Consider the following 57671-nt stretch of genomic DNA (forward strand, 5'->3'; position numbering starts at 1 on the left):
TTTCTTGGTAACTTTCAATCTGGAAATGTGAACGGCTGCTCGCTCGCAAAGCGGGTGCAAATATACAACCCTTTTTCTTTATCCACCAAAACTTTTTTTGAAAAATTTTTGATTTCTTTTTGCCCTGCTTAAAACCCAACCTTCAAATGAACATCAACCTCTTTTAGAAGCCTCACTCCCCTCAATCGGAAAGCGGATGCAAATGTAAGGTGACTTTTGCTTTCAAACCAAATAAAAAATCAACTTTTTTTTCGGCCTTTATTTTAGCTGAGCCCTTGTCCTTAGCACTCTCCAGTAATTTCAGTGAACATAACTTCGTTTCCAAAGCGGGTGCAAATATACGTCCACTTAAAACTAGTGACCAAATAAAATTTAAACTTTTTTATGGAAATTTTAATACTCGAACGTAAATAGCTGGAAAACAGAATGAACTATTTGCTTCTTTTTTTGGGCCCCTCCGGTTTATTCCATTTATCACTTAGATCAAGGTATTCAAAATCCAGGGCACTCCCCTGCCGCTCCAGGATGTTGTCCCTGAACGAGCGCTGTAGAATATCCTCGATAAGGAAATCTTCCTGGTTAGATTCTGGGTGATATTCTTCTTTTAATGAAATATCGAACATGCTGGCAGTGGTATTATACCAAAAGGCCCTCCAGCCACTTTTTAGATTCTTTACAAGATTGAATGCCGTAGTTCCGGTTTGCCTGTGAATTAGTTTTACAAGAATCTGCCCTTCTGTGCGGGTTAGCTTTTTCAATTCCTCAGCGAATTCCCTTTCGATATAGTTCTCGACTATCTTGGTATATTTCTTCCTGTCTCTTTTAGACTTGATCTGGTCCAGCCTGCTATTGAGTTCCACCAGCCTTTCGGAAGCCAGTTTGGCATACGGATACACTTTCCTGGTTTTTTTCCTTAATATAAGGTAGCGCCTTCTTTCATTAATATCATCAAACTTCAGCTTTCTTAACAGAACCACTTCTTCAAGATCGATTGTCTCCCTGGGCATTGTATCGCCAGCAATAAGCATATAGGTCACCTCTGAGGTGTCGGTTTTTACGCTATCCACTTCGGTTTTGGTCGGGGTTACCTGGGAAATTCCGGGAAGACCAATCATTAGCAATATGATGAATACTATTCTCTTCACTCCTTTTATATCTTACTTCAAACTCACTTTTTGCGAAAACCATTCCAAAATTAATCAATCGCCAATTGTCACCAATCTAAAACTTTTTAAATTCGTGAAAATTATACTGAACAATGAAGAAAAGCGAAATACTGGACAAAAAGTCAATGAAGTTCCTCGAGAACTATTTAAATAACGCTGCGCCTACCGGATACGAAGCCGAAGGCCAGAAATTATGGATGGAATACCTGAAACCCTATGTAGATGAATTTATTACCGATACCTACGGGACCGCCGTTGGAGTTATAAATCCTGAAGCCGAATATAAGGTAGTAATAGAAGGTCATGCAGATGAAATTTCCTGGTATGTGAATTATATTTCAGATGAAGGATTCATTTACGTGGTTCGAAATGGCGGAAGCGACCACCAGATCGCAGCTTCGAAACGAGTGAATATCCACACAAAAAACGGTATCGTTAAAGGAGTATTCGGCTGGCCTGCCATCCACACACGCGATAAGGAAAAGGAACAATCCCCTAAAATGGACAATATCTGCATTGATGTTGGTTGTTCTAATAAGGAAGAGGTTGAAAAATTAGGGGTGCATGTTGGATGTGTGATCACTTACCCGGACGATTTCTTCATTTTGAACAAAGATAAATTCGTTTGCCGTGCTCTTGACAACCGTATTGGAGGTTTCATGATCGCTCAGGTAGCGAGATTGCTAAAAGAAAACGGAGTGAAACTTCCGTTTGGACTATATGTTACCAATTCGGTTCAGGAGGAGATCGGGTTGAGAGGTGCCGAAATGATCACGCATCGCATTCAGCCAAATGTTGCTATAGTGACCGATGTAACCCATGACACCACTACCCCGATGATCGAGAAAAAGACGAATGGGCTGAATAAGATTGGTGCGGGGCCGGTTATTTCGTACGCACCGGCAATCCAGAATAAATTAAGGGAATTGATCATTGATACTGCTGAGGAGAAGAAAATACCATTTCAGCGTCACGCTTCCTCCAGGTTTACAGGGACAGATACCGATGCATTCGCCTACAGCAACGGCGGAGTTCCTTCTGCATTGATCTCGCTTCCCTTACGATATATGCATACCACGGTAGAAATGGTTCATAAAGATGATGTGGAGAACGTGATCATTCTTATCTATGAATCTCTTTTAAAAATAAAGACAGGAGACAGCTTCAGCTATTTCGATTAAGCTCTACGATTGTCAATAATATCATAAACTCCCTGTAATCCAGGGAGTTTTTTATTTTCCTTAATTAAGTTTCACAATTCTTTAATTCCGTTGAAGATACATTCCGCTTATATTTAAGAAAAAAATCATGACGCTGTCGCAGGAAGATGTTGAAACCGTAATGACCAACCCACATGAAGCGGTTAAACTGGCCAATCTCAGATACGTTTCTGAAAGGCATTTATCTATTCACAGGAAAAAAGTTGGAAGAGGTTTTGCCTATTATAAGAAAGATGAGAAAATTTCTGACCCTGATACTCTTGACAGAATAAAGAAACTGGTCATACCTCCTGCCTGGAAAAATGTGAGGATCACCCATCTTCCTAACGGACATTTACAGGTTGTAGGCAGGGATGACAAAGAGCGAAAACAATATATGTATCATCCCGCCTGGTCTCAGATCAGGAACCAAACCAAGTTCTTTAAAATGAGTGCATTCGCTAAAACTCTTCCGAAGATAAGGAAACAGGTGAGCAAAGACCTGGAGCTGGAAGGCATGCCTCAACGCAAGGTACTGGCACTCGTGATTCGATTAATGGAGGAAACCCACATTAGAATTGGCAACCAGTATTATGCTAAGAACAATAAAACCTATGGATTATCCACCTTTAGAACCAAGCATGTGAAAACCTTCAAAAATGGTTTGAAATTTGAATTCATCGGTAAAAAGGGAAAGGAACACTCTATTACTGTTGAAAATAGAAAGCTTGTAGATCTTATTAATCAATGCGAAGAGATACCTGGTTGGGAATTATTCAAATTCTTTGATGAAAAAGGGCAAAAACAAAGCATTGACAGCGGGATGATCAACGAATACATCCATGAGATCAGCGACGATATCTTTTCAGCTAAGGACTTCAGGACCTGGTCTGCCACTAAGATTTTCTTTGAAACCCTCCGGGAAATAGGATATACTGAAGACGAAAAAGAGAATAAAAAGAATATTCTACAGGCTTATGATTCGGCAGCAGAAGGACTGGGTAATACCCGTGCCGTTTGCCGAAGCTATTACGTGCATCCAAAAGTGTTTGAAACCTATGAAACCGGGGAAATAGTTCCGTATTTTAAAAAGATCAGGGAAGACGATGCTGTAGATTATACCAGGCTTTCAGAGCCAGAAAAAGCCATTAACAAACTTATTCAGGATTTTGAAATAAAAGTTCAGGAATAATAATTTCAAGTCAAAAGTTAGGGTCTTTATTTCAAATTCGAATAAATTTGGGATATGACCAATAGCATTGCCATCAGAATTGCCGATTTTCTTGGCAAATATCCTCCTTTTTCATTGCTGGATGATGTCCAGCTAAATTCCATCGCCCAGGAGGTAAGGGTATCTTATTTTGAACAGGGAAAAGCCATCTTCCTGAAAGACGAAAAAGTTCATGACCTGTTCTATATTGTTCATAAAGGAGCTGTAGACCTGCAAAAAGTAAAGGAAAATGGTGAACCTGAAACGATTGATAAATGCGACGAGGGAGACGTCTTTGGTTTAAGGCCCTTATTTGCAAAAGAAAATTACCAGATCAATGCCATCACCGATGAAGAAAGCATTGTTTATGCTATCCCAATAGAGCATTTTAAACCCCTGGCCACCAGCAACGCCAATGTTGGAAATTTTCTAATCGAAAGCTTCGCGTCCAATACTCGGAATCCCTATTCTTCTGAACACCGGGGAAAACTTTTTGACGATCAAGATGAAATAAGTTTTAAACAGGAAGCATTATTCGACCTGCAGCCGGTAGCCGTAGTAAAAAAAATGATCACCGTTTCAAAGGATACGAGTCTGAAAAAGGCCGCTACCTTAATGAGCAAAAAAAGAGTAGGTTCGGTTATCGTGGTGGAAGATAAAAAACCGGTTGGGATCGTAACCGATGTAGACTTCAGGGAATATGTAGGAACCGGCATCTTTGGGATCGAAACTCCCGTAGAAAAGGTGATGACCTCTCCCGTTATATGCTATTCCAAGGGGATTACCCTGGCCCAGGCACAGCTTACCATGATGAAGCATAAGATCAATCACATTTGCATCACCAAGGATGGCACACCTAATACGAAGGTAAAGGGAATTGTTTCTGAACATGACATCATGGTTTCCCAGGGAAATAATCCTTCAGTTTTGATGAAGGCGATCAACCGTGCTTCCAGCACGCCTAAACTCAACCGGATACAAAGCAAGGTACTTTATCTCCTGGAGGGCTATATGAAAAATAACATTCCGGTCACACATGTTTCCAAGATCATCTTTGAACTCAATGATGCCACTATAAAACGCACCATCGTAAGATGTATCGACAAAATGGATGCCCCGCCTCCATGTAATTTTGCCTGGATGTCATTAGGTAGCCAGGGACGTAAAGAACAGTTACTGCATACAGACCAGGACAACGCGATCGTTTTTGAAGATGTTCCTGAAGATAAGCTGGAAGAGACCCGCGCCTATTTTCTGAAACTTGCTAAAAGGGTTACCAAAAGACTGAATATTATTGGCTTTGAGTTTTGTCCTGCTGAAATGATGGCCAGAAATCCTAAATACTGTCTTTCCCTTTCTGAATGGAAACAACAATTCACTACCTGGATCACCAGTTCGGGAATGGATGATATTTTGCTTTGCCAGATCTTCTTTGATTTTGACATTACTTACGGAGACGTAAAACTCACCAATGCCATTTCAGACCATATATTCAAAACCCTTAAAGAAAATAAACTTTTTCTGAACCGCCTGGCAGTTCAGGCCCTAAGAAATCCTTCGCCCCTTGGCTTTTTCAGGCAATTCCTGGTTGAGGAAGGAGGCGAAAAGAAAGACCTGTTCGACATCAAAAAAAGAGGTATCATGCCGCTTACCGATGCCGCCCGCCTGCTAATTCTTGAGCACCGTGTAAAAAACATCAGCAATACAGCGGAAAGATTTGAAAAACTGGCGCAGTTGGAACCAAATAACAAGGAACTATATCTTGCATGCGCCTATTCTTCCAAAGTCCTTCTTAAATTCAGAACCAGGCAGGGTTTGAAATATAAAAGCAACGGCAGGTTTATCAACCTGGAAGATCTAAGCAAAGAGGATAAGGTAAAGTTGAAGCGTTGCTTTAAAACGATCAAAGAAGTCCAGGAGCTTATCAAAATAAGATTCGAAACAGCCTATCACTCATGATCAGGAAATGGTTCAAAAATAAAGAGGACGAAAACCTTCCCGGATTCTGGCAAAACTACGCAAGTTGTTTCGAGGAAAAATTACCCCGAAAAGTTTCTGACATTCGATTCGTCGTATTCGATACTGAAACTACCGGTTTTGATTTCGATGAAGACCGTATCCTTAGCATAGGAGCCTTCCGGGTTGAAAATAACAATATCGAGATTGGCGATAATTTTGAAGTGTTTCTTGAACAAAGCCACTTCAATCCTGAAACTGTCAAGATCCACGGAATTATTAAAAACGAAAGATTCGAAAAAATATCTGAATTAGAGGCGCTGAAAGGATTTCTGAATTATATTCAGAATTCAATTTTGGTAGCCCATCATGCCGGCTTTGATGTCAAAATGGTGAACAAGGCCCTGCAAAGACACGGGCTTCCGAAGCTCAAGAATAAAGTGTTAGATACTGCTGCTCTTTACAGCAAAACCCGTATTAGCAGCAATCTTATAGATCGCGAAAAAACTTACTCATTAGATGAGATTGCCGAAACTTACAACATCGATTTAATTGAACGGCATACCGCTGCAGGGGACGCCTATATTACCGCACTTATTTTTATGAAGTTGCTTAACCGACTTTCTAACGGAAAGGATGTTGCCTTAAAAAATATCTATAGGGTTTAATCTGGTCTTGAAGAACTAATATCTAACTCTTTTATAAGGCCCTGGATTCAAAAAACCTAAGCAATGCCACTACATCTTCTGTAGTTTTAATTTTATTATCGCTAAAATAATCCTTCATTTCCTTAGAAGAGAAAAAGTCTTTTAAGTCTTTCTCTTTTGTTCGCACCTCCTTATACTCACTCCCGTTCACCGACATATAATATTTCATTTCCACCCTTACTTTGGCTGGTTCGGCTTTATCGTATCCCGAAGATCCTTCTTTAGCAGGAGTGATACGAAGGTCTGGCCTTCCAATAAAAGAAGAATTTTCACCTTCAAAGAACCTGGCGAAATATCCGGCCAGCCTACCATCTTCTGAATCTATTTCATCCAGATAATAGGTATAATTATCTATTTCATAGGTAATGGTTTTTAAACGCGGAAATTTAACCTCTTCAGAATTAGGATCGGCCTTGATCATTATGGCATCTTCGAACGCATTATATCGCAAATAGGCGTCTACAGAAGTTCGCTCGCTATCGTGGATAGTACCTTTTTTAAATTCCTCTTCTAAATAGGGAGATCCTGTATAATCGTAATCAGGTTCTTTTTCCTTGGTGAGGAAAAAAGAACTTGGATCATATACTCCAATGGTTACATCCTGTGCCATGATACAGAAAGAAAAAAACAGGAAAAGGGTAAATGTGATTATTTTTTGCATTTCAAGAAATTTAATAGTTCTGGTACAAATTTTATACCGTGCCGGTTAATATACTGCGATTTTATATCTTTTTAAAACCACTAGTTGAAAAACCAATAAACTACAGGCTACCTTCAATAATATCTTCCACCACCTCAGGGTTTAGCAGAGTTGAAGTATCTCCCAGGTCTGAAGTATCTTTAGACGCGATCTTCCTTAGAATACGACGCATGATCTTTCCGCTACGGGTCTTTGGCAGTCCTTCCACGAACTGGATTTTTTCCGGCTTGGCGATCGGCCCTATCTTATCCGCGATCTGCTGATTGATCTCCTTTCTCAGATTATCCTGGTTCCTGGATTCTCCGGCTTCTTTCAGAATAACAAATCCGTATAGCGCATTTCCTTTTACTTCATGGGGATAACCAACTACAGCCGACTCGGCTACCGCCGGATGCTCATTAATAGCATCTTCTATTGGTGCAGTTCCAAGGTTGTGACCGGATACAATGATCACATCATCTACCCTACCCGTGATTCGATAATAACCGGTTTCGTCGCGCAAAGCTCCATCGCCGGTGAAATACATATTTTCAAATGCCGAAAAATAAGTGTCTCTATAACGCTCATGGTTGCCCCAGATGGTCCTGGCCATCGAAGGCCATGGGAATTTGATACATAGCCTTCCGTCTACCTGGTTACCTTTGATCTCCTCCCCTTTTTCATCCATTAAGACCGGCTGAATTCCCGGAAAAGGAAGGGTTGCAAAGGTTGGTTTGGTAGGAGTCGCGAATGGAATTGGCGAGATCATGATACCACCGGTTTCGGTTTGCCACCAGGTATCAACGATCGGGCTTTTATTTTTGCCAATATTGCTGTCATACCAGTGCCAGGCTTCCTCGTTGATGGGTTCTCCAACAGTTCCCAGAACTTTCAATGAGGAAAGATCATACTTATCTACAAATTCCAGGTTCTTTTTTGCCAGAGCCCTGATCGCGGTGGGTGCGGTATAGAATTGGTTAACCTTATGCTTTTCCACGATCTCCCAGAATCTGCCAAAATCGGGATAGGACGGGACTCCTTCAAACATCACGGTCGTTGCACCATTTAGTAATGGCCCATAAACTATGTAAGAATGACCAGTGATCCAGCCAATATCGGCGGTACACCAGTACACATCATCATTCTGATAATTAAAAATATTCTTAAATGTATAAGCCGAATATACCATATATCCCGCGGTAGTATGTAACATACCTTTAGGTTTTCCGGTAGATCCCGAAGTATACAGGATGAACAACGGGTCTTCCGCATCCATTATCTCCGGGGCGCATTGATCTGAAGCATTTTCCAATAAAGGCTCCAGCCATTTATCACGGCCATCCTTCATGTTGATATCGCTTCCAATTCGTTTGGCGACCAGAACGGTTTCAACATCCGGACATTCTTCCAATGCCTTGTCTACAATTCCTTTTAGATCGATAGTTTTAGCACCGCGGTACGAACCATCTGAAGTGATCATCATCTTACAATCGGCATCCAGGGTCCGGGTCGCCAGTGCTGAGGCCGAAAATCCTGCAAATACCACCGAGTGAATGGCGCCTATCCGGGCACAGGCCAGCACAGCGTAAGCCAGTTCAGGGATCATTGGCAAATAGATACAGACTCGATCACCCTTTTCGATACCGTTTTCTTTTAATACATTGGCGAATTTGTTCACCTTTTTATGTAGTTCTGAATAGCTGATATGCAAGGTTTCGTCTCCTGGTTCGTTTGGCTCCCAGATGATGGCCGTTTTATCGCCACTGGTCAACAGATGCCTGTCAATACAATTTTCTGTAATATTCAATTTTGCATCCTCGAACCATTTTACCTCAGGTTTGCTAAAATCCCAACTTAGAACCCTGTTCCATTTTTTCCTCCATACAAAATGCTCCTCGGCCACTTCCTGCCAGAAGTTCTCTGGTTCTCTTACCGATTTTCTGTATACCTGAAAATATTCCTCAAGATTCTTAATATGATAATTACTCATGGTCTAAGTTGGTTTTGGTCAATAATAACAAAACCGGTATTACCGGTTTCGTTTCTAAAATTATTAAATCATCTGGAATGAAAAAAGTTAAATCAAGCCTAATTCATGGAAATTTTTAATTAAGATTTGATGTTAACTCTCATTTTTATAAAAAGACTGATAATTAATGCTTGTGAAGATAGTCTTCTACATTCTTTTTAATTCGTTGCTCGATGTTGCTTACATCAGCCTTCTTAAATTTTTCACCCGTAATATTTTCGTATAGTTCAATATATCTTTCAGAAACCGATTCGATATACTCATCACTCATTTCGGGGACTTTTTGTCCTTCCTGTCCCTGGAATCCGTGAGAGATCAACCATTGGCGAACAAATTCCTTTGAAAGTTGTTTCTGGGCCTCTCCTTTCTCCTGTCTTTCCACATATCCCTTTTTATAAAAATATCTTGAAGAATCTGGTGTATGGATCTCATCGATCAGAACGATCTCTCCTTCGGGCGTTTTTCCGAATTCATATTTCGTATCCACCAGGATCAGGTCCTGTTTGGCCGCGATCTCGGTACCACGTTCAAATAGGTTCCGGGTATATTCTTCTAACTTTTTATAATCGGCTTCAGTAACAATACCTTTTTTGATGATGTCTTCCTTGGAAATATCCTCGTCATGATCACCGTGTTCAGCCTTTGTTGCCGGAGTGATAATAGGCTCCGGAAATTTATCGTTTTCCTTCATTCCTTCCGGAAGAGCTACTCCGCATAATTGTCTTTTTCCGGCCTTATATTCCCTGGCAGCATGACCCGACATATATCCCCGAATCACCATTTCCACCTTGAATGGCTCACATTTCTTTCCGATCGCAACATTCGGATCGGGAGTTGCTTCCAGCCAGTTCGAAACGATATCGCTGGTCTTTCCCATCATTTTGGTAGCGATCTGGTTCAGGATCTGGCCTTTATAAGGAATCCCTTTCGGCATCACCACATCAAAAGCAGAAAGCCTGTCTGAAGCGATCATTACCAGCCGGTCGTTCTCCAGGCTGTAAACATCTCGCACCTTGCCTTTATAAACCGATTTTTGTCCGGGAAAATTGAAATTTGTCTTAATAATAGTATTACTCATAACGAGTTTAATCTGTCTTTAATCGTTGTGTTCTATTGTTTTATATGCAGCGATGATCTTTTTCACCAGTCGGTGTCTAATCACATCCTTATCATCGAGGTACACCATTCCAACTCCTTTTACATCTTTCAGGATCAATAGGGCTTCCTTCAAACCTGAGATCACTCTGCGGGGTAGATCGATCTGTCCCGGGTCACCGGTAATGATGAATTTGGCATTCTTACCCATCCTGGTAAGGAACATCTTCATCTGGGCGTGAGTGGTATTCTGGGCCTCGTCCAGGATCACGAAAGCATTATCCAGGGTTCTTCCGCGCATAAATGCCAGAGGAGCGATCTGTATCACTCCTTTTTCGATAAAGATCTCCAGTTTTTCGTGTGGGATCATATCGCGTAAGGCGTCATATAATGGCTGCATGTAGGGATCTAATTTCTCCTTAAGATCCCCCGGAAGGAAACCAAGGTTCTCTCCTGCTTCTACAGCAGGCCTGGTTAAAATGATCCTTTTTACCTGCTTTTCCTTTAGGGCTTTTACCGCAAGGGCAACTCCAGTATAGGTCTTACCGGTTCCGGCCGGACCAATTGCGAACACCAGGTCGTTCTTTTTGGAAAGCTCCACCATCCTCCGCTGGTTCGCGGTCTGGGCTTTGATCACCTTTCCGCTGATACCGTGGACTATAGGTTCGCCGCTTTCTTTGGAAGTTTCGTATTCTTCTTCACTTTCGCTGGTAAGCACCCTTTCAATGGAATTTTCGTCCAGTTTGTTATACTTACCAAAATGATCCATAAGCATATTGAATCGCTTATCGAATTCTTCCAGCATCTCCTCGTCGCCGAACACCCTTATCTTGCTGCCCCTGGCAACGATCTTGAGTTTTGGGAAATACTTTTTTAAAAGTTCGATGTGTTCGTTTTGCTGCCCGAAAAACTCGCGTGGGCTGATCTCTGAAAGTTCAATAAGAAGTTCGTTCAAAAGCTATAGGTTTTTAGATGAAGCATGGTTGAAATTTTTCCGGTAATTTTTATTTGTCCTTCGCAATTCTAAATCCTAATTTTGGATCGAAATTCCGGGAATTTTTTACCAGTTTACAAATGCGAATAACTTAAATAAAATTTATATTCGCCTTCTATACAAACTTAAGGAAAATTACCAGTCGCAGATAAAAAAATATTAACAATCACCTATGCCCATTATCACTTTAACTACCGACTTCGGGGAGAAGGATTATTTCGCTGGCGCGGTTAAAGGAGCTATTTATAGTGAGCTTAATGATGTTAGAATTGTTGATATCTCACATTCGGTTTCTCCGTTCCACATCAGCGAGGCCGCGTACATTATAAAAAACGCCTATAACAGCTTTCCAAAGGGCACGGTTCATATCATCGGGATCGATTCTGAATTAACCCCGGAGAACAAACACCTGGCTGTTAAACTGGACGGGCATTATTTTATCTGTGCCAATAACGGTATACTTTCATTGCTGGCCTCCGAGATCAAACCCGAAAAGATCGTGGAGATCAATATTCATGATAAAGTAGAGACTAATTTTCCGGTGCTTGATGTGTTTGTTAAGGTTGCCTGCCACCTTTCCCGTGGCGGTACCCTGGAAGTTATAGGAAAAAGCATTCAGGAGATCAAATATCTTAAACAACTGGAACCGGTTGTTAATTCTGATAAAACCCAGATCATAGGCCATGTGCTCTATATAGATAACTACGGAAACGTGGTTACCGATATCACCCGTAAGTTATTCGAAAGCGTTGGAAAAGGCCGGGATTTCAAGATCAGCGCCAGGGGTGTAAGTTTTTCTGAAATTCATGAAAATTACAGCCATGCAATCAATTTTAATGTAGAAAAGGAAAAGCGCAGGGAAGAAGACGGAAAAAAGCTGGCTGTTTTTAATTCGGCTGGTTATATAGAACTGGCGATCTATAAAAGCAACCCGAGTACGGTAGGCAGTGCCTCTACCCTATTCGGACTTGAATACCTTGACACGGTATCGATAAATTTTGAATAAATGTTTGTAAGAATCGTAAAAATGGGCTTTAAGCCAGAAAAGGTCGAAGAATTCCTGGCAAATTTCGACCGCAATAAGAAAAAGATCAGAGGTTTCGAAGGCTGCCTGTTTTTAGAGCTCTACAGGGATAAACACAATACTCACCGGTTTTTCACGTATAGTTACTGGGAAAGTGAACAGGCACTTGAAAATTACCGGAATTCTGATCTATTCAAGGAAGTCTGGGCCAATACCAAGGTCCTGTTCAATGAAAAACCAGAAGCCTGGAGTGTGGATAAGTTAGTTAGTATGGAGTAGTTAGTATTGAGTATTGAGAAGTGGAGAGTGGAGAGTGGAAATTGAAAGTAGAAAGTTGAAAGTTGAAAATTGGAATTATATAATTTTAGAATCAACAGAAAAACGACAACAGACAACCGACAATTGATAATTGATAATTGATAATTGATAATTGAAATTGCAATGTTTGCAATCCTGAATAAAGAAATACAATCCTTTTTTTCATCCCTTACCGGTTACCTGGTTATAGGTCTTTTCCTGCTGATAAGCGGATTATTTCTATTTGTTTTCAGTGGCGGTTATAATATCCTGGACAGCGGATTTGCCGATCTTAAACCTTTTTTCAGCCTGGCACCCTGGATCTTTTTGTTCCTGATCCCAGCCATCAGCATGCGGAGTTTTTCAGAAGAAAAACGCATGGGCACCATGGAGATCCTGCTCACCAAACCCATTAGAATCTGGCAACTTATTCTTGGAAAATACCTGGGGATCTTATTGCTAATCGGCCTGGCGATCCTGCCTAGTCTGCTTTATATCTATACGATAAGCGAATTAGGAAGACCGGAAGGTAATTTTGATGCCGGGGCCACCCTGGGATCCTATTTGGGATTATTGTTTCTTGGAGGTTGTTATGCCGCTATTGGCGTCTTTGCTTCCAGCCTGTCTTCAAACCAGATCGTCGCATTTTTATTAGGTGTTTTCCTTTGTTTTGTATGTTATTTCGGATTTGAAGGCATCAGCCAGACCGGTATTTTTGGAAATTCTACTTATATCGTTGAATCTTTTGGAATCAATTTCCATTATCAAAGCATCAGCCGTGGAGTAATAGATTCAAGGGACCTGATCTATTTCCTTTCAGTTATCCTGCTGTTTTTAAAGTTGACAGAGATCAGGCTTAGCGCCACCAAAAGTTCACGATCATGAAACAGTGGCCAAACCTAAAATCAATACTGATCCTGCTGGCCGTAATAGTGGCCGTGAATTTTGTTGCTTCTGAAGTTTACTTTCGGTTCGATCTCACCCAGGATAAACGATACAGCCTCTCCCCTGCCGCGAAAGATATTCTTGACGATGTGGACGAACCCATCGTTTTTGATGTTTTCCTGGAAGGCAGTTTTTCTTCAGAATTTAGAAGACTGCAGAACGAGACCAGGCAAATGCTGGAGGAATTTTCAGCATATAACAGGAATATAAAATTCAATTTCATCGATCCCCTGGAAGAAGGTGGAGACGCCAATGCTATTGCTGAAGAGTTCTATAAACTGGGAATGACGCCTGCCAGACTGAATGTAATGGAAAATGGCCGAAGCAGTGAAAGCATCATATTTCCCTGGGCCATCGCCAATTACGGAAACGAGACCGTTAAGATACCCCTGCTCAAAAACCAGATAGGCGCCAGCGATGAGGAGCGCGTGAACGCTTCGGTACAGCAACTGGAATACGTGCTAGCCAATGGTCTTAGCAAACTCATTTATCCTCGTGAAAAGAAGATCGCGGTGATGCGCGGAAATGGTGAATTGCCCGATGCCCGTATTGCCGATTTCATCAGGACCATACAGGAATATTACTTTATGGCGCCTTTTACCCTGGATTCAGTTGAATTAAAGCCGCAAAAAACCCTGGAGGATCTAAAAGAATATGACCTGGTGATCGATCCAAAACCTTCACAGGCCTTTACCGAACAGGAAAAATATGTGCTGGACCAGTACCTTTTGAATGGCGGGAAAATGCTCTGGCTTGCTGAAATGACCAGTATGGAAACGGATAGCCTTTTCAACGAAAACGGATCTGCAGTAGCCCTGTACCGAGACCTGAACCTGGGCGATTATTTCTTTTCCTACGGACTCAGGATCAACCCGGCGCTGGTCAACGATCTTTATTCGGCCCCCATTATCCTGGCTAGCGGAAGCGGAAATAACACTCGCTTTAATCCATATCCCTGGTTTTACAGTCCGTTGACGAGTTCCCCGAACGATCACCCTATCATCAACAATATCGAAGCGGTAAAATTCGAGTATGCCAATCCAATCGACACCCTCGCCAACGATATCAAAAAGACTGTTTTACTGAGCAGTTCTCCTCAATCTAAGGTCGAAGGAGTTCCTTTACAGATTAGCCTGGAAATGGTTAGTAAAAAGCCTGACCTGGAAACCTATAATGCCGGTGAACAACCACTTGCTGTACTACTGGAAGGTAAATTCACTTCGGTTTACAAGAACAGGGTAAAACCTTTTGAGCTGAAATCTCATATAGATACAGGTAAACCCTCCAAAATGCTGGTAGTTTCAGACGGTGATGTGATCAAGAACGATCTTCAGCAAGGGCAGCCGCTTGAACTAGGCTTTGAGAGATATACCGGGAATACTTACGGAAACAAGGAATTTTTACTAAATGCCGTGAACTACCTGCTCGATGATACCGGACTCATAAATATCCGTTCAAAAGAGATCAATCTCGCTTTTCTAGATAAAGAAAAAGCGGCCAGTGAGAGGCAAAAATGGCAAATAACCAACCTTGCGGGGCCATTAGTTCTTCTGCTCATCTTCGGAATTAGTTTCTATTATTACCGTCGCTGGAAATACGTAAAATGAAGCGAGCAAAAAGCCGAAAACTTCTAAACCTGCTACATATTAACAATTTCAGATTCACATTGAATAACAAATAACTGTTTTTCAGTATTTTACCTCATTTTAAACATTCAATCCTGTTAATAAAAACTGCCCGAAGCGGCCGGGATTTTTGGCATATTCAGATATATTTGTAATTGATTCAAAATAAATCAATAAAAGCCGATGAAATTTATTGTATCCAGCAATTACCTGCTGAAACAGCTACAAATACTTGGAGGGGTAATTAACAGTTCAAACACACTACCCATTTTAGATAATTTCCTGTTTGACCTTAAGAATGACGAGCTAACCGTATCAGCTTCAGACCTTGAGACCACCATGTCTGCCAAACTGAATGTAGAATCAGATTCTGAAGGAAAGATCGCCGTGCCTGCAAAATTGCTTCTGGACACGCTGAAGACCTTTCCAGAGCAACCATTAACCTTTGTAGTTGAAGATAACAATACCATAGAACTTAGTTCAAATCACGGAAAATACGCGCTTGCTTATGCCGACGGGGAAGAATTCCCGAACCCGGTTGAGCTTGAAGATCCAAACAGCACCATCGTTGAAGGTGATGTACTGGCAACCGCTATTTCCAAAACCATTTTCGCTTCAGGAAATGATGATCTACGTCCTGTGATGAGTGGAGTTTTCTTCCAGTTCAAGGCAGACGGCCTTACTTTTGTGGCTACCGATGCGCATAAACTGGTAAAATATTCAAGAGAAGACATCCAGGCACAGCAGCCGGCTGAATTCATCATGCCGAAGAAACCTTTGAATCTTTTGAAAGGGATTCTTGCCGGAAGCGAATCTGAAGTGAAGATCGAATACAATGAGTCGAACGCTAAGTTCACTTTTGACGATACCGAACTGATCTGTAGACTTATAGACGGGAAATACCCGAATTACGAGGCGGTTATTCCGAAGGAAAATCCTAATAAACTGAGCATCGAACGCAACCAGTTCTTGAGCTCAGTAAGACGAGTTAGCATTTTCTCCAACAAGACCACTCACCAGGTGAGATTAAAGATTGCTGGTGCTGAGCTGAATATTTCAGCTGAAGATGTGGATTACAGCAATAAAGCTGAGGAGCGTTTGACCTGTTCCTACCAGGGAGACGATATGCAGATTGGATTCAACTCAAGATTCCTTATCGAAATGCTAGGAAATCTGACTTCAGATGAAGTGATGCTTGAAATGAGCCTTCCCAACAGAGCAGGAATTCTTACGCCGGTTGATGGACTGGATCATGGTGAAAAGATCACCATGCTGGTAATGCCGGTTATGCTAAATAACTAATAAACTGGCAGCTGCAGTAAGCAGTTGGCAGTAAAAATAAAAAAGCCCGTTTCAAGTTTTGAAACGGGCTTTCATTCTTATTACCCATTAAGGTTAATTTTAACTGTATTTGCTGGTTTTAAGAAGGGCTTATTAAAAACTTTCCGTTAATGATAAAGTCTGTTAATCAGTCAATATTCGCTGTCAATTTAGTTATATTCTAAGGTATAGATCAGTTAGTTAAACTAAAATAAGTTTAACCCAAATGAGGCTGGATCTAATTGAACTATGAGACCTTGTATAAGAACTGTCCTATTAAAACTGAATATTAATCATATAAATTGACCATTATGAAAAAGACAAGCATATTAATATTAATCTTAAGTTTCTTCCTCATCGTAGCCTGTTCAGACGATGATGATAACCAGGATTGCATTAATTATGAAGAAATAGCTAATGTAACTAGCGTTGAGGCACCACAAACGGCTACAATAAATCAACCCGTTGATGTAACTGTAAACTTTCGGGTGAACAATGGTTGCGGAGAATTCGCCCAATTTGATGAAAGCCTTATGGAAACCACCAGAACGATAGCGGTCGAGGCGATCTATGATGGCTGTGCCTGTACACAGGTGATAACCGATAGAACTATTACCTATTCATTCACCCCTCTAGTTTCCGGAGAACATGTTCTTCGATTCCGGTCTGGTGAGGAAGAATTTATTGAAGCCAGAATAATGGTGGAAGATCCTTCAGAATAAAAAGAAAATTAAACAGCCTTATTTGCACTAAATTTAAAAAGACCACCCAAAATTTAAATTTTGGGTGGTCTTTTTATTTTCATTTCAGAAAGGTGAAAACCTATTTCAGGAATTCTATTGTTAAAGGATAATACGGCATTTCACCATTACTTACCTTTATGGCATTCATAATTGGCAAAATAAGCGCGATAAGTCCGATAATTATTAAAATCAGGATCCCGATCCCGAAAAGCAGGATTAGTGGAATACTAATTAAGGAATAAATGAACAGGCTTATCTGGAAATTCAGGATCATTTTCCCATGCATATCCATTCCTGCCACCTTATCTTTTTGTGTTAACCAAAGGATTAGCGGCACGATAAATCCTCCAATTCCGGTAATTAGGTCGAGTAGCTGGCTAAGATGAGTCATCACCAGCATTTGATTGTCTTCTCTCATGATTGATTTTTTGATGGTTAGCAAAAGCTTCTATTTAATAGACGCGTAAAAACGGCATATGTTACAAAGATGGCCCAGGCGATAAATTCTTTTTAAATTTGCCGCATGAAATTGAATGATACCATCGTTGCTTTGGCAACACCCTCTGGAGCCGGAGCGATCGCCGTTGTAAGGGTTTCCGGACCTGATGCATTAAAGATCGTTGCTCCTCTTTTCAAGGCTAAAAGTAAAAAGCCACTCGAAGAGCAGCCCACCCATACCATCCACCTCGGAAATGTAATCGATGGGGAAAGGACTATCGATGAGGTACTGGCTTCGGTTTTCCGCTCTCCAAGATCTTATACCGGTGAGGAAACCGTGGAACTGTCCTGTCACGGGAGTCCGTATATCCAGCAGGAGATCATTCAGTTACTAATCAGGAAAGGATGCAGGTCTGCGGAAGCAGGGGAATTTACTTTGCGCGCTTTCCTGAACGCGAAAATGGATCTTAGCCAGGCAGAAGCCGTAGCCGATCTGATCAATTCTGAAAACGCCGCATCCCACCAGATGGCCATGCAGCAGATGCGTGGCGGCTTTTCGAATGAAATTCAGAAGCTACGCGAAGAACTGCTGAATTTCGCTTCACTTATAGAACTGGAACTGGATTTTGCCGAAGAAGATGTGGAATTCGCCAATCGCGATCAATTCAGAGACCTGGTTTCAAGAATACAAACCGTATTAAAAAGACTGATCGATTCCTTCGCTACGGGGAACGTTTTGAAAAACGGAATTCCCGTGGCTATCGTTGGAGAACCAAACGTTGGAAAATCTACTTTACTGAATGCCTTGCTGAATGAAGAGAGAGCCATCGTATCGGATATCGCAGGAACTACCCGTGATACTATCGAAGATGAGATGAGCATTGGCGGGGTTGGCTTTCGATTCATCGATACGGCTGGAATTCGGGAGACCAAAGATGTGGTAGAAAGCATAGGGATCAAGAAGACCTTTGAGAAGATAGGTCAGGCGCAGGTGGTTGTGTATCTGCTGGGTGCAGATCAGTTCCAGGCTCAAGGTTCAAGGTTCAAAATTGAGATCGAAAAGATAAAGAACAGGTTCCCGCAAAAGCCAATCCTGATCATCGCCAATAAGGTTGACCGATTATCTGAAGAAGAACTGGAAAATCTCAAATCTGGTTTGGAAGTCATTTCGAACGACAGTGAGAGATCCCAATATTTATTACTCTCGGCCAAAACCGGAACCGGTGTCGAGGAATTAAAAGATAAACTACTGGATTACGTAAATACGGGAGCCCTGCGAAACAGCGATACCATCGTGACCAATTCGCGGCATTATGCGGCTCTTTTAAAAGCCCTGGAAGAGATCAACAAAGTCGAGGATGGTCTGAATGCCGATCTATCCGGAGACCTGCTGGCGATAGATATCCGCCAGGCTCTGCATCACTTTGGAGAGATCACCGGGGAGATCACAAACGATGATCTGCTGGGGAATATTTTTGCTAATTTCTGTATTGGCAAATAAACAGAAGATTTTATTTGATATTATTTGATGTCATTTGATACTAAAACCTAATAATAATGAGGCTTTCAGGCCTCTTTTTTATTTACTATATTTTCTATTAAATTACTATTAGTACACCTCGTTTTACACCTCTAGTACACCTCAGTGTTAAAATATACACCTCGGGTGTACTTTAGTACACCTCAAATTAAATTTTTGAGTATCTTTATAGAAATCAGGCAGCTATGAAAATTAAACTAAAAAAGAAAAAACTAGCCTCAGGAAAGTATAGCCTTTATATCGAATACTATAAAGGAAAAAGTGTCGATAAGAATGGCAAGCAAATTCATAATAGAGAATTTGAATATTTAAAAGAATACCTCTATATCAATCCTACCAATGCGTTTGAAAAAAAGCAAAATGAAGAAACTCTTTTAAGAGCAGAACAAATATTATCAATTCGACGAGCAGAATACGCCCAGGGGAAATACGGAATCAAAGACAGATCTAAGGGTAAATTACTATTTCTTACCTATTACGATAAACTGAAAGAAGAGCGTTACGAGACCAAGGGTAACTACGACAACTGGGATGCTGCTCAAAATCATCTCGAGGATTATTGTAAAAAGAGGAAGATCACCTTTGAAGATATAGATGAAGAATTTGTACTGGGATTCAAAAAATACTTGAATCAAACTGCCAGAACTAAATCCAACACTCCCCTATCTCAAAATTCAAAATATACATACTACAATAAGTTTAAAGCTGCCTTACGAAAAGCGTTTGAAGACGGTTACACCAGCAGGAATTTCGCTACCACGGTTAAAGGTTTTGCCCAGGGGGAAACGTCAAGAGAATACTTAACCCATGATGAACTTCAGGCATTGGCAAAAGCCAGGTGTAAGCACCAGGTTTTAAAAAATGCATTCTTATTTAGTTGCTTAACAGGGTTAAGATGGAGTGATATCAACAAACTAACCTGGGCGGAAGTTAGAGATGAAGACGAAGGTTCCAGACTCATTTTCAAGCAAAAGAAAACTAAAGGTCAGGAGTATCAATATATCTCGGATCAAGCCAGAAACTTACTGGGTAAAAGGAGAAAATCGAATGAACGGGTTTTTCAGGGATTGAAGTATGGAGCGCACTTTAATGCTGAAATTCTACGATGGTGTATGCGCGCCGATATTACCAAGCATATTACATTTCACAGTGCCAGGCATACTCACGCTGTATTGCTTCTTGAAAATGGCGCAGATATTTATACTGTTTCGAAAGTGCTCGGGCATAAGGAAATAAGAACCACTCAGGTATATGCGAAAATCGTAGATAAGAAGAAAAAAGAGGCTGCCTATTTAATACCGGAGCTCCAAATGAATTATGAATTTTGATATTATTACATATCTCTTCTCCTTCGGATTTTTATACATCTACAGCCGTCTGGCTATCCACTATTTACCAGCTGTATATTCATACTTTTTAAATATACATTCAGGCATAATCATTTCCCTTGAAAGACCAAGATTATTGTTTCATTTTACCGGGTTATTTTTCATGCACCTAATGTTTGCTTTTCATCAATCTTACACAAGCCCTGGTTTTTTAATTCCGTTGATAGTTTTCCTGGTTTTTATCCTGGGTTTATATTTCTGCTTTATTTCATGGGGAGAACCTTTTAAATCTTCCTTTTTAAAAAAACCAATCTCAGATTCGACTAGACTTTCAAAAAATTTCAATTTATCGATCTCCGATATACATATAACTCAGTTATATAATGAAATGGTAAGATTTGAACTGATCGACCAGGAAGCTACATCTTTAATTGATTTTAAAAATGTTTTGGTTAAGGACTGGGATAGCCACCAATCAAAAATCCACTTAAAAATGGATGGTCCTAGTTGCAGGGAATTTTACGACCATTTGAAAAAGACTTTTCCGAATAACTCAATGACTTTAAAAAATCTTATCACCTCTGCAGTAATATTACGGCAAGATGGTAGAAATTATAATTATAACACTCTTAAAAATGCTCCTACTCGCTCGCCTATTTCTAAGCAACATGAAGCATTGAAAATGATTTTCAAAATTTTTTATTCACTTGGAAATTCATGAAGTTTTTTTTCTTGAAAAGATTTCGTTAAGTCTCTTTTGTAATTTCTTTGATTTCCTTCATTATCCTATCAAACCGTACTTCTTGGTTCTCATGATATAAATTCCCAATTATAGCCTCTTGCATATTTCTCTTATCCCGGATAGCTAAAAATTGTTCTTTTAGATAATGTTTAACCTCTGGATCGGATTCCTGAATTTGATCTTTAAAACTCGAAGTGTAATTAAGAAGATACACTATATCTTCAAAATCGTGGCTCATTCTGGGATCACCCCCTCCTCGACCTTGAAATGCCGCAAACTTAGTTGCCAAAAAATATGGTAAAGTAAGAATCCTAATTTCAACCTTTTCGACTTCCTTGGTTATTGAGTTCTCAAATCCAGGTGCAAACCAGGGATTGGCCGGAGCCCAACCAACCTCAGTAGTTGACATCACATCAACTTTAATATCATTTAATCGAAATCTACAAATAACATCATCTTCCGCAGATTGGACAAAACCCTTGTCTTCCAATGCCACACGTAGTTTTTCAAGCTCTCCGACATTAGCAATTTCCAAGGTAATATCAATATCCTTGGTTGGTCTTACATCCTCGGCAGCGGGATCATCTATATATAGACTAACCATTGCACCGCCTACATAAACCACATCTTTATTCAGTTCTCCTAAAGCGAGCGCAACCTGACCGGTAGCCTTACGATTTATTATAGTATTTTTTAGCATAAACGCATTTTCAATTCTTCAATAGCAAGATTCTTTTCACGTGCTTTACCTACTCTTAAAACATCACAAAGAGACATGAGCTCATAAAACTTTTCATCCTTTAAACATGCTTCCGGTACATTTGGATGCAAAGGCTCTATGGACTGCCCCCTTAAATCTCCATTACCATATGGCCATACATAAGCGTCATGACTCTCAATAACCTTATTTAATGGTGGTGCCGAATGTGCCGTTGCAACTCCTCTCACCAATGCTCCGGGTTGCTGAGGATATACATAAGGCAATCCATATTGTAGAAAGTCAAGAATAGCTGTCATCATTAAGCGTTTTTTATCTTGAAAAATTAATCCGGCAATTACCGATCTGTTAATGCTCTCACTCACCTCACTCCCACTTATACCAAGCTCATATGAGAGATCTTTCATATACCAACTCCTATCCTTCTTCGATGCAATTTTAAGAAGAACTACTATATCGTGCGGTCTCATTCCGCTATGTTTCTTCATGTTCCTGCTAATTAGTTATAATCAAAAATAGTAATAATTTCTCAATTCGCGATTCGCGAATCGCGAATTAGCCTATTTTAAATTGTTATATTACTCAGGATTATAAAGTAAAGGTAAGATTTTAATCTGGTCGACCCGGAAGCTAAATTAGTATAGCAAAAACATTATGTATTAAGATCAATAATTGATATATCTTAAGTTGAAGTTTTTTAGAGGAATGGAATAATTTAATGGTTATTGTTTGAAAAAAGGTATTAAATAAATTTCTGGTACATATAACCTTAGATCAAATCGAGGTCCTGAAGTTTACGACCAAGTTTATCATCGTTTGCAAGGTTAGCAAAATCCTTTTCCAGGTTTAAAACTTTAAAAATATTAAAGTAGATTCCTATGGCAACTGAAGGATCTCCCTTTTCTACCCTATGTAGTGTAGCACGATGAATCCCCGCCCGTTCAGCTACCTGTACAGCAGTTAGTTTTCTTCGTTTTCGTGCAAGCTTAATATTTTCTCCTATTCCATCAAATATCTTTTGATACTTCGGAAGTAAAATTGCTTTTCTAGAATTCATTCGTCGCTTATTTACATCAAAAATACATTAATTGTCGTAAATAAACGACATTAGAATAATTTTTATTAAAATTTCAAATTTAATTTCGTTAGGCAGTCTCCTAGGTAGTTTCTAAAATCCAAATTTCCATTTCCTTAAATCGCATCGTAAATGTTTTTTTTGCATACCATAAGCATAAGTTTACATACCTGGTAATCATAGCACTACCTGTTTTTTCCTTCACTTGCTAGTTTGGCTCCATGAATCGCTCAGAAAGCGAAAATCAATTTCTAATAATTAAAACTTTTATCATGGATGCACTACAAATTCTTGAAAAACTAGATCGTATAGAAAGGATGGTTCGTACTCAAAAAAATGTATTAACCATAGATGAGGCTTCAGAATATACCGGTATCTCGAGAAGCTACTTATATAAGCTTACTGCGAATGGCGATATACCATTTTCCAAACCACGTGGGAAAATGATCTACTTCTCAAAAGAAAAACTGGATGCCTGGCTACTGACCAATTCAAGCAAGTCCAGGGATGAAATTCAACAGGAAGCACTCAATTATACGCTGCGTAATAGAAGATAATTATTCCGGTTGAAAATGGATCATTCAAAAATACCTATTTACAGGGTCGAGAATCCTAAGAAGAAAACCATCTACGATTATATGGAAGAATATCTATTTGAAAAATATGATATTCGGTATAACGAGATCAGCCAGGATTTTCAAATCTCACTAAAAGGATCTAAAAGTTGGGAGGAATTGCAAATGAATTCTATCCTAATAGAACTGGCGAGATCTAATATAGAGGTATCCCCAAATAAACTGGAGATCCTTTTAAAGTCTTATGTGGTACCACATTTTAATCCTATTGAAACCTATTTCAAAGGACTAAAAAACTGGGATGGTCAGGACTATATTTCAAAATTAGCCTCTTATGTACCTGTACAGGACCATAATATATTTTCCTACCATTTCAGAAAATGGCTTGTAAGGACCATACGTTGTGCTCTTGAGGAAACCTATTTTAATAAGCAATGTTTAGTTCTGGTTCATAATCAACAAAATTCCGGAAAATCCACATGGTGTCGGTTTTTATGTCCTCCCCCCTTGAGTAAGTATATTGCTGAAGATATCAGCAATGATAAAGATGCGCGGATTCAGCTAACCCGAAACTTCATCATAAACCTGGATGAACTTTCCATGCTGAATAAAAAGGACATAAATAGCCTTAAAGCCTATTTCTCAAAAACCTTTATAAACGAACGATTGCCATACGACCGGAAAAACTCTACGCTTTCCAGAACCTGTTCATTTATTGGTTCTACGAACCAGGCTAATTTTTTAAGTGATGAAACAGGTTCCGTGCGCTGGCTATGCTTTAAACTCCTGAGAAAAATTGATTTCAACTATTCGAAAGATATAGATATTGACTTGGTCTGGTCGCAGGCCTATCACCTGGCCTATGTCGATCCGCATTTCACTCCGGAATTAACACCAAAGGATATTGAAGAAAACGAGGAACGAAACAGGGAATTTAGACAATTGTCAATTGAGGAAGAATTAATCACTAAATACTTTGAAAAAAGTGAGGAGATAAAGCACTTCCATACTTCATCAGAAATTCTGGCAAAATTAGCCTGTCTGAATATTCGGTTGAACGCGATTTACATTGGAAAAGCTCTGAATGCTTTGAACTTTAATCGGGTTAAACATCCACAACGACAAGTATATGGATTTCTGGCGAAACCACTTTTCGCTTCAAGCCCGTGGGAGATAACTTAAAAACTACTTACCTACTTACCTAAAATCTCTTAAACCGAATGACAGCAGGACTTTCAGTCAGGTAAGTAAAACCAGATTCATCTTACCTAAGTTACCTAAAAACAGGAATCCAGGTAAGATAGGTAAGATAAGGTAAGTAGCATTTTTATTTGAAAAGCCTTGTTATTACTGCAATAGGTAAGTAGGTAACTAAAATTTGAAAAAATGAATTTAAAAAGATTAAGCTGTGAAAGAGCCCGAAGTATTTGCATCGTTCAAACACTCGCAAAACTGGGGCACTTTCCCAGTAGGACAACGGAGAAAGAAGCCTGGTTTCTGAGTCCCCTGCGGTCAGAAACACAGGCCTCTTTCAAGGTGTCTTTAAAACTAAACCGATGGTACGACTTCGGACTAGGCGAAGGTGGAAATGTTATCGACCTGGTATGCAAAGTATCTAACTGTAGTGTTGCCGAAGCCCTGCAATTCCTTTCAGATGATCTGCCGGTATTTAGAACTCAAAACCCTGAACCTCATATCTATGAAAAAGATAGTTGCAACAAGGTTACCGCGGTAAGAGAAATCTCCAAAAGTCATTTAAAGAAGTACCTGAGATCCAGAGGTATTTCTTTACAGGTTGCCCGAACCTATTGCAAAGAGGTTTGGTATGAATCTAAAGGCTCCATTTACTATGCCATCGGACTTCAAAATAACGAAGGTGGCTGGGAATTGCGCAATCTCTATTTTAAAACTTCAACATCACCAAAGACCTATACATTCATAGAAAGACAAAAAGATATTCTGATGGTATGTGAAGGCATGTTTGATCTATTATCTATTGCAGAGTTTTATCCCAATGATCTAAGGAATTCAGATGCCATTTGTTTAAACTCCATTTCATTTTTACAGAAGATCACCCCCTACTTCCAAAAATATAGAACAGTTGATCTTTACCTGGATAATGATCTTCCCGGAAAGAAAAACACCACCGAATTATTAAAGTATTATTCGAATATAAAAGACCAAAGTTATCGCTATAAAAACTATAAAGACCTCAGTGAAAAACTAGCTGGTGGACACAGGGTTTCCACAAGCTAAAAATCGTTTTTGAGTAGCAAAGCAAGATGTGTCATTGTCATGACAATCTTGCTTTGCGCCCGGAGGTTGCAAAGATTAAAAAGACAAAATTATGAAACGGGAAGTCATCCAGATTCGATGCTCGATCTACGAGAAAAAGCTACTCAAAAAAAGAGCGGCCAGGGCCGGAATTTCTCTGTCGGAATACTTGCGATTAACCGCATTTCAAATCAATATTGTGGAACGACTCACCCCCGAACAACTGGAATGCTACCAGATGCTTATCCAGTATAAAAACAACTTTATGAGAATCAGCAATATGTTTAAACATCGTGATTCCAGGTTGGCTATAGAAGTTGAAGATCTCGCTGAAAAAATTAGAACACATCTTCAAAACTTTAAAAAATGATAGGAAAAGGACAATCCATATCTCGAACCCAGGCATCCATATCATATGGTTGGAACCAGGATAAGGAAGCTGAAGTCATTCTTAAACAACACCTGGCGGGTGATACGCCAGAGCAGATCACCGATGAATTTAAGATCATTCAATCTCAAAATGACCGGTGCCTTAAAAATACCTTGAGCTTTGTGGTAAGTCCCACCATCAAAGATGGTAAGAATTTAAACCATCAAGATCTGGAAAAGATCGCTCAGCGTTTTATTAGGGAAATGGATCTTAAAAATCACCAGGCCATTGGGTTTGTTCATAAGGATAAAGAGCATACCCATATTCATATCTATGCAAATCGTATCAGCTTAAAAGGTGAAGTCTACAAAGACAGCTTTATAGGAAAACGAAGTCAGATAGCCGCAGATAATGTAGCTAAACAAATCGGACTTACACGCGTAAGAGAAGTTCAACATGAAAAGCTACAGGAATTAAAATGGCAGCGACTGGCCATTAAGCATATCCATAACAAAGTTCTAGAATCCAGGCCAAAATCCTTGGATGAGTATATCCAAAGAATGAATGCCCGAAACATTAAGGTCATTCCCAGTATCAATAAATCCAATCAGCTGCAGGGCTTCCGTTTCGAATATAAGGGCCTCAATTTAAAAGGGAGTGAAGTTCACCGGTCTATGAGTGGCAATAAATTGATCGCTGAAATTTCTCAGAACAATAGTTTCAGTAGACTCAAAGAAGCACCAAAAACTTTAAAGCTGGCAAATAATACCGTACAACTAAGTACGAATATGCTAACTAAGATCGCTAAAGACCTGGCAAAACAAGTGATCAAACGAGCAATTGACACCGGCATGGGCATGGGTTACTAAATCATAATAAGTATGAAAAAGCTAGATGAGATCATGGAACTGATGGCCGATGAAATGGCCGATTTTAAAACATCGCTGGAAAAACTGGAAGCCTTATCTAAAGAGTTGAACGATATAAGCATCCCAATAAGCACAGCAGCTATTGAAGAAAACCTACAGCCTTTCCTTGTCAATCAGGCACAAGCCAATGAGCAAAAAAATGTATTACTCAGAGAAGTCAATATTCAGTTAAAGAAAGCCAGTCTGATCCCTAACCATATACTGGTACTATTTGGGATTGTTTTGGTTCTTCTATTATCCGGACTGGGATATTTTATCTATTCTGCTATTTCCGCCAAGGATGAAAAGTTTGAGGTTTATAAAATGATTGTAGAATCGAAACTGGAATCCTACCAAAACTATTTTTCAGAAAACTCTAATATAAAAGAAGATTACTGCAATTGGCTGGAGCAATCCCATTAGTAAATATGCGCCCTATGCTGTTTTTACTTAACGCTTAACTTCCCGTACACTATAAAAACAGCACAGGAACCTCGCGCAAGGTTAGTTATGGGAGATATGGGGCTTAACCCAGAATTCCATTTCAAAAACTATTTTTATACCTGAGGATTCAAAGGTTTTAAAAATTCATAGGATAGCCTTATTAAGCTTCAAAATTTCTATCTTAAGTTTCTCTAATAATTTCAATGGCAACTTATCCAAATTTTACACAGTATCTAATTGAAAAGTTCGATTTAAGCGAATCCAACGTTTATTTGATACATGAACTAATTAAGGAAAAGTATATTTCTTCTGAGGGTTTTCTATTGAAACCGGGTGAGATATGTAAACATACTTTTTTCGTGGAGAGTGGCCTGTTGCGTCTATATTCCCTTTCAGAAAATGGGAAGGAACATATTATTCAATTTGCTGCTGAAAACTGGTTGTTGAGCGATCGAGATAGTGTATTTTTCAGAGAACCTTCCAAGTTTTATATTGAAGCTATTGAAAATTCTTTGCTGATTCCCCTGGATGAATATTTGATCAAGAAAATCGAAGAACTAAGCTCGAATTTCAGGAAAAACAATGAGATCTTACTACACAACCATATCCGGCATTTGAATCAACGGATTAATCTCCTGCTGAGCGCTTCTGCCAAAATCCGATATTTGGAGTTCATTAAATTGTATCCAGATCTTCAATTCCGTGTACCCCAGTGGATGGTGGCTTCCTATCTTGGAATAACTCCTGAAAGTTTAAGCAGGGTACGACGGGACCTTGCCAATAAAAGCTAATTTTATTTCTTACCATAGATCAAGAGAGATTTATCCCTAGCTTCTAACTTTGTTCTAAACTTTAGAAGTTATGTCATATACACTACATCAGAATATCGAAAAAAACAAGTTTGAAGTCCTGGTGGAAAACCACGTTGCTTTTGTAACCTATAAGCTTCATAAAGACGAAATAAGCTTTATGCATACGGAGGTTCCTGAGGAATTAAGCGGAAAAGGAATCGGAAGCTTTTTGGCTAAAAATGTTCTGGAATATGCTAAGAAAAATCACCTAAAGGTTAAGCCTTATTGTCCATTCATTAAAGCATATATCGATAAACACGAAGAGTATCAGGAGATCTCCATGTTTCATAAAAATTGAATTGAGATTTAAATAATCTCTCATTACACCAAAATTTAAAGCTATGAGCACAAAAAATATCGAATTAATTGCAAATCCACCTGCTCCTCATTTTGTAGGTGATGGGTTTAGAGTTCATAACTTTATTCCCAGTGGTTTTAGAATGGATATGGAACGGATGAGTCCGTTTATTTTATTGGATTATAATTCTAAATTCCATTTTCCAGCATCCGATAAACCTAAAGGGGTTGGAGTCCACCCGCACCGAGGTTTTGAAACTGTCACGATTGCCTATAAGGGAAAGGTTGCCCATCATGACAGCAGTGGTGATGGCGGAGTGATAGGCGAAGGAGACGTACAGTGGATGACCGCTGCTTCAGGCGTTCTTCATAAAGAATATCATGAAGAAGAATTCAGCAAGAAAGGCGGTGATTTTCAAATGGTTCAGTTGTGGGTGAACCTTCCGGCAAAGGATAAGATGTCTCAGCCAAAATATCAGGCCATCTCGAAAGATAAGATGGGAATTTACAAAATGCCGGATGGAGGTGGTAACATTGAAGTTATTGCCGGAAATTATAAAGATGTCCAGGGACCTGCAAGCACTTTTACTCCCTTACATATGTCTAACGCCAGATTAAATAAAGGAGCAAAAGCTGAATATTCCTTTCCTGCGGAATACAATACGGGAGCCCTGGTAATTGAAGGCAGTATTAATGTTAATGGCCAGGAAGTTGCAAAAACCGATGATTTTGTTCTTTTTGAAAATGCCGGAGAGTCATTTACTATAGAAGCCATGGATAACGCTGTAGTTTTGATCATAAGCGGAGAGCCTATCAGAGAACCGATAGCAGCCCAGGGTCCCTTCGTGATGAATACCAAACAGGAAATTCTTCAGGCTATAAATGATTTCAATATGGGAAAATTCGGTTATCTTGAAGATTGATTAATAACACAAATAGATTGATAAAGCCAGAATTTCCGTTCTGGCTTTATCAATTAAGATTTCATCAATAACTTTATTATATGTCCAACATAAAAAACATCATCCCGGAAAGAGCTGCCGATATCGGGAATTTTCTTGTAGGAAGACTTTTGCCTTTTAGAGAAAAAAGGATGATAGGCCCTTTCGTTTTTATCGATCACATGGGTCCTATTCACCTTAAAATGGATGAAAACTTCGATGTTCCTCCACATCCACATGTAGGACTTTCCACCCTAACCTATCTTTTTGAAGGAAGCATTATGCACCGCGATAGTCTGGGCACCGAGGTTGAAATCAATCCGGGAGCTGTTAACTGGATGACTGCGGGTAAAGGAGTCGTACATTCAGAGCGAACACCACCAAAATTGCGTGATAAAGAAAAATCCCTACATGGATTACAAATCTGGGTAGGCCTTCCGAAGGAATTGGAAAAAATGGAACCTTCTTTTAATCATATTGAAAAAGAAGATATCCCGACCTGGGAGGAAAATGGTATAGAATATAAACTAATTGCTGGTGAATGCTTCAACAGAAAGTCACCCGTACCAGTACATAGTAAATTATTTCTGCTCGAACTGAAAAGCAAGGAGCGGAGAAAAGTGAATTTGAGCGATCACCTTTTTGGAGAGTCTGGTATTTATATTCTCGAAGGCACTATTATTACTGAAGATATTAGCTATGAACCCAAACAAATATTAGTGGCAAAAGATCACAAACTCTGTGAATTTGAGATGGGTAAAGACACTACTATTTATATTTTCGGCGGGGAGCCTTTTGATGAAATGCGACACATTCACTGGAATTTCGTGGCTTCAGACAAGACTATTATTGAAAAAGCAAGGGAAGACTGGAAGAACCAGCGATTCCCTAAAGTTCCCGGCGAAACAGAATTTGTTCCATTACCCAACTAAAAGAAAATGAAAACAGGAAGACTGGAAGCATTTAGTGATGGTGTGCTCGCGATCGTAATTACTATCATGGTCCTGGAGATGAAGGCTCCGGAAGACACCAATTTAGCAGGCCTACTGGAAGTTGCCCCGGTTTTCCTGAGCTATTTACTGAGTTTTATTTACCTGGGCATTTACTGGAATAATCATCACCACCTCTTACAGGTGACTCAAAAAGTGAATGGAAAGATTCTATGGGCGAATTTGCATCTTTTGTTTTGGTTGTCTTTAATTCCATTTGCAACAAGTTGGGCCGGAGAAAATTTTAAAACGAGTGAACCAATTGCCCTGTACGGTTTTATTTTGTTAATGTCGGCAATTGCCTACTGGCTGCTGGAGATGCAGCTAATTAAATTTCATGATGATAATTTCCCTTTAAAAAAGATTACCAGGCGAGGCACCAAAGAACATATTTCAATTATTGTTTATATCCTTTCCATACCCCTGGCATTCTTTAATTCCTGGACTTCCATAGCCTGTTTTATTCTGGTCGCTATCATGTGGATCGTCCCTGATAGACGCCTGGAGGACTTTTCAAAGTAAGAAGTGCTTCGGAAGATAGTTATATTTCCAAGATGGAGTCTCCTATATAAAGTAATTCAAAGATGATGGCCCAGTTTTTGGCAAAATGCATCGACTCCAGCATAATCGTATCCCTGTCTTTCAAGGCCCAAAATTTATGGATGGTGAAAGAAGCGATGATCAGGAACAGGCATAAAGCGGCAAGCCCGTAAAGCAAGAAGTACCCCGTAATTAAACTTAATCCGCCAAGACACAGCAGTATTCCGCTTAATTTCACCATTAGCCTGGAGGCTAACAGGCTTCTCTTTTCTGCATATTCCTCAATGACTTTTGAATTGTAAAAGTGATTTATACCATTCAGAAGAAAGAAAACACCCAGTAAGATCAGTAATATTTGCTTTATCATAGAATTTATTCTTAGAGCCGCTTACTTCTCAATAGTATATACTATTTTATAATTTAATCACATCAATAATCGCGATCATAGTAGAAAGATCCTCAGGGTTCGTTATTGGGGTAATTTCAAAATCATTATTGCTATGATCATACTTAAAAAGATTATACCCCTCCTTCCCTATTAAAGAAACCATTTCGCCAGAGTGCAGATTAACAAATGTTTTATGTGCAAAATGAATCCCGGAAATACGAGGAACAGTTTCCAATAGATCTAACTCCTCATTATCGATATCATAAATATATGGTTTTACTTCACCAGCATAGCCGGTGTTCACCTGGGGAGCAAAGCCTAGTAAGGTATTAGTTTCTGGTATTCTTCCCAGGTTTAATAACCCGGTATTTATACTCTCCTGGGACAACACTTTCAAGGTTTTTTCAGTTAGGTCTATTTCCAGAAGTTCGGCATCAACCAAATTAGAATTCTTTGAAGCGCTTACATATAATCGCTGGCCAATTAATTGAGAAGAAAAAACATTACGATATCCCAGGACATTCAAATCCAGATTCTCCAAGATGGTCATTTCGTAGGTATCCGGTTCTATTCTGGCAATTTTGATAGGTTTATCAAGAGACGGAATATCAAATTCTTCTCTAATGATACCTACCAGATTTCCCTGACTCGCATCCCAGTCTAATGACATTAAACCTGGAACGTTTCCGAACTCTTCCGGAAATTCTAATTCCACCATCTGACTATTTCCGCTGGTACGATTACGAACAAATAATCGTTGCTGTGGTGGATCAAACCATGCTTCGAAGATATAGTTGTTTTTAGGAGAGGAGGTTACCGAATTGAAAACCGTATTAAACTCTAAATCCGAAATCCTTCCAGCATCTTCCACTTCTCCCGTTTGATCACCTATAGTAAACAATCTACCGTCATTTCGAAGGGCTACATACTGGTAATCATCCTGGACAATAGTTTCTCCTCGTTCCTCTTTCTCAGGAGTTGGATCAGAATCGCTAGAGCAGGAAAATAAAATAACACTGAAAATAAAGATGAGGGAAAACCTCCTTAAGTTAAAATTCATTGGGACTGGATTTGAAGGTGATGAAAGTAGTAAATTTTATTATCTAATTCATAAGCTATGCATCAAAAAATCATTCTTACCAGAGAGCGACTATATTCGCTGATTTGGGAACATCCCCTCACCTATTTTACTCAAAAATATATGGTTTCCTATAACAGTTTTAAACGAATTTGTGAGCGAAATGAGGTCCCCTTACCACCTAACGGTTACTGGTCGAAAAAGAAATACGGAAAGGAAGTGGAAATGCCAGAGCTTAATTCTTTAGATAAAGAATCTAAGATTACTTTATACCTCCGACCAGAAGGTGATCAACGAGATTTTGGAGATCTGACGGAAATGGATCAGAAAATATTGGAGATAGAGGCTGACCCTAAAACGAATTTCACTATTCCTGGTAAACTACCTGCTAAACTGGATCTCGTATTAAAAGAAACCAAGAAATGGCTCCATGATGAAATTAGAGTTCCAGACAATCTGGATTACTATGACAGGTATCACCCGGGGCCAATTAGATGCTATGTATCCAAAAAACAATTCAGTAGAAGTTTATTACTATTTCATGTCTTATTAAAAAACTTAAAAGTGCGGGGTCATGAAATGATTTTTGGAAGGTATAATTCCTTCGTGAAATTATATGGAATTGAAATAGAGATCTGTATTTCGGAAAAGAATAAAAGAATTAAAGTTCCAGGAAGGTACGGGGATGAATATAAATCGGAACCTACTGGAATGTTGTCGATTCAAACAGGACAATATTATTACAGCAAAACCTGGAATGACGCTAAATATATAAAACTAGAAGATAAATTATCTGCAATAATTGCCTGGTTGGAGATCGAAGCTGAAGCAGAAAGGCTGCGGAAAATCGAAAGTAAGAAACGTGAAGAAGAACGATTAGAAAAGGAACGCCTGGAGCAGGAAAGACAAAAGTTGATCGATTCAGAGCTAGAAATTTTTAAGGAACTTCATCGAAATTCGGAGTTGTGGCACGAGGCCAATAAACTAAGGAAATACCTGAAAGAATTCGAGAAACATATTGAAAGTACCGGTGAAATTACCCAGGAAAATATAGAGTTACTTGAATTTGGAAAAAGGAAAGCTGATTGGATGGATCCTTTCAAAAAGAGTGAAGATGAACTTTTTTCAGATATAGATCCATTTAAACTTCTACTTAGATAAAGTAATAATTCTAGGTGATTTATTTAAAGCTAATCTGTACTGAAAAGGCAATCGAACTGTAAATAATTCAATTCTTATACTCTTTAATATGCTTAAATATTTTATAACTATCAGTATCATTTTCGCTAGAAAACTTCCTAGCCGCTCCTAGATCCTTTGAATAAAATTGACGTTCTCCATGCGTTAAAAAGATAAATTTATAATTATTATCTCTAAGAAACTTATCGAAGTAGTCCTTACGCATGTAGACAAAATTTTGAGTAGTATTATAATCTAAATAAAAATGAAAATTTATTGTGACAAGTTCTCCCCTCCTATTATAAAGATTAAATGTTTGCGGAGCATTAATTAATTTTAAATAAGAAGAAATTTCCATCGAAGGTACCTTGTGATGACCTGCTTGATTTAATGAGCTATGGTAAGATTCCCAGTTATACTCAGCAACAGGAATTAAAATTTCAAATTTCTCAACTATATCCGCAATAATTTCTCTCTCCTTAGGATAACTTATATTTAATCCCTTTTCATCGAAAATTGTATCAGGATAATAGCCCTCTTCACCTCGTTTAACCAATTTTTTATTTTCACCAACAACGAACTGTACTTCATGAAAGTTACTATATGTTGCGGTCTTAATGGTATTCATTTCGCCAGCAAATGTGTAATAATTCTCAGAAACTCTTGGAATACGGTCCCACTTCATATCCTTACTTTTCAACAATTTCACAAAAGTCGAGTATTCAGCTTCCTTTATTAGAATCCCTCTCACTATCATAAATTGCTGTCTCCTAACCTCTTCATCTTTTTGACTAATAAAGCCATTAAGACAAACCCATTCCTTACCCTTTCCATTCAAATCATTCATTTCAAAATAAGAGTCCAATCCAGGAGTTTCACCGCTTTTCAACCAATCATGGATTGAAATTGTTCTATCCCCTAAAAAGTCTTCTACTATAAATGGTTTATTTTTAGTAAGTTCAGGAAAGGTTGGATCTATATCAGATTGTGAAGGTCTAAATTCAGGCCATTCATCCCTCACAAGATCATTATCTTCCCGAAAGCCATAAATTTCAAAGAAAGCTATCCAAGAATATTTTTTACCATACCTTTCTATCTTTGGCTTTTGTGTTCTAGCGTGATAAAAACCTTGCTGAGTTATATTTTTTTCAGCTTTTTCAAATTTCTCCTTATTCCACCCCAAATCAAAAATCCTCCAATAGATTTGACGTCTTACTTTTTGTTTTTCTGGAGGGTCTGAATAGGAACTTCCCTCTGGCACAAGAGATCCTATAGTATAATTACTAAAATCCATATGAATAGGGCCATCATATCCATAATTCTTATCTCCATATTCATATTCACCCCAATTCCTAATTCCTCCAAAAGTATAAGGAGGAGTTATTTCTTTAATCTGATCTTCAGAGAGGGATTTGGGATGATGCATCAAACAAACTTCAATACATCTTCTGGCATAATCTCTAGCTAAAATATGAGTCATCGAATAGGGAGCTTCAGATGCAAAAATTAATTCATAAAGTCTTTTGGCAGTTTTTACTAATAAGTTTTCTCTGAAATACTTAGACTTCCAATCATTATGCTTCGCCAGTATAATTCCATATAGGCTGGCAAGCGTTCGCTCCCACACGTAAGGATCATTTATGGCCAATGAATACTCTGTTAACTCAATGAAGTTAAGTGAAAACCTTCTTCCGTAGTAATAAATAGCTCTTGTCGCTTTATCCCTCATTTCTCTATTTGTAGAAGTTAGCAACCACATTATTTTTTTTGCAGCAATATGAATTCTATCCGAAACAGGCTCATTATCCTTACAAATAGATTCAAACTTTTCTATAAAATTTTTAAGTCTCTCAGAAGAATATGAGTCATACTGTTTTCTGATATATTCCGTCCAAGTAGTATCTCTATCAGCCATCGATAAGTCAAACAATAAATTTGAAAGTAAATTAAAATTCAATGGATGATCGATATTAAATTCGGTATGGTTAAATAATTTAAAAATTTGGAATTTGGTATTATCACACTTGAAATTATCCACTACAATTCTCAAGGCTTTGTCTTTATTAGCTTCAACTGTAGCTGTATTTATTTCAAATAAAGCCTCCAAAAAATATTGCCTAATTTTCGGGTTCAATTCTTGATTATAAATTGTCAATCCAAACTTTTTAACAATTAAAACAGACAAACATCGTAATATATCATGGTATAAAGGATGAAGAGTTTTCCTAATAATCAGTTCATTATGAAACTTATCTCCCTCTAAAAATGAAGTTAGTTCTACCTCGCTTTCAATTCCTTCAAGAAGAAATTTTGCAATCAAATATCCACTTAATAGATCATAAGTAAATGTGATCATTTCCTCCTTACCCCAGTCCCGAAAAATTAATAAATCCTCTCCCTCAAATACAACTAACTGTTCCTCAGTTATTATTTTGGGAATTACGCAAGACAGGGGAGCATTTCTTCTGCTCTTATTCCATAAAATTCTTGAAATTTTTCTTAATATGTTTTGAGAAAAATTTTTGTTATATCTAGCCGATAACTTTAAACTTTCAACAACATTTTTATTAGATTTTTCGAGATATTGATCAAATACATCAAATAAGTCTTCATTTTGGAAAGACACAATTTGACCAGATTTGGCTTCACAGAAAATTTTTAAATATAAAGGTTCAGAAAAATGATTCATTGCCGCAGATTGATTCTGCAACTTAATATCATAATGTTTAAAATATCTATCAACTGCCTCATTTAGATTTTCACCTAAAAAACCCTCTACTTCTGCTTTTTTGAGCCAATTGTTTGAAGTAGCATAAAAATAACCGTCTGGAAATAACTCCTTTTCATAAGAACTCCTATATGTGGTAATAAATAATATGTGTGGATAAAACTGATTTATCTCATTAATAAGCATTTCTAAATCGGTATCCCAAATACTTTTCCAGTGAATAGATTCATTTAAACCATCTATCAATAAAACTGCCTTGGTATTGTTAACTCTACCGGCGACATTTAAAGCTCCCAAAAAATCTTTTAAACTCCATTCAATGGGTAAATCCAATAGATCTTTTAATTGTTCCCTCAATGGTTTATTAGATCTAAAATTTTTACCAAATAAAAATATTGCCGGCTTTCCCTCTTGTATTTGATACTCAACAACATTAGTTGCCAGATGTGTTTTACCTTTAGAAGCTCCTCCTGAAATATGTATATCATTCAGATGTCTATACTCCAAGCAATGAAATATATTTAAGTAAGCATCAATATAATTCCTAAGTGTGAAATAAGGCCCAAGAGAAATTTCTCTATATTTTTTCATCTTAGTCTTTCTGGGCTCAGATTTCTCTTCTTCTTGCGTATCCCAATGAAATGTTGGGATTATATCTCTTTCCCGAAAAGATGAATAATTAGAATAGAAATTTGTCAATTCCTCTTTATAAGTAAGCGCCTTAGAAACAACAGACTCAAGTAAGCTTTTTTGATCTTTCTTTAAATACTCCTGAATTTTAAGAAGAATATCATTTCCACTTCTAATAATTGAAGGATATTCATTGGAAGTAACAAAATTCCTGATTTTTAAATAATCTTCCTCAAAATCCTCATCTACATCATTATTTATTATTTCAGATATTCTTTCTTCATATTCAATTAAAAATTTATCCGTTTCTAATATTTTTTTACGTTCCTCTATAATATCAGCAAGTCTTGAATCAAAAAGGACCTGAATCACTTTTTCGTCAGCTTCGGACATAACATGAAGGCCATTCAAATATTTAGTTTTAATTACTGTGGAATTAGAAACTAAATTAAATTTATCCCTAAACCAATCCCGATCTAAAATTTTATCAGTAAAAAAGTATCTATGAACTTCTGGATACTTTCGCAATAAATTCAGGATCTCTGAATCTCCCAAATGATCGAGTGTCACTTCATGTTTTTTTGGAAGAACCGATCTACCCTTATGTATTTTTATTGGAAGTGATTTATAAAACCACTCTCTCTCATCGTTAGTAAACGTTAGCTGGCTACATAATATCCATTTCTTTAATTTGGTACCATGAGTGTCATAAGCTTTTTGTAGCGAGTTTTTTATTTGTGCTTTTCTCCCCTTTCCATCTAACCTTCCAAAAAATTTACATTGCCAGCCCCATATATCGCCATTAGGTAATTCTAAAAAGAATTCAACCCCATCTCCACCTCCACTGTCATCAATCGAAGTTAGTTTTCCTTTAGTAGAATGATCTTCGAACATTAACTGATAACACAGTTCTTCAAAACTTTTACTTTGATTTGTATTATAAGGTTTTAAATTATTCCAGTTTAGAACACTATTCATTTGAATGTATGGATTTGTAGTAAAATTAGGAAAGTTATTCTTCCTTCCAAGTGTAATCTATAATCTCTAATTTTGATCTTTGTAGGCGAACGCTATGGAAGGAAATTAAAATAATTTCAGAAAGTCTCAATTTAAAGAAACCCACCAACAATTTTAGTGCTTAGGTATAATATTAAAAGAATCTTCTTCCCTTTGATTAGGAAAAACAAAATGGAAACAATTCTCAATTTTAAATAATAAATATTTAGCAAATAATTATATTAAATTGGAATAGTTAAAATTCAACACTTAATACTTTCTTTTGGAATCTAAATTAGTAGTCCGTTTATCTTATAGGGATATTTTCCAAGATAAACAAAGCATACCTCATATATTAAAAAAAATCAACTGCCATGTAGCTTTAATATTCTTGGTTTTATTAAATAAAAATGAACATGAACTTCGGAAGGACCCCTCCAATGAATTAAAATATATTTTAAATAACTGGTTGCCAGGTTTAAATAAAAATATTAAACAAAAAATAATAAAAGCATTCTATAAGCATAAAGATTATAAATCAAGTAAAGAGGATCTCCGTTCTGTTGTGGTAATAAATCGTATTTCGACGCTAAGATCAATGGAACTTTTATTATCACAAAGTACAGATTTTAAGATGGGTTCGAACTCTATTTTAAAGGAAAAAGAAACAGAGAGTGAGTTGGCACTTTTCAAGCTTTATCTTATGATAAATGAAGAAATTGCGTCAAGACAAGATAAAATTTTCAAAGAATATTTTAAAGATACTTTTGATGAACTGGATGATATTCAGTTTCATTTATTAATAGGTATAACCAACCCTCTTATTAAACTAGATATAGCAGAATCTATTCAACCAGAGATATACAAGTTTATTTTGTTTGAAAAGTGGCTCAGATCGAAACCGGAATATTACGAAATGTCACTTTCTTATTTAAGGAGAATAAATATTAGTACTTGGTATGAATACTTCACTGATGTTTTTAATATTTGTCGCGGTTCCACTGAAACGATTTTTATTTCATCTAAATTATACCCAGTCCTTGAAAAGATTCTCTCCTATCTAACTGTTCGAGGTGGCATAAACTCAAGTTGGTCAGAATTCCAAAACCTCAGAAAAAAACCAATAATTGAAATAGAAGAGGGTTTATACCTAATTCTTGATATGGAGTTTCTTTTGAATAAATTATTTTCAAGTCTTTATCATGAAATTTTAGCCCATAGTAAAATTTACGGCCTACCTAATTTTAGCCAAGACTACAATAAAGATTTTATTGAAGATATGCTACTCGAAAATAGCTTTAAGATGACTTTCGGTAATTCTTATAAAAAATTGTCAGAATCCACAATAAAAAAAACCAAACAAAAAAGAATTGACAATTTAAGCCTTCCAGATTTCTATATAAGAAACGGTAAAAAAGTATTTCTGTTCGAGTGCAAAAATTCCTTTATTTCGAACGCTAATAAGATTAAACTTAATACTGAAGAACTATTAGATGAAATTAAAACTAAGTTTTATTGCTACGGATTTAAAGATGCATCTAAGATAAAATCTAAAGCGGTACTTCAACTTATAAATTTTATTAGGCTTTCCATTGAGGGGAGTTATACTTTTTTTGATAATACTGGAAATCCCAAAAAATTAATTTATTACCCTATATTAATCGTAACAGATCCTACGCTAACTTCAATAGGTTTTAATCAATATTTAAATTATTATTTCGAAAAAGAGCTTTTTAAAATTGGATATAGTTCCAAATACTTTATTAAATCATTTACAATAATCCATATCGATGATTTTCTTTATCATCAAAGAAGATTAAAAAAACTCTCCAACGTAATCGATCATTATCATAATTATATTGACAAGGTGGAAGGATTAGATTCGATGATTTCATTCAGTGATTTTCTAACTAATAAAATCTATTTAAGGAGGCCAAAAATGTTGAAGAAAAATGTTTCGCATATATTTGAGAATTCGTTACTTCCTAAAGAATAATGTTTGATCAAATGAAATAATTAGCTTTTAGTCTAATATTTTATAGTTGCCATCTAGTCTTAATAGTCCTAATTTCCATATTTTATCAAAAGGTTAGGTTTTTTCCATTATCTGCATTTGAAATATACTCAGGATTGGTTAGTTTTACTATCCGAAAATCTGATACTACTCCCACCCTATTTGAAGTATTACAGATAATAATGCTAACCAACTTAATTTATGGCCTTATTCCAGGTTTCTGTTTTAAAGAAATACCTTAAGCTTCAGGATGAGAAGACCATCGATAAATCGTATAAAAAATTCACCTCTTATTTTCAGCATCCCGAGATCCAGGAAAACATCAGGAAGTCCAAGGAAGAACAATTCCAGGCGACCTTCCTAAGTGAGCTGTTTGTCAATATACTCGGATATAAGCTAAATCCTAATCCAAATTATAATCTAACCACTGAATTCAAGAACGAATCCAACAACCGTAAGGCTGATGGAGCGATTCTGAAACAGGGAAATGCCATTGGGGTAATTGAATTAAAGGGAACTAATACCAAGCACCTGGAAGGAATCAGGCAACAGGCATTTGATTATAAGGCCAATCAAAAGAATTGCGTTTATGTTATAACATCTAATTTTGAGAAGCTTCGATTCTATATAAACGATGCAACCGAATTCCTGGAATTCGATCTTTTTGAACTTAACCGTAATGACTTCGGTTTACTTTGGCTTTGCATGCATCATGATCATATCCTGAATGGCTTACCTCTCAAGATCAAGGAAGCATCCCTGGTAGAAGAAGAGGCAATTACTAAAGAGTTCTACAAGGATTATTCGGTTTTCAAGAGAGAGTTATACCGGGACCTTGTAAAGAAAAATGCCAAAGAATTAAAATCTATTCGTCATTCTGAACTTGCTTCTGAATCCCTAGAAGATGAAGAATTCCAAAAAGAGGTGAATGGCTTAGAAAAGAATGTAAAGCTCAACCTTTTTAAAAAATCACAGAAGCTTATAGATCGCTTCCTTTTTGTCTTCTTTGCCGAAGACCGTGGCCTCCTTCCTCCCAATTCTATCCATAAAATCATTCAGAACTGGGAAATGTTACAGGAAATGGATGTAGAGCAATCCCTATACGAAAGATATAAGATTTACTTCAATTACCTGAACACTGGTCGTGAGGCTAAAGGTGACCAGGCCGAGATCTTCGCTTATAATGGCGGACTCTTTAAACCGGATACCATTTTGGATATGCTGAAGATAGATAATGATCTATTGCTAAAGCATACTAAGAAGCTTGCTACCTACGATTTCGAAAGCCAGGTAGACGTAAATATTCTGGGGCATATCTTTGAAAATTCATTGAACGAGATCGAGAGCGTAAATGCCGAGATCGAGGGTGCCGACTTCGATAAGCAGAAAAGCAAGCGAAAAAAAGATGGAGTCTTTTATACGCCTAAATATATTACCAAATATATTGTGGAGAATACGGTTGGTAAGCTTTGCGAGGAAAAGAAGATCGAACTGGGCTTCCGGGAAGAAGAATACTTTAAAGGAAGAAAAAAACGCCATAAAGCTACCTTAGAACAACTTTTAAAAATTCTTGAAAATTACCGGGAATGGCTTTTAAAACTTACTATATGTGACCCCGCTTGTGGCTCCGGAGCTTTTTTAAACCAGGCGTTGGACTTTTTAATTAAGGAACACCGATATATCGATGAAATGCGCGGTAAGTTGCTTGATGAAAGTTTTCGGTTCCCTGGGATCGAGAATACCATCTTGGAAAACAATATTTACGGGGTGGATATCAACGAAGAGAGCGTGGAAATCGCACGGCTAAGTCTATGGTTGCGTACAGCTAAGCCACATAGAAAACTCAATGACCTTAGCAGCCATATTAAATGCGGAAACTCATTAATCGATAATAAAAAAATAGCCGGGGATAAAGCTTTTAAATGGGATAAAGAATTTCCGGAAGTTTTTAAAAATGGTGGTTTTGATGTGATTATTGGAAATCCTCCCTACGGAGCAAAATTAGAAAAGCCTTCCCAGCAGTATTTGAATGAAAGGTATATTCAGGGTGGTTCTGAAACTGTAATATCTTTTCTAAAATTATCTCATGAATTATTAAATATTCATGGCCAACTAGGTTTTATTATACCTAAATCGTTCTCGTTTTCTTCGAATTACAGAAGCATTAGAGAATTTTTAATTGCCGAAATATCTGAGATAGTTGATTGCGGTAAAGTTTGGAACAATGTTAAGCTAGAACAAATAATTATAAGTTTCACAAAATCTAAAATTTCACCCGTATATAATTCAGCTATAAGAAATAATACTGACATAACTAGCTTGGGTATAATCGATAAACAAACCTTTAAAAAATATGATTTAATACTAAATGGTATATCGGAAAAAGAATTAGAAATAGGCCAGAAAATACATTCCAATAATATTTTTCTGAATGACGTTGCCATCAATCAAAGAGGAGGTTCTATCCAAAGAAATATTGGCCCTACAGGAGATTTTTTCGTTCTGGGGGGAGCTAATATACAAAGAGAAGGGATTAAAGGATATAAAGGTATGGCACCTAAAAATAAAATTAATAATGATTCTAAAAATCTTCTGAATAGAAACTCAGTATTAGTCCAAAATATTGTTTCTCATATTAACAATCCAATTGAGCATATTAAAATAACAGCTTGCACAGTAGATACGAATTTAAACCGGTACGCAATTCTAGATACAATTAATCAATTAACAATTAACAGCAATAAATACAGCAACATTCAAATAGAAAATTTACTAAACTCACCTCTAGTAAACTGGTATGCCTTCCGATTCATTTATGGTAAAGCTATACGAACTATGCACTTTGATAATGCTGTGACATCAAGAATCCCACTACCCGTTTTTACAATTCAAGAGGGAAAAGAAATTAATAGTTTAGGAATTGAGCTGAAAAAGAGATTTAAAGAAATTTTCGAGTTAGAAGAAGTTTTTGATGATTTTATAAGGTTATCTATTGATTTACAATCCCATAAAGGAATAATTGGAAATTCGATCAATGATTTTAAAAAATTTATTAATAAAATAAATTCTATACTTCGAAAAAACAATCGAGAAAAATTATCTAAAGAACAAGAATTGGATTGGTTTGGTGTTTTCAACAAAAAATCGATGGAAATTTTAAAACTGAAAAAAGAAATTACTGAAATTCAGTATTCAATTGATAATTTAATTTTTAAGGTTTATGGTTTGAATGAAAAAGAAATACAGATTATTAAAGACCAGATGCCCTAATTATAACTAAAATAAAGAGTGTTTAACTTTCAAATAATTAAAAAGCAATAATTAGGATAAATATTTAAATCAATAATTTAATTAAAAATAAAAATTTATGACAACCGAAGAACTTAATCAAGCATATAACTATTTCACCCAGCCAAATATTCAAACCTATATTGAAGCGGAAGTAGCTCATACATCACGCAACAGATTTGAAAGAGATTATGCTGAATTTACTGGAAATCAACCATTACCTGTTGACACGAATTCAAAACCCTATTTCGTTTTAGCGCCAAATGCGAATAAATGGGGAATAGAATTACGAATTTATTTTACTGAAGATGAAGATAATATCCCTGAATTTTTAGATGCTCTAGCAACTTCAAATACTAGACCGGGATATGAGATGTATGATAAGCGTATAAATAATAACGAGCTTATAAACTATTTACTTTCAAGAGGATTTACCTTAGGATAGCATACTAGAAGGCCTCGATCCGGTAAAAGAAATGATCAAGAAAACAACCCTTTTACCGGATGTAGCTTTTATAAAAAGTGATAATAAAGGTGGAACTTTAGCAGCACATAAATGAGACTGTTGGTAAGATGAATAAATCATTTCAATTAAAGAATTATAAAATAAATGGCTAAATATTTAGATACTTCACAGATTTCAAGTGAGTTAATGCAATTATTAAAGGAAGCGAAGGAAAAAATAATTTTAGTAACCTATTCACTGCAGGTAAATAATCAAATTCAGGAAAGATTAAAAACTAAAAGTAAAGTAGGCTCAATTTCGGAAATTACCATCATCTATGGAAATACGAAGCTTAAGGAGCAGGAACTTAAGTGGATGGAAGAGATTGAGGAGCTTAAAGTATATCAGAAAAAAAATCTTCATGCCAAATGCTATATAAATGAAAATAAGGCAATTATTTCTTCTATGAATTTATACGACTATAGTCAAACTTCGAATATCGAGATGGGATTTTTAATTGAAAGAGATAAGGATAAAGAAGCCTATGAGATGATGATGGAAGATATTTATGATCTTAAAATCAATGGGGATAAAAAGAAATTAAATGAATTGGAAGAAAAGGAAATACCAATTGACAAAAACGATATTGATCCAATTAAAAATCAAGAGAAAAATAATATTGAATTAACCTATGTTCAGCAGGTTCAGAAATTTCTTTTAGAAGAGTTTAGAAAAGATTTATCACATCAATTTAGACAGAAATCCGAAACTATTTTATCGGATAACGATATATTGAACATTATTACCAGTTCTAATATTTCAGAATCTAGCCTTGTAAATATTTTAAGAAACCGCAAAAAGGCCGATCAGTTATCTAGTCAGATAATAAGTATTATGGAGTATTCCCATAATTTTACAATAGGTGAGATATTAGATACACAATATCAAAATGATCAATTTAGTTACGATCAAATTCAAATGAAGACTTTAAGCGAAAACCTAACCAGGTGGTATGACACTAAACAGGAATTACCACAAAAAGGTGAAATAGTAGCCGTTAGCTTGAATAAAAATTGGTTTAACGATTATATCATTCTCGAAGAAAGTAATACAGGAATTGAAGATACTACCAGAACTATTTTAGACTATTCCAATTCAGTTTATCGATCAACTAAAGAGTTATCAGAAATCACATCTTTAAGCAGCAGAGAAATCAATTCAATTTTGATGGAAAATAAACTTATGGAAAAGGAAGGAAATGATTGGTATGCTACTAAAAAAGGTAATAAATATGGAGCTATGCAAAAAGAGGGTAGATATGGTAAATTTATATTATGGCCTGAGGAAATAATCGAGCTTTTTAGTCTTACAACATAATGCTTAGATAATTATTTTTATGTAAATTATTGGCTGCTATCAATAAACTGATTCCCTACTCTCCGTTTTTTGTAGTTTGAACCTCCAATACTATAAAACAATAAAATGGATCTATCTGAATTGAATTCTAACCAGCAAAAGGCGGTTACATTTGAGGGAAAACATTTATTAGTATTAGCTGGGGCAGGCACGGGAAAAACTAAAACTATTATTTCAAGGGCTGCTTATTTGATTTCTCAAGGGGTGGATCCTGGAAAAATCCAAATACTCACTTTTACCAAAAGAGCTGCAAGTGAAATCATAAACCGGGTCAAGGCTAATCTAGATAATAGTCAGGCGAAAAACCTAAACGGTTCTACTTTCCATTCCTGGTGTAATCAATTGTTGACCAAATTTCCCAACTTATTTGGAACTAAATCATTCACAGTTATTGATCAAGATGATCAGGTAAGCATCATGAAATTGGTATGTGGTAATAACTATGTACAGTATGAAGATTTACGGATTAAAGCCGAGGGTTTAATTGATTTGTACTCCTTTGCCAGGAATACTAAAAAAAGTCTTTCAGATACGATAAGGTTGAAACTTTTCAATAATCTAAATGATGAAGACACCGTAGAAAAAATTAAACTGATCAAACCTAAAATTGAAGTTCTTTTAAGAGGGTATGAACAGAAGAAAAAGGAAAGAAAATATTTAGATTATGATGATATGCTTTTGGTTGTCGCCATAAGATTAAATAAAGATCCGGAAGCAAGACGAGTGGTTAGTTCTCAATACGAACATATACTGGTGGATGAAATGCAAGACACCAACCCTTTACAGTGGGATCTATTAAACCCTTTTCAGAAAATATGTCATTTGTACTGTGTAGGTGATGATGCACAATCAATATATTCTTTCAGAGGGGCAGATTTCAAGAATGTACATTCCTTTAAAGAACGGGTAGAGAATTCAGAAGTTTATAAACTGGATCAAAATTATAGATCTACTCAAGAGATTCTGGATATTTCCAATTGGCTTTTAGAGCAATCACCGATAGAATACGGTAAAGAATTAATCTCTGTTCGTGGGGATGGCAGTGTTCCTGAGATTATAAATGTAGAAAATGAATGGGAGGAAGCCGATTTCATTTCTGAAACTATAATTGAAAACTTCACAAAAAACAATAAGACATATAAAGACCATTTGATTCTTTCCCGATCACAGTATTATACCAGGTCATTACAAGCAACTTTTATCAAAAACAAGATCCCGTATGTTACATATGGAGGAAGGAAGTTTATGGAATCAGCCCATATAAAAGATATGGTTTCTGCCCTAAGAGTCGTAAACAACAAGGATGATGAGATAGCCTGGATGCGATATTTAAGTATCTGGGAAGGTATAGGGGAAATTAAAGCAGCTAGGTATACTGGTGAACTTTTATTTCAGAAATCAATCGAGGATTGTATTGATTGGCTAAAATCCATCATTCTGGAAAACGATGGGAAAATTATAGCCGATGTGATAGAAACTATTGCTAAAAATAGAGATAACCTTAAAGAGGCGGTAGATGGTTCCTTTCACTTAATGGAGGAAAGATTAGCTTTTAAATACAGAAAAGACTGGGAAAATAAAAGAAAGGGAGATTTTCCTGTATTAGGTATACTTGCTAAAAACTATTCCACTTTAGGAGAGTTTATTACCGAGTGTACTTTAGATAATGCAACTGACATCAATAACTCTCCAGTTCTTGCTGATTCATTTATAAATAGGTCAGAGGATAAAGATCATGTAATAATTTCTACAATTCATTCAGCAAAAGGTCTTGAATCTGACGTTTGCTTTGTTCTGAATGTATCTCCAAAGGCATTTCCATCATCCTGGACACTTGGAAATATTGATGAAGTTGAGGAAGAGAGAAGAGTATTATATGTTGCAATGACTAGAGCAAAAAACCAATTATTTATTACTAGGAATATTCATTCATTACATGCGCAGAGTTCTTCAAGTGTCCAAAATAATGGTGAAATAAAACCTCTACAACCCGAAACTTATTTTCTGCATGGTTTACCGGAAGAAATGGTAGAGCAATCTACCAAGGAAAGGTTTGAACAAGCTGCTAAAGATATAGAAGAACCTAATAAAATTGATTTATCCTCTGGAATGGACTTTAGTTAATAGTGTAATACTGGTTTAAAAATTACTAGGTAATTTGAATTTACATTATCATTATTTAAAACAAACAATGACTAAAAATTTTTCAGTAAATTCTCATTTATTTTGAACTGTTGATAATGGGTTTGTACCTAGATTACACCTCGTTTTTGGCTAACGCCAGTAATAATGGGAATTGAAAACTTCTGTATTGGCAAATAAACAGAAGATTTTATTTGATATCATTTGATATCATTTCATATTAAATGGCTGTTAGTACAGCTCTTTTACACATCCAGACCACCTCCACAAGAGCTAATTAGGCCCAGGGAAAATATGCGATCAAAGATAGATCCAAAGCAAAACTCTTATCACGAGGCTATATTTTAAGAACCTGGTGTTTACTTTTCATCTCAATAACGCACAGGAATTATTGGCAAGGTTAGGAACGGCAGATGCGGGGCTTTATTAATTCCCTTAAAAATCACCATTATATTTTTTTTCAAACCGAAACGGTAAAATTGATCAAATTCGAAAATGATTATTTTATAAAAAAATAAATGATCAACCCGACCAATCCGGCTGGCCTTTGACTCCAGACTTCCCCCTGATGGCAGCCTTGAAAAACCTATTTCAATTCTCTAAGAATTAGAAGCCTCTCCAGTGGATAATAATCGGTGAACCAAAAAACTATTTCTATATTTAGGAAACCTTAAATGAAGATGGTGGAAATTTTACAAAAAAATCTTCAACGTACTCTTGGAAGCAGCATTCCCAACGAACTAATTGATCTTCTCGTCAAATATTCCTTTCAAAAATCATTTGATAAAAAGGAACTCCTGGCCGAGGCAGGTGTTGATTGTAAATACCAGTATTTTATACTCGAAGGATCGGCATATTCTTTTTATGTCAATGATAAAGGTGAGAAAAACGTCATTCAGCTGGCGATCGAAGAATACTGGATTACCGATGCTGCAAGTTATTTTACGGGGAAGCCCGCGGTGGCCACTATTGAAACCCTGGAACCAACTACAGCCCTTCTAATTAATCGCAAGGATTATGATAAGCTTTGCTGTTCGCACCCGCTTTTTGACAAATTTTTTCGTATCCTGATGCAAAATGCCCTGGCTTCATTACACCAACGAATTGCTAAAACAATCAGCGAAGAAGCCGAATTACGATACCGGGAATTTTCAGAAAAGTATCCTCATTTTATCCAGCGTATTCCTCAATACCTAATAGCCTCTTACCTGGGAATAAGACCTCAATCCCTGAGCCGAATTCGTAAGAATATTTTTCAAAAGTGAATTTTCATGTTTCCGAAGTTAACATAGGTTAATCATTTTAAACAATGATAAACTGATCTTTGTAAAGCAGGAAAATGGTTTAAACTCTTGATATTACTGAATCATTTTTAGGTAATACCTGATTCACTTAATAAATTAACATAGGTGAACGAAATAGCGGAGCTCAAGACCAATCTTTGCAGAATATTAATGAATAAGAAAGATAATAGTATGGAAACAAATAACACGGTTTGGAAATTAGATCCTTCGCACAGTGAACTTACTTTTAAGGTAAAACACCTTATGATCAGCAATGTTAAAGGGGAATTTCAAGAATTTGATGCTAAAATCGTTTCTCAAGGAAAGGATTTTGACAAAGCCAATGTTACAGCCACAATTGATGCAAATTCGATCTATACCAATAATAAAGATCGTGACACTCACCTTAGAAGTACCGATTTCTTCGATGTGGAAAACAATAAAGAATTAAAATTTGAAGGGACAGCACTTGAAAAACTGGATGAGGACAACTATAAATTAACAGGACTACTGACTATTAAAGGAAATTCAAAAGAAGTAACTTTAGATGTTGAACACGGCGGAATGATGAAAGATCCTTATGGCCAGGAGAAAGCCGGATTTTCAATAAGCGGTAAGATAAACCGGAAAGAATTTGGTTTAACATGGAATGCAGCACTGGAAACCGGCGGAGTCATGGTAAGTGATGAAGTCCGCCTAAATGGAGAACTTCAGTTCGTAAAACAAGCCTAGAAATTATGGAAAACAAAATATTAGGATTACATCATATTACGGCAATCGCGGGTGATCCACAGAGAAATTATGACTTTTATACCAAAACCCTTGGGTTAAGAATGGTAAAGAAAACAGTGAACTTTGACGATCCTCAAACCTATCATTTTTACTTTGGTGATGAAGTGGGATCCCCCGGAAGTATACTTACTTTTTTCCCATGGCCAAATGTTAGGCAGGGAAAAGACGGTGCCGGGATGGCTACCGAAATAGGATATTCGGTACCAAAAGGCAGCCTTGAGTTCTGGAAAGATCGTTTTGAGGAAAAGAATGTAAGGCATTACCAAATTACCGAGCAATTTGGAGAGAGAAAACTGCCTTTTCAGGATCCTGATGGCTTAAAGCTGAGCCTTATTGAAGCTGAACATGCTGACGACCGAAAGGGCTATGAAACTGCAGAAGTAAAGACAAATGCGGCCCTGAAAGGCTTTCACGGAGTTACTCTAAGTCTGAATAATATTGGAGCAACTGCAGAGATATTGACCGAGGTTTTTGGGTACAAAAAAGAGCGGTCTGAAGGTAATCTAACCCGTTACAAAACTGATAGCGTTAAAAATGCAGCGATAGTAGATCTTTTGGAGTTGCCTGATCTTCCAAGGGGCCTTAATGCAGGTGGAACAAATCACCACGTAGCTTTCAGAGTTAAAGATGAGGAAACTCTTATGGCGATCAGAGAGAAAGTTCTTAAAAAAGGATTGCAGATTACTGAGAAAATCGATCGTGATTACTTTTTTTCTCTTTATTTCAGAGAACCGGGAGGAGTGCTCTTTGAGATCGCAACAGATAATCCCGGATTTGCGACAGATGAAACCGTTCAAGAACTGGGAAGCAGCCTTCAGTTACCAGACAGATATGAGGGCGCAAGAGAGCAGATAGAAAAAGCACTGCCAAAATTGAAACACTAAATTCATAGATATTGGTTCGGAGTAAAGATTCAGGTATTTTTTGCTCCGAATTTTTTCTTTTAAACATCAAATTATGCATACCAAAAACATAATTACCGGCGGGAAGAAAATTTCAGAAGCAAGCAAAGTACTTATCCTACTCCACGGCCGTGGAGGTAACGCACAGAATATCCTTTCCCTGGCCAATGATCTAAAAACCACAGATTTCGCACTTTTTGCACCTCAGGCAACCAATAACACCTGGTATCCTTATTCCTTCCTCGCGCCGCCAAGTCAAAATGAACCATGGCTTTCTTCAGGCTTAGATATAGTATATAAACTTCTTGAAGAGGTTAAAGCTGAAGGAATTGCTTCTGAAGATATTTACTTTGGTGGATTCTCACAAGGCGCCTGTCTAACTGCAGAATTCGTAACAAGAAATGCAGAAAAATTTGGAGGGGTGGTGCTTTTTACCGGTGGATTAATTGGGGATAAAATTTATTCTGAGAACTATAATGGAAACTTCAATGGCACCCCGGTTTTTATAGGATCTGGAAATCCTGATGCTCATGTTCCTGTTGAAAGGGTAAAAGAAACCCAGAAAATAATGGAAAGCATGAATGCCAAAGTAAACGTCGCAATTTATGACAACAGGCCGCATACCATTTCTCAGGATGAGATCGAAAAAGCTAATCAACTGGTTTTTACAAAATAAGAACCTGCGTCCCGGTAGATAATTCACTGTATAACAAAGCCGGCATATTCGAAAGTGTACAAAGCGACCAGGGAATATACCTACGATTTTGGTGATAAACAGTTCGAAGATCTTGAAAAACACTGGTGCCTGAATACACCTCGTTTTTGGACAAGCCCTAAAACCAAGAGCTAAAAACTTCTGTTTTAAATAGAAAAACACAGAGTTTTATTTCTTAAGTTCCAAAATCCCATTTAACCAACTTTCCCTAACTTGGTTTACATTTAAGGAATTCTGAAGTTAGATTATGAAAAGAAATAGATACACCAAAAAACAATTAAAAAAACGCTACTGGTGGTTCGGGGGACTGGGAACTGCGATATTAGGTTTTGGGCTTTCAGCTCTAGTAGAGAGTGGATTTCTGAAACACAGCGGTTCGGAACAATGGCAATGGATTGGAGCTGGAACTATATCTCTAATCTTAATCATGACTGGCATTAATTTCCTGTTTGAATCTCATGCCTGCAAAAGAGAATTAGAAGGTAAATAAGCTTAGTTGCTTTTTAAGCCTTTTCGACCGAAAATTCAAATAAGGTTCCTTTTTCCTTGTCGCTTTTCACATTGATATCCCCGTTCATTATAGTGATTAATTTTTTCACCGTAGAAAGGCCAATTCCATGTCCCTCGCTTGATTTTGCATTCTTGACCTTGATCACCGTAAAAAGATCAAAGATTTTATTTAAGTCTTTTTCCGGAATTCCTACCCCATTATCTCTTACCCCAAAATAGTAGTATCCGGCCTGCTCTTCACAGGTAATATCTATCAAAATCTCTTCTTTGGGATTATGCTTGATACTATTGCTGATCAAATTCATCAAAACCTGACCAATTGCAGCTCTGTTGCCATTGATCGCCATATTTTCTTCTGGCATATTGATCATACAGTTCGCATCAATTTCCAGCAGATCCAGGATATCCTCAATTAGATCATTTAAAAAGAATTTTTCTATCTCCTTGACCTTTTCGCCATTACCCGAATAATATTCCAACAGGCTTGTTACATACTCACTTAATTTCAATCCTGAATTCTTGATGTATTCCAGATATCCCAGCCCGGCCTTATCTAAAGCACTTGAATATTTGGCTCTTACAATATCTGCGCTTAAAATTATGTTTGCGAGCGGCATCTTGAGATCATGACTAACATTTCCTGCAAAATCCTGAAGCACTTTGTTGTTCTCCTGCAATTCATCTCGCATATCTTCTAACTCCACGCTCTTATAATGGAATTCGTAAAGAATCTCTACTTGCTTTCCTAAAGCGATCAGGCACTTTCGCTGGTGCAGATTTAATTTCTTAGGCTTTTTACTTAAGACACATAAAGTCCCAAGTGCCTGGCCCTGTTTATTTAGAATTGGTATCCCGGCATAGGATCTCACATTAATATCTTTAAAAGTAACTAAAGGATTTTTATCAAACCTTGGATCATTCAAGGCATCTTCTACTTCAAAGAGCTTCCCGGGTTCCAGAATAGCATGCCCGCAAAAAGAAATATCCCGGTCGGTTTCAGTGAGATCAAAACCTTTCCTTGATTTAAACCATTGCTTTTCATCATCCAGGATAGTGAGCAATGCTACCGGAGTCTCACAAATTTCTTGGGCCAGCAGGGTTATATTGTCATAGGTTTCCTGGGGTAATTCTTCTAACAGGCCAAGCTGTCTTACTGCTCTGAGTCTGAGCCTCTCATTGTCTGGCTTTTCGGGAATGATCATGTAATCTCTTAATTGTATTCAAATCAGTTGATAAGAAAGGCAAATAATAATGGTTTTACATCAAGTATCCAGACTTTAACGTGAATTTAAATTTCAGGCTTTTTATTTGAACAATTCTAAATAGAACCTATATATAAAGCAAGGTATATTCTTTGATCTAATGCTTCAACAACTTTATCTTTGGTTGCTGGCCTTGTTCTTAAAATATGCCATATTCACCCGGTTAAACCCATCTATTAATTGAAACAGGATTTTGATCATGAAAGATATTAGCAGCAGAAAGGATATTGAAACCCTGGTCGACAGGTTCTATGAAAAGGTGCTGGAAGATAATGTGATAGGCATTTACTTTACTGAAATTGTGAAATTAGACTGGAATACCCATATCCCCGTGATGTACGACTTCTGGGAATCGGTCCTGTTCAATACCCATGCATACAAAGGAAACCCGATGCATGCGCATTTAGCATTAAACACCAAGAAAGCACTGGAGAATAAACATTTTGAAAGGTGGCTGGATTTATGGCAGGAAACCATAGTTGAAAACTTTACAGGTGAAAAAGCAGAAGATGCATTACGCAAAGCGAGCAATATTGCAGGAATCATGAAGGTTAAAATTCAGCAGGTATCATAGACAAGTTGTATCTTAAAGAGATAAACTTGATATCCCAGATAAAGCTTGAATAAATTAGTGGTAGCTGAAAATTCAGCTTTATTGATTTGACTGCACATTATGTTAAAAAATGAGACATCCAAAACCTATAAAAAGGCACCCATCACTGCAGCCCATTAGCCGGCAGCATCATTTCGGCTTATTGTTTACCTGGAAAATCCGAAAAGGTCTGGCTATGGGAATATCTGCTGAAAGGATGAAGGCATACCGTGACTGGTTTTTTCAAAAAGAAATTTTGCAGCATTTTGAGCTCGAAGAAAAGCATGTTTTTAAAATATTAGGAGAGAAAAACAGTCTTGTAGAGCGGGCTTTACAAGAACATGTACGGTTAAAAGAACTTTTTCAAAGAGAAGATGATATTCTAAATGCATTAAAAGACCTGGAAAAAGAACTAACAGCCCACATCCGATTTGAAGAACGCATTTTATTCCATAAAATTGAAGAAATAGCTCAACCTGAACAATTGAAATTAATCGATCAACTTCACATTCCCGATATGGCTAAAAGTGACGAATATCACGATCCATTCTGGATCTAGTCCTCCCCATTTCGATCAATTCAATTTCCCTTTGATATACATTTTAGTTTTACCATTTTTCTTCCGCCAATATATTTCAAAACCATCGTTATCAGGCATTCCCCTGTATAAGGTTATATATATTGAAACCGAAAAGCAACAAAATAGTGAGTAATGCCAGGACCGTTGGCACCGGGATATTGTTGATGTTCAGCGGAATTCTAAAGAGATCTTTATCTCTTTCTTCTCCCCTGTTTTTCACGCGATACCGCAAAAGCGCCACATTCACCATTCCGAAGACCGTAAACACGAATATATTACTGATGGAAGCGACAATTTTTAAGTTCCCAATCAATCCAAACGCAATGGTAACAAGTGCTATGGCAATAATCGCGTAATTGGGAGTCTTTACTCCTATTCCCTCTAAGGTCGTAAATTTTTTCAGCCATGAAATTTCACTGTCACGTGCTACATCGTAAAGTAACCGGGAAGATCCAAGTATATTACTCAAAATGGTCTTACTGGTAGCAAAAAGGGCCACTATAACCAGAATGGTCCCACCAACTGCACTCCATTGGGATTCGATAACTGCAGCCAGCGGTCCGTCTTTTTGGGCCAGCTCGCCCGCTTCAAATGTGCTCACCGCGCTAATTGCGATCAAAACATATAGTACCAGAACGATCAAACCGCTTATCAAAACTCCTTTAGGCATTACTCTCTTAGGATCTTTGGTTTCCTCTGCGATCTTTACCAGATCTTCAAAACCAACATAACTAAAGAATATAAGGGCTGATCCCGCCAGAATTCCGGTTAATCCATTTTCACCAGGTTCGAATAAAGCCACACTGCCCCAGTCTGGAACGCAAAAACCTATCACCAGGCCTAATCCAGCAAGGGTAATAATGGTAGCTACTGTATTGTAGTAAGAACTATACTTGGAGCCTACGATATTGAAAAGTGCCATTAGAATAACGATCCCAATAATAGCTATCCAGTTAGGCAAATCTATCAACCTGCTTAGATATTCTGCAAAACTAATCGCTATGGCTGCCGGGGCAACAATACCCGTAAATGTCATAAAAATGGAAAGGAAAAGTGCTGTTTTCTCACCTATGCCCTGCTTAATGTATTCAAAGCTTCCACCAGCATCGGGAAACCTGCTAACAAATTCGGCATAAGATAGCCCCGTAAGTAATGCGACTATTGCCGCAATTGCGAAACTAAGCCATAACATATTTCCGCTTAGACCTGCTGCCTTACCTATTATTGCATAGATCCCCGCACCTACGATTCCTCCTACTCCAAACATGAGAATATCCCAGAATCCTAAAGTGCGTTTAAGTTTTTCTTTCGCCATATTTTTTGATTGGTTGGGCCAAAAAATACTAAATCATGATTGAAAGGGATAGCCTGCGGCGAAACCTTAGTAAAGATTTAAGAAGCTCCTACCCTTTTAACTTAACGATCCTTAATTTTGCCACTTATCTAAAATTAGAGGCCTTACTTGTCCATACCGAAAATAACCAGCTAAAGATCAGCCTATAAAACATAGGGCCTGAGGGCCGTTGCTATCTTTTCAGGTTTTTTAGGAATAATGTATTTTTGCCGTGTATGAAATTCCTGGTTTTATTTATAACATTTCTGGTCCTGTCGCTGTCTATCCTTCCATGCTGCTTCCTGGAGGATATCAGTAATAACAGCCTTTGTATAGACTCTCCTACCAATAACGAGGATGATCATACCAGCGAGGAACCATGTTCTCCTTTTTTTAACTGCGGAAGCTGTTCTGGTTTCGCCTTGCAGGAAGATCTGGAAATCGGTTTTGTTACTGATGAATTTTCAGCCCAGGTTTTTATCTCCTGTCAGGATCTGTTCAAAAGCGCCTACCAAAATCCTGATTTTAAACCTCCCAGGAGATCGATTATATAATATCGAATTCACCTTTAGTGAAGTACATTGTATAATCTTCAAAAAAAAACAGTTTTGAAAAATATCATTCTGGTATTGCTTTTTATGGCAGGCAATACACTCCTAGCTCAAAACCAATTTGAGACCACCATACTAAATGCCGAAACCAATGAACCGCTTTATGGGGTTTCCATAGGTATTCAGGAGTTAAATATAGGAACTACCACCAACGAGGAAGGAAAGGCCGTCCTCCGGAATATCCCCGATGGGGAATATGATATCGAGATCAGGTATATCGGTTTTGAAACCCGCACCATCACCAGGACATTTCCGTTATCTGAAGAAGAAAACAAGCAGGAAATCAGGTTGCAGCCTTCTGAAGAACAGATGGAAACTATTGTGATCGAATCTACCCGGAGCTCCAGGACCTTTGAGGATATTCCCACCCGCATCGAATTTATTGCAGGGGAAGAACTCGCCGAAAAAGGCAACATGAAACCCGGTGACATTCGAATGCTCCTCAATGAAAGTACCGGGATCCAAACCCAGCAAACCTCGGCCACCAGTTATAATTCCAGTATCAGGATCCAGGGACTGGACGGCAAATATACCCAGTTATTAAGAGACGGGCTTCCCTTATATTCTGGCTATTCCGGCGGATTAAGCCTGATGCAGATCGCGCCTCTTGACCTGAAACAGGTGGAAGTGATCAAGGGTGCTTCCTCCACACTGTACGGTGGCGGGGCTATCGCCGGACTCGTAAATCTTATTTCCAAAACCCCGGAGGATGAGCAGGAATTGAGTTTTATGGCCAACTTAACTTCTGCCCTGGGACTGGATCTTAGCGGTTTTTATTCGGAAAAATTCGGAAGACTGGGAACCACCGTTTTTGCTTCCTATAATCTGGGAACTCCGTATGATCCTGCCGATAATGGCTTAACGGCGATCCCGAAATTTGAGCGTTTTACGCTTAATCCCAGGTTGTTCGTAGATTATGATGAGAATACCGATTTTAATATCGGCTTTAATTTTGTTTCTGAAGATCGACTGGGTGGAGCCATGGATTATGTTGAAAATGAAAGCGGGCCTGGTTATTTCGAAAGGAACGATACCCAACGCTTTTCTACCCAGTTATTGGGAAACCATCGTTTTTCTGATAATACTTCTCTTCAGGTTAAGAACAGTATTAGTCTTTTTGAACGGGAAATTGAAATTCCAGATTATGCATTTACCGGGTACCAGGTTTCTTCATTTTCAGAAGTAAACCTGTCTACAATTCAGGAAGACACCGAATGGATAGGCGGACTGAATCTTTGGACCGAAGATTTCGACCAGGAACAGGGAGACCCAAACCAGGACCTTAGTTTCAGCAATTATACCATAGGTGCATTCGTTCAGAACACCTGGGATATCGAGCAAAAATGGACCCTGGAAACAGGATTGAGAGGCGATTATCAAAGCAATTATGGATTCTATTTGTTGCCCAGGTTTTCATTGATGTTCGAACCTTCAGAAAAGTTGACATTTAGAGCCGGTGGCGGAATGGGATATAAAACGCCGAGTATATTCACCGAAGAAGTAGAACGGCTGCAATTTCAAAATGTATTGCCTATTGATGCAGATGAAGCAGAGGCCGAGCGCTCTATAGGTTTCAATGTAGATGGAAATTACAAGTGGGCCATCACCAACGACCTCAACCTTTCTACCAACCTGCTATTTTTCTATACCAGGATAAACGATCCTTTAGTACTGAATCAGACAATTGGAAGTTTTTACGAATTTACACAACCTGGTGGCTATATTGATAGTAAGGGTATTGAAGCAAATATGCGTTGGAGTTATCAGG

Annotated in this window: 53 protein-coding genes (1 of these 53 running past the window's edge); 39 read left to right on the forward strand and 14 right to left on the reverse strand. The window is 37.6% G+C overall.

What is annotated here, in order from left to right:
* Window positions 1-431: 431 nt before the first annotated feature.
* On the reverse strand, window positions 432-1145 hold the full coding sequence (locus MKO06_RS12750) for a DUF4294 domain-containing protein (RefSeq protein WP_425248414.1): 714 nt from the start codon (window positions 1143-1145) through the stop codon (window positions 432-434).
* A 113-nt stretch (window positions 1146-1258) separates the two neighbouring features.
* Here MKO06_RS12750 and MKO06_RS12755 point away from each other — a divergent pair, with 113 nt between their 5' ends.
* From MKO06_RS12755 to MKO06_RS12770, 4 genes are all read left to right on the forward strand, one after another.
* Window positions 1259-2347 (forward strand): M42 family metallopeptidase, encoded by a 1089-nt coding sequence (locus MKO06_RS12755; RefSeq protein WP_241552448.1) that lies wholly within the window; start codon window positions 1259-1261, stop codon window positions 2345-2347.
* A 127-nt stretch (window positions 2348-2474) separates the two neighbouring features.
* Window positions 2475-3557, forward strand: a complete 1083-nt coding sequence (locus MKO06_RS12760; protein WP_241552449.1) for a DNA topoisomerase IB — start codon at window positions 2475-2477, stop codon at window positions 3555-3557.
* A 54-nt stretch (window positions 3558-3611) separates the two neighbouring features.
* The gene (locus MKO06_RS12765; RefSeq protein ID WP_241552450.1) at window positions 3612-5534 is read left to right on the forward strand and encodes a DUF294 nucleotidyltransferase-like domain-containing protein; all 1923 of its coding nucleotides are present in this window, start codon (window positions 3612-3614) and stop codon (window positions 5532-5534) included.
* Entirely contained in the window at window positions 5531-6199 is a 669-nt protein-coding gene (locus MKO06_RS12770; protein WP_241552451.1) for a 3'-5' exonuclease, read from the forward strand. Before MKO06_RS12765 ends, MKO06_RS12770 begins: the two co-directional genes overlap by 4 nt.
* A 31-nt stretch (window positions 6200-6230) precedes the next feature.
* Here the strand turns inward: MKO06_RS12770 and MKO06_RS12775 are convergent, their stop codons facing one another.
* From MKO06_RS12775 to MKO06_RS12790, 4 genes are all read right to left on the reverse strand, one after another.
* Complete coding sequence (locus tag MKO06_RS12775; protein ID WP_241552452.1) at window positions 6231-6899, reverse strand: hypothetical protein; 669 nt, start codon at window positions 6897-6899, stop codon at window positions 6231-6233.
* Window positions 6900-6999: 100 nt separating this feature from the next.
* Window positions 7000-8907 (reverse strand): acetate--CoA ligase, encoded by a 1908-nt coding sequence (acs, locus tag MKO06_RS12780; RefSeq protein WP_241552453.1) that lies wholly within the window; start codon window positions 8905-8907, stop codon window positions 7000-7002.
* 163 nt (window positions 8908-9070) lie between these two features.
* Entirely contained in the window at window positions 9071-10024 is a 954-nt protein-coding gene (locus MKO06_RS12785) for a phosphoribosylaminoimidazolesuccinocarboxamide synthase (protein WP_241552454.1), read from the reverse strand.
* 18 nt (window positions 10025-10042) lie between these two features.
* Window positions 10043-10996, reverse strand: a complete 954-nt coding sequence (locus tag MKO06_RS12790; protein WP_241552455.1) for a PhoH family protein — start codon at window positions 10994-10996, stop codon at window positions 10043-10045.
* A gap of 211 nt (window positions 10997-11207) precedes the next feature.
* On the opposite strand from MKO06_RS12790, the gene MKO06_RS12795 reads away from it, so the two are divergent.
* From MKO06_RS12795 to MKO06_RS12820, 6 genes are all read left to right on the forward strand, one after another.
* A complete protein-coding gene (locus tag MKO06_RS12795) occupies window positions 11208-12041 on the forward strand; it encodes an SAM hydrolase/SAM-dependent halogenase family protein (protein ID WP_241552456.1) in 834 nt (277 codons plus the stop codon).
* A complete protein-coding gene (locus MKO06_RS12800) occupies window positions 12042-12338 on the forward strand; it encodes a putative quinol monooxygenase (protein ID WP_241552457.1) in 297 nt (98 codons plus the stop codon).
* Window positions 12339-12500: 162 nt separating this feature from the next.
* Window positions 12501-13241 carry a gliding motility-associated ABC transporter permease subunit GldF gene (gene gldF / locus MKO06_RS12805; protein ID WP_241552458.1) on the forward strand — a complete coding sequence of 247 codons (741 nt, stop codon included), beginning with the start codon at window positions 12501-12503 and terminating at the stop codon, window positions 13239-13241.
* The gene (gldG, locus tag MKO06_RS12810) at window positions 13238-14908 is read left to right on the forward strand and encodes a gliding motility-associated ABC transporter substrate-binding protein GldG (RefSeq protein WP_241552459.1); all 1671 of its coding nucleotides are present in this window, start codon (window positions 13238-13240) and stop codon (window positions 14906-14908) included. The genes gldF and gldG overlap by 4 nt, the downstream gene beginning before the upstream one ends.
* 201 nt (window positions 14909-15109) lie before the next feature.
* Window positions 15110-16228 (forward strand): DNA polymerase III subunit beta, encoded by a 1119-nt coding sequence (gene dnaN, locus MKO06_RS12815; protein ID WP_156282195.1) that lies wholly within the window; start codon window positions 15110-15112, stop codon window positions 16226-16228.
* Window positions 16229-16557: 329 nt separating this feature from the next.
* A complete protein-coding gene (locus MKO06_RS12820) occupies window positions 16558-16968 on the forward strand; it encodes a hypothetical protein (protein WP_241552460.1) in 411 nt (136 codons plus the stop codon).
* A 100-nt stretch (window positions 16969-17068) separates the two neighbouring features.
* Here the strand turns inward: MKO06_RS12820 and MKO06_RS12825 are convergent, their stop codons facing one another.
* Complete coding sequence (locus tag MKO06_RS12825) at window positions 17069-17407, reverse strand: DUF4870 domain-containing protein (protein WP_156282199.1); 339 nt, start codon at window positions 17405-17407, stop codon at window positions 17069-17071.
* A gap of 105 nt (window positions 17408-17512) precedes the next feature.
* Between MKO06_RS12825 and mnmE the strand changes: the two genes are divergently transcribed.
* The 3 genes from mnmE (at window position 17513) to MKO06_RS12840 (ending at window position 21016) form a co-directional block, all read left to right on the forward strand.
* The gene (mnmE, locus tag MKO06_RS12830; RefSeq protein ID WP_241552461.1) at window positions 17513-18928 is read left to right on the forward strand and encodes a tRNA uridine-5-carboxymethylaminomethyl(34) synthesis GTPase MnmE; all 1416 of its coding nucleotides are present in this window, start codon (window positions 17513-17515) and stop codon (window positions 18926-18928) included.
* A gap of 224 nt (window positions 18929-19152) precedes the next feature.
* Window positions 19153-20295 (forward strand): site-specific integrase, encoded by a 1143-nt coding sequence (locus tag MKO06_RS12835; RefSeq protein ID WP_241552462.1) that lies wholly within the window; start codon window positions 19153-19155, stop codon window positions 20293-20295.
* Window positions 20285-21016 (forward strand): hypothetical protein, encoded by a 732-nt coding sequence (locus MKO06_RS12840; protein WP_241552463.1) that lies wholly within the window; start codon window positions 20285-20287, stop codon window positions 21014-21016. Before MKO06_RS12835 ends, MKO06_RS12840 begins: the two co-directional genes overlap by 11 nt.
* Window positions 21017-21041: 25 nt before the next feature.
* On the opposite strand, the gene MKO06_RS12845 is transcribed toward MKO06_RS12840, so the two are convergent.
* The 3 genes from MKO06_RS12845 to MKO06_RS12855 all read right to left on the reverse strand — a co-directional run bounded on the left by MKO06_RS12845 (window position 21042) and on the right by MKO06_RS12855 (window position 22812).
* Window positions 21042-21737, reverse strand: coding sequence for a nucleotidyl transferase AbiEii/AbiGii toxin family protein (locus tag MKO06_RS12845; protein WP_241552464.1), 696 nt, complete (start codon window positions 21735-21737; stop codon window positions 21042-21044).
* Window positions 21731-22225 (reverse strand): hypothetical protein, encoded by a 495-nt coding sequence (locus MKO06_RS12850; protein ID WP_256946184.1) that lies wholly within the window; start codon window positions 22223-22225, stop codon window positions 21731-21733. Before MKO06_RS12850 ends, MKO06_RS12845 begins: the two co-directional genes overlap by 7 nt.
* Before the next feature lie 299 nt (window positions 22226-22524).
* On the reverse strand, window positions 22525-22812 hold the full coding sequence (locus MKO06_RS12855; RefSeq protein ID WP_241552466.1) for a helix-turn-helix domain-containing protein: 288 nt from the start codon (window positions 22810-22812) through the stop codon (window positions 22525-22527).
* 290 nt (window positions 22813-23102) lie between these two features.
* Here MKO06_RS12855 and MKO06_RS12860 point away from each other — a divergent pair, with 290 nt between their 5' ends.
* The 11 genes from MKO06_RS12860 to MKO06_RS12910 all read left to right on the forward strand — a co-directional run bounded on the left by MKO06_RS12860 (window position 23103) and on the right by MKO06_RS12910 (window position 31001).
* Entirely contained in the window at window positions 23103-23387 is a 285-nt protein-coding gene (locus tag MKO06_RS12860) for a helix-turn-helix domain-containing protein (RefSeq protein ID WP_241552467.1), read from the forward strand.
* A gap of 15 nt (window positions 23388-23402) precedes the next feature.
* On the forward strand, window positions 23403-24587 hold the full coding sequence (locus MKO06_RS12865) for a VapE domain-containing protein (RefSeq protein ID WP_241552468.1): 1185 nt from the start codon (window positions 23403-23405) through the stop codon (window positions 24585-24587).
* A gap of 204 nt (window positions 24588-24791) precedes the next feature.
* Window positions 24792-25661: a toprim domain-containing protein gene (locus MKO06_RS12870; protein ID WP_241552469.1), complete on the forward strand. Its 870-nt coding sequence runs from the start codon at window positions 24792-24794 to the stop codon at window positions 25659-25661.
* A 91-nt stretch (window positions 25662-25752) separates the two neighbouring features.
* On the forward strand, window positions 25753-26049 hold the full coding sequence (gene mbpA / locus MKO06_RS12875; RefSeq protein ID WP_241552470.1) for a mobilization protein MbpA: 297 nt from the start codon (window positions 25753-25755) through the stop codon (window positions 26047-26049).
* Window positions 26046-26918: a relaxase/mobilization nuclease domain-containing protein gene (locus tag MKO06_RS12880; RefSeq protein WP_241552471.1), complete on the forward strand. Its 873-nt coding sequence runs from the start codon at window positions 26046-26048 to the stop codon at window positions 26916-26918. Before mbpA ends, MKO06_RS12880 begins: the two co-directional genes overlap by 4 nt.
* A gap of 12 nt (window positions 26919-26930) precedes the next feature.
* Window positions 26931-27380, forward strand: a complete 450-nt coding sequence (locus MKO06_RS12885) for a DUF6730 family protein (protein WP_241552472.1) — start codon at window positions 26931-26933, stop codon at window positions 27378-27380.
* A 224-nt stretch (window positions 27381-27604) separates the two neighbouring features.
* On the forward strand, window positions 27605-28192 hold the full coding sequence (locus MKO06_RS12890) for a Crp/Fnr family transcriptional regulator (RefSeq protein WP_241552473.1): 588 nt from the start codon (window positions 27605-27607) through the stop codon (window positions 28190-28192).
* Window positions 28193-28262: 70 nt separating this feature from the next.
* Window positions 28263-28550, forward strand: a complete 288-nt coding sequence (locus MKO06_RS12895) for a GNAT family N-acetyltransferase (RefSeq protein WP_241552474.1) — start codon at window positions 28263-28265, stop codon at window positions 28548-28550.
* A 43-nt stretch (window positions 28551-28593) separates the two neighbouring features.
* Window positions 28594-29472, forward strand: coding sequence for a pirin family protein (locus MKO06_RS12900; RefSeq protein ID WP_241552475.1), 879 nt, complete (start codon window positions 28594-28596; stop codon window positions 29470-29472).
* An 80-nt stretch (window positions 29473-29552) separates the two neighbouring features.
* Window positions 29553-30422: a pirin family protein gene (locus MKO06_RS12905; RefSeq protein ID WP_241552476.1), complete on the forward strand. Its 870-nt coding sequence runs from the start codon at window positions 29553-29555 to the stop codon at window positions 30420-30422.
* Window positions 30423-30428: 6 nt separating this feature from the next.
* Window positions 30429-31001, forward strand: a complete 573-nt coding sequence (locus MKO06_RS12910; protein ID WP_241552477.1) for a TMEM175 family protein — start codon at window positions 30429-30431, stop codon at window positions 30999-31001.
* Between the two features lie 19 nt (window positions 31002-31020).
* Here the strand turns inward: MKO06_RS12910 and MKO06_RS12915 are convergent, their stop codons facing one another.
* Both MKO06_RS12915 and MKO06_RS12920 read right to left on the reverse strand, forming a co-directional pair.
* Window positions 31021-31386, reverse strand: a complete 366-nt coding sequence (locus tag MKO06_RS12915; RefSeq protein ID WP_241552478.1) for a DoxX family protein — start codon at window positions 31384-31386, stop codon at window positions 31021-31023.
* Between the two features lie 46 nt (window positions 31387-31432).
* Complete coding sequence (locus MKO06_RS12920; protein WP_241552479.1) at window positions 31433-32467, reverse strand: hypothetical protein; 1035 nt, start codon at window positions 32465-32467, stop codon at window positions 31433-31435.
* 57 nt (window positions 32468-32524) lie between these two features.
* Here MKO06_RS12920 and MKO06_RS12925 point away from each other — a divergent pair, with 57 nt between their 5' ends.
* Window positions 32525-33646 carry a hypothetical protein gene (locus tag MKO06_RS12925; protein ID WP_241552480.1) on the forward strand — a complete coding sequence of 374 codons (1122 nt, stop codon included), beginning with the start codon at window positions 32525-32527 and terminating at the stop codon, window positions 33644-33646.
* 67 nt (window positions 33647-33713) lie between these two features.
* Here the strand turns inward: MKO06_RS12925 and MKO06_RS12930 are convergent, their stop codons facing one another.
* Window positions 33714-38000, reverse strand: coding sequence for an NACHT domain-containing protein (locus MKO06_RS12930; protein ID WP_241552481.1), 4287 nt, complete (start codon window positions 37998-38000; stop codon window positions 33714-33716).
* A 301-nt stretch (window positions 38001-38301) separates the two neighbouring features.
* Between MKO06_RS12930 and MKO06_RS12935 the strand changes: the two genes are divergently transcribed.
* The 10 genes from MKO06_RS12935 to MKO06_RS12980 all read left to right on the forward strand — a co-directional run bounded on the left by MKO06_RS12935 (window position 38302) and on the right by MKO06_RS12980 (window position 51505).
* Window positions 38302-40014, forward strand: a complete 1713-nt coding sequence (locus MKO06_RS12935; RefSeq protein ID WP_241552482.1) for a hypothetical protein — start codon at window positions 38302-38304, stop codon at window positions 40012-40014.
* Between the two features lie 219 nt (window positions 40015-40233).
* A complete protein-coding gene (locus MKO06_RS12940) occupies window positions 40234-43302 on the forward strand; it encodes an Eco57I restriction-modification methylase domain-containing protein (protein WP_241552483.1) in 3069 nt (1022 codons plus the stop codon).
* A gap of 97 nt (window positions 43303-43399) precedes the next feature.
* On the forward strand, window positions 43400-43765 hold the full coding sequence (locus MKO06_RS12945; RefSeq protein ID WP_241552484.1) for a hypothetical protein: 366 nt from the start codon (window positions 43400-43402) through the stop codon (window positions 43763-43765).
* Window positions 43766-43930: 165 nt separating this feature from the next.
* On the forward strand, window positions 43931-45142 hold the full coding sequence (locus tag MKO06_RS12950) for a phospholipase D-like domain-containing protein (RefSeq protein ID WP_241552485.1): 1212 nt from the start codon (window positions 43931-43933) through the stop codon (window positions 45140-45142).
* A gap of 105 nt (window positions 45143-45247) precedes the next feature.
* Window positions 45248-47305, forward strand: a complete 2058-nt coding sequence (locus MKO06_RS12955) for an ATP-dependent helicase (RefSeq protein ID WP_241552486.1) — start codon at window positions 45248-45250, stop codon at window positions 47303-47305.
* A 698-nt stretch (window positions 47306-48003) separates the two neighbouring features.
* Complete coding sequence (locus tag MKO06_RS12960; RefSeq protein WP_241552487.1) at window positions 48004-48588, forward strand: Crp/Fnr family transcriptional regulator; 585 nt, start codon at window positions 48004-48006, stop codon at window positions 48586-48588.
* 189 nt (window positions 48589-48777) lie between these two features.
* Complete coding sequence (locus tag MKO06_RS12965; RefSeq protein WP_241552488.1) at window positions 48778-49338, forward strand: YceI family protein; 561 nt, start codon at window positions 48778-48780, stop codon at window positions 49336-49338.
* A gap of 5 nt (window positions 49339-49343) precedes the next feature.
* Window positions 49344-50282: a ring-cleaving dioxygenase gene (locus tag MKO06_RS12970; protein ID WP_241552489.1), complete on the forward strand. Its 939-nt coding sequence runs from the start codon at window positions 49344-49346 to the stop codon at window positions 50280-50282.
* A gap of 73 nt (window positions 50283-50355) precedes the next feature.
* Window positions 50356-50976, forward strand: coding sequence for an alpha/beta hydrolase (locus MKO06_RS12975; protein WP_241552490.1), 621 nt, complete (start codon window positions 50356-50358; stop codon window positions 50974-50976).
* A gap of 286 nt (window positions 50977-51262) precedes the next feature.
* Window positions 51263-51505, forward strand: coding sequence for a hypothetical protein (locus MKO06_RS12980; protein ID WP_241552491.1), 243 nt, complete (start codon window positions 51263-51265; stop codon window positions 51503-51505).
* 13 nt (window positions 51506-51518) lie between these two features.
* Here the strand turns inward: MKO06_RS12980 and MKO06_RS12985 are convergent, their stop codons facing one another.
* Complete coding sequence (locus MKO06_RS12985) at window positions 51519-52727, reverse strand: sensor histidine kinase (protein ID WP_241552492.1); 1209 nt, start codon at window positions 52725-52727, stop codon at window positions 51519-51521.
* A 259-nt stretch (window positions 52728-52986) separates the two neighbouring features.
* On the opposite strand from MKO06_RS12985, the gene MKO06_RS12990 reads away from it, so the two are divergent.
* Both MKO06_RS12990 and MKO06_RS12995 read left to right on the forward strand, forming a co-directional pair.
* Complete coding sequence (locus MKO06_RS12990; RefSeq protein WP_241552493.1) at window positions 52987-53361, forward strand: group III truncated hemoglobin; 375 nt, start codon at window positions 52987-52989, stop codon at window positions 53359-53361.
* Between the two features lie 109 nt (window positions 53362-53470).
* Window positions 53471-53938 (forward strand): hemerythrin domain-containing protein, encoded by a 468-nt coding sequence (locus MKO06_RS12995; RefSeq protein ID WP_241552494.1) that lies wholly within the window; start codon window positions 53471-53473, stop codon window positions 53936-53938.
* A gap of 91 nt (window positions 53939-54029) precedes the next feature.
* Here the strand turns inward: MKO06_RS12995 and MKO06_RS13000 are convergent, their stop codons facing one another.
* Entirely contained in the window at window positions 54030-55274 is a 1245-nt protein-coding gene (locus MKO06_RS13000; RefSeq protein ID WP_241552495.1) for an APC family permease, read from the reverse strand.
* Window positions 55275-55528: 254 nt separating this feature from the next.
* On the opposite strand from MKO06_RS13000, the gene MKO06_RS13005 reads away from it, so the two are divergent.
* Entirely contained in the window at window positions 55529-55846 is a 318-nt protein-coding gene (locus MKO06_RS13005) for a hypothetical protein (RefSeq protein WP_241552496.1), read from the forward strand.
* A gap of 54 nt (window positions 55847-55900) precedes the next feature.
* A protein-coding gene (locus tag MKO06_RS13010) for a TonB-dependent receptor (protein WP_341849961.1) crosses the window boundary here: on the forward strand, window positions 55901-57671 show its 5' portion. The gene runs 398 nt beyond the window's last position; the window shows 1771 of its 2169 coding nt (coding positions 1-1771); the start codon lies at window positions 55901-55903; its stop codon lies beyond the right edge, outside the window.

This window comes from Christiangramia oceanisediminis, from assembly GCF_022570735.2.
GTDB classification, from domain to species: Bacteria; Bacteroidota; Bacteroidia; order Flavobacteriales; family Flavobacteriaceae; genus Christiangramia; species Christiangramia oceanisediminis.

Bases quoted from the DNA above. Each gene is read 5' to 3' on its own strand.
- MKO06_RS12865 (WP_241552468.1), top strand. From the start codon at position 23,403: ATGGATCATTCAAAAATACCTATTTACAGGGTCGAGAATCCTAAGAAG.
- MKO06_RS12840 (WP_241552463.1), top strand. From the start codon at position 20,285: ATGAATTTTGATATTATTACATATCTCTTCTCCTTCGGATTTTTATAC.
- MKO06_RS12860 (WP_241552467.1), top strand. From the start codon at position 23,103: ATGGATGCACTACAAATTCTTGAAAAACTAGATCGTATAGAAAGGATG.
- MKO06_RS12795 (WP_241552456.1), top strand. From the start codon at position 11,208: ATGCCCATTATCACTTTAACTACCGACTTCGGGGAGAAGGATTATTTC.
- MKO06_RS12995 (WP_241552494.1), top strand. From the start codon at position 53,471: ATGAGACATCCAAAACCTATAAAAAGGCACCCATCACTGCAGCCCATT.
- MKO06_RS12930 (WP_241552481.1), bottom strand. From the start codon at position 38,000: ATGAATAGTGTTCTAAACTGGAATAATTTAAAACCTTATAATACAAAT.
- MKO06_RS12825 (WP_156282199.1), bottom strand. From the start codon at position 17,407: ATGAGAGAAGACAATCAAATGCTGGTGATGACTCATCTTAGCCAGCTA.
- MKO06_RS12870 (WP_241552469.1), top strand. From the start codon at position 24,792: ATGAATTTAAAAAGATTAAGCTGTGAAAGAGCCCGAAGTATTTGCATC.
- MKO06_RS12760 (WP_241552449.1), top strand. From the start codon at position 2,475: ATGACGCTGTCGCAGGAAGATGTTGAAACCGTAATGACCAACCCACAT.
- MKO06_RS12835 (WP_241552462.1), top strand. From the start codon at position 19,153: ATGAAAATTAAACTAAAAAAGAAAAAACTAGCCTCAGGAAAGTATAGC.
- MKO06_RS12885 (WP_241552472.1), top strand. From the start codon at position 26,931: ATGAAAAAGCTAGATGAGATCATGGAACTGATGGCCGATGAAATGGCC.
- MKO06_RS12845 (WP_241552464.1), bottom strand. From the start codon at position 21,737: ATGCTAAAAAATACTATAATAAATCGTAAGGCTACCGGTCAGGTTGCG.
- MKO06_RS12785 (WP_241552454.1), bottom strand. From the start codon at position 10,024: ATGAGTAATACTATTATTAAGACAAATTTCAATTTTCCCGGACAAAAA.
- MKO06_RS12955 (WP_241552486.1), top strand. From the start codon at position 45,248: ATGGATCTATCTGAATTGAATTCTAACCAGCAAAAGGCGGTTACATTT.
- mbpA (WP_241552470.1), top strand. From the start codon at position 25,753: ATGAAACGGGAAGTCATCCAGATTCGATGCTCGATCTACGAGAAAAAG.
- gldF (WP_241552458.1), top strand. From the start codon at position 12,501: ATGTTTGCAATCCTGAATAAAGAAATACAATCCTTTTTTTCATCCCTT.
- MKO06_RS12945 (WP_241552484.1), top strand. From the start codon at position 43,400: ATGACAACCGAAGAACTTAATCAAGCATATAACTATTTCACCCAGCCA.
- MKO06_RS12985 (WP_241552492.1), bottom strand. From the start codon at position 52,727: ATGATCATTCCCGAAAAGCCAGACAATGAGAGGCTCAGACTCAGAGCA.
- MKO06_RS12915 (WP_241552478.1), bottom strand. From the start codon at position 31,386: ATGATAAAGCAAATATTACTGATCTTACTGGGTGTTTTCTTTCTTCTG.
- MKO06_RS12990 (WP_241552493.1), top strand. From the start codon at position 52,987: ATGAAAGATATTAGCAGCAGAAAGGATATTGAAACCCTGGTCGACAGG.
- acs (WP_241552453.1), bottom strand. From the start codon at position 8,907: ATGAGTAATTATCATATTAAGAATCTTGAGGAATATTTTCAGGTATAC.
- MKO06_RS12755 (WP_241552448.1), top strand. From the start codon at position 1,259: ATGAAGAAAAGCGAAATACTGGACAAAAAGTCAATGAAGTTCCTCGAG.
- MKO06_RS12975 (WP_241552490.1), top strand. From the start codon at position 50,356: ATGCATACCAAAAACATAATTACCGGCGGGAAGAAAATTTCAGAAGCA.
- MKO06_RS12765 (WP_241552450.1), top strand. From the start codon at position 3,612: ATGACCAATAGCATTGCCATCAGAATTGCCGATTTTCTTGGCAAATAT.
- MKO06_RS12905 (WP_241552476.1), top strand. From the start codon at position 29,553: ATGTCCAACATAAAAAACATCATCCCGGAAAGAGCTGCCGATATCGGG.
- gldG (WP_241552459.1), top strand. From the start codon at position 13,238: ATGAAACAGTGGCCAAACCTAAAATCAATACTGATCCTGCTGGCCGTA.
- MKO06_RS13005 (WP_241552496.1), top strand. From the start codon at position 55,529: ATGAAATTCCTGGTTTTATTTATAACATTTCTGGTCCTGTCGCTGTCT.
- MKO06_RS12880 (WP_241552471.1), top strand. From the start codon at position 26,046: ATGATAGGAAAAGGACAATCCATATCTCGAACCCAGGCATCCATATCA.
- MKO06_RS12940 (WP_241552483.1), top strand. From the start codon at position 40,234: ATGGCCTTATTCCAGGTTTCTGTTTTAAAGAAATACCTTAAGCTTCAG.
- MKO06_RS12980 (WP_241552491.1), top strand. From the start codon at position 51,263: ATGAAAAGAAATAGATACACCAAAAAACAATTAAAAAAACGCTACTGG.
- dnaN (WP_156282195.1), top strand. From the start codon at position 15,110: ATGAAATTTATTGTATCCAGCAATTACCTGCTGAAACAGCTACAAATA.
- MKO06_RS12770 (WP_241552451.1), top strand. From the start codon at position 5,531: ATGATCAGGAAATGGTTCAAAAATAAAGAGGACGAAAACCTTCCCGGA.
- mnmE (WP_241552461.1), top strand. From the start codon at position 17,513: ATGAAATTGAATGATACCATCGTTGCTTTGGCAACACCCTCTGGAGCC.
- MKO06_RS12890 (WP_241552473.1), top strand. From the start codon at position 27,605: ATGGCAACTTATCCAAATTTTACACAGTATCTAATTGAAAAGTTCGAT.
- MKO06_RS12910 (WP_241552477.1), top strand. From the start codon at position 30,429: ATGAAAACAGGAAGACTGGAAGCATTTAGTGATGGTGTGCTCGCGATC.
- MKO06_RS12965 (WP_241552488.1), top strand. From the start codon at position 48,778: ATGAATAAGAAAGATAATAGTATGGAAACAAATAACACGGTTTGGAAA.
- MKO06_RS12775 (WP_241552452.1), bottom strand. From the start codon at position 6,899: ATGCAAAAAATAATCACATTTACCCTTTTCCTGTTTTTTTCTTTCTGT.
- MKO06_RS12855 (WP_241552466.1), bottom strand. From the start codon at position 22,812: ATGAATTCTAGAAAAGCAATTTTACTTCCGAAGTATCAAAAGATATTT.
- MKO06_RS12800 (WP_241552457.1), top strand. From the start codon at position 12,042: ATGTTTGTAAGAATCGTAAAAATGGGCTTTAAGCCAGAAAAGGTCGAA.
- MKO06_RS12960 (WP_241552487.1), top strand. From the start codon at position 48,004: ATGGTGGAAATTTTACAAAAAAATCTTCAACGTACTCTTGGAAGCAGC.
- MKO06_RS13000 (WP_241552495.1), bottom strand. From the start codon at position 55,274: ATGGCGAAAGAAAAACTTAAACGCACTTTAGGATTCTGGGATATTCTC.
- MKO06_RS12925 (WP_241552480.1), top strand. From the start codon at position 32,525: ATGCATCAAAAAATCATTCTTACCAGAGAGCGACTATATTCGCTGATT.
- MKO06_RS12850 (WP_256946184.1), bottom strand. From the start codon at position 22,225: ATGAGACCGCACGATATAGTAGTTCTTCTTAAAATTGCATCGAAGAAG.
- MKO06_RS12820 (WP_241552460.1), top strand. From the start codon at position 16,558: ATGAAAAAGACAAGCATATTAATATTAATCTTAAGTTTCTTCCTCATC.
- MKO06_RS12900 (WP_241552475.1), top strand. From the start codon at position 28,594: ATGAGCACAAAAAATATCGAATTAATTGCAAATCCACCTGCTCCTCAT.
- MKO06_RS12895 (WP_241552474.1), top strand. From the start codon at position 28,263: ATGTCATATACACTACATCAGAATATCGAAAAAAACAAGTTTGAAGTC.
- MKO06_RS12950 (WP_241552485.1), top strand. From the start codon at position 43,931: ATGGCTAAATATTTAGATACTTCACAGATTTCAAGTGAGTTAATGCAA.
- MKO06_RS12920 (WP_241552479.1), bottom strand. From the start codon at position 32,467: ATGAATTTTAACTTAAGGAGGTTTTCCCTCATCTTTATTTTCAGTGTT.
- MKO06_RS12970 (WP_241552489.1), top strand. From the start codon at position 49,344: ATGGAAAACAAAATATTAGGATTACATCATATTACGGCAATCGCGGGT.